The organism is Antiquaquibacter soli, assembly GCF_030580675.1.
GTDB lineage: Bacteria > Actinomycetota > Actinomycetes > Actinomycetales > Microbacteriaceae > Rhodoglobus > Rhodoglobus soli.
Genome location: NZ_JAUQUB010000006.1, coordinates 57,672 through 113,912 on the forward strand (window position 1 = coordinate 57,672; position 56,241 = coordinate 113,912).

General features: G+C 70.6%; 56 protein-coding genes (2 of these 56 running past the window's edge). 41 read left to right on the forward strand and 15 right to left on the reverse strand.

The features are described 5' to 3' along the window. The 6 genes from Q5716_RS14950 to Q5716_RS14975 all read left to right on the forward strand — a co-directional run. Positions 1-163: the 3' portion of a GNAT family N-acetyltransferase gene (locus tag Q5716_RS14950; protein WP_305003955.1), read on the forward strand. 338 nt of this gene lie to the left of the window's left edge; the window shows 163 of its 501 coding nt (coding positions 339-501); its start codon lies beyond the left edge, outside the window; its stop codon occupies positions 161-163. Between the two features lie 57 nt (positions 164-220). Then, positions 221-583 (forward strand): hypothetical protein, encoded by a 363-nt coding sequence (locus Q5716_RS14955; protein ID WP_305003956.1) that lies wholly within the window; start codon positions 221-223, stop codon positions 581-583. A gap of 97 nt (positions 584-680) precedes the next feature. Next, positions 681-1,883, forward strand: coding sequence for an LAVTG motif-containing sortase-dependent surface protein (locus tag Q5716_RS14960; RefSeq protein WP_305003957.1), 1,203 nt, complete (start codon positions 681-683; stop codon positions 1,881-1,883). 8 nt (positions 1,884-1,891) lie between these two features. Beyond that, the gene (locus tag Q5716_RS14965) at positions 1,892-2,974 is read left to right on the forward strand and encodes a type III polyketide synthase (protein ID WP_305004015.1); all 1,083 of its coding nucleotides are present in this window, start codon (positions 1,892-1,894) and stop codon (positions 2,972-2,974) included. Continuing rightward, positions 2,971-3,489, forward strand: a complete 519-nt coding sequence (locus Q5716_RS14970; RefSeq protein ID WP_305003958.1) for an isoprenylcysteine carboxyl methyltransferase family protein — start codon at positions 2,971-2,973, stop codon at positions 3,487-3,489. The genes Q5716_RS14965 and Q5716_RS14970 overlap by 4 nt, the downstream gene beginning before the upstream one ends. Next, a complete protein-coding gene (locus tag Q5716_RS14975; protein ID WP_305003959.1) occupies positions 3,486-4,502 on the forward strand; it encodes an NAD(P)/FAD-dependent oxidoreductase in 1,017 nt (338 codons plus the stop codon). Before Q5716_RS14970 ends, Q5716_RS14975 begins: the two co-directional genes overlap by 4 nt. Positions 4,503-4,593: 91 nt before the next feature. On the opposite strand, the gene Q5716_RS14980 is transcribed toward Q5716_RS14975, so the two are convergent. Together Q5716_RS14980 and Q5716_RS14985 are read right to left on the reverse strand one after the other, a co-directional pair. Next, a complete protein-coding gene (locus tag Q5716_RS14980) occupies positions 4,594-5,475 on the reverse strand; it encodes a bile acid:sodium symporter family protein (protein ID WP_305003960.1) in 882 nt (293 codons plus the stop codon). 33 nt (positions 5,476-5,508) lie between these two features. Further along, positions 5,509-5,946 (reverse strand): MarR family winged helix-turn-helix transcriptional regulator, encoded by a 438-nt coding sequence (locus Q5716_RS14985; protein ID WP_305003961.1) that lies wholly within the window; start codon positions 5,944-5,946, stop codon positions 5,509-5,511. A gap of 22 nt (positions 5,947-5,968) precedes the next feature. Here Q5716_RS14985 and Q5716_RS14990 point away from each other — a divergent pair, with 22 nt between their 5' ends. Further along, positions 5,969-6,187 carry a hypothetical protein gene (locus Q5716_RS14990; protein WP_305003962.1) on the forward strand — a complete coding sequence of 73 codons (219 nt, stop codon included), beginning with the start codon at positions 5,969-5,971 and terminating at the stop codon, positions 6,185-6,187. On the opposite strand, the gene Q5716_RS14995 is transcribed toward Q5716_RS14990, so the two are convergent. After that, the gene (locus tag Q5716_RS14995) at positions 6,184-6,840 is read right to left on the reverse strand and encodes an HAD hydrolase-like protein (protein ID WP_305003963.1); all 657 of its coding nucleotides are present in this window, start codon (positions 6,838-6,840) and stop codon (positions 6,184-6,186) included. The two genes, Q5716_RS14990 and Q5716_RS14995, sit on opposite strands and share 4 nt — an antisense overlap. Before the next feature lie 43 nt (positions 6,841-6,883). Here Q5716_RS14995 and Q5716_RS15000 point away from each other — a divergent pair, with 43 nt between their 5' ends. Beyond that, the gene (locus tag Q5716_RS15000; protein WP_305003964.1) at positions 6,884-7,600 is read left to right on the forward strand and encodes an N-acetyltransferase; all 717 of its coding nucleotides are present in this window, start codon (positions 6,884-6,886) and stop codon (positions 7,598-7,600) included. 8 nt (positions 7,601-7,608) lie between these two features. On the opposite strand, the gene nucS is transcribed toward Q5716_RS15000, so the two are convergent. Both nucS and Q5716_RS15010 read right to left on the reverse strand, forming a co-directional pair. Beyond that, positions 7,609-8,304 carry an endonuclease NucS gene (gene nucS, locus Q5716_RS15005; protein WP_305003965.1) on the reverse strand — a complete coding sequence of 232 codons (696 nt, stop codon included), beginning with the start codon at positions 8,302-8,304 and terminating at the stop codon, positions 7,609-7,611. 94 nt (positions 8,305-8,398) lie between these two features. Beyond that, positions 8,399-9,655, reverse strand: coding sequence for an MFS transporter (locus Q5716_RS15010; protein WP_305003966.1), 1,257 nt, complete (start codon positions 9,653-9,655; stop codon positions 8,399-8,401). A gap of 59 nt (positions 9,656-9,714) precedes the next feature. On the opposite strand from Q5716_RS15010, the gene Q5716_RS15015 reads away from it, so the two are divergent. Together Q5716_RS15015 and Q5716_RS15020 are read left to right on the forward strand one after the other, a co-directional pair. Beyond that, a complete protein-coding gene (locus Q5716_RS15015; RefSeq protein ID WP_305003967.1) occupies positions 9,715-10,767 on the forward strand; it encodes a LacI family DNA-binding transcriptional regulator in 1,053 nt (350 codons plus the stop codon). A gap of 214 nt (positions 10,768-10,981) precedes the next feature. Then, complete coding sequence (locus Q5716_RS15020) at positions 10,982-14,032, forward strand: NPCBM/NEW2 domain-containing protein (RefSeq protein WP_305003968.1); 3,051 nt, start codon at positions 10,982-10,984, stop codon at positions 14,030-14,032. Here Q5716_RS15020 and Q5716_RS15025 read toward each other — a convergent pair. Next, the gene (locus Q5716_RS15025) at positions 14,029-14,973 is read right to left on the reverse strand and encodes a helix-turn-helix domain-containing protein (protein WP_305003969.1); all 945 of its coding nucleotides are present in this window, start codon (positions 14,971-14,973) and stop codon (positions 14,029-14,031) included. The genes Q5716_RS15020 and Q5716_RS15025 overlap by 4 nt on opposite strands. Before the next feature lie 167 nt (positions 14,974-15,140). Here Q5716_RS15025 and Q5716_RS15030 point away from each other — a divergent pair, with 167 nt between their 5' ends. The 7 genes from Q5716_RS15030 (at position 15,141) to Q5716_RS15060 (ending at position 28,783) form a co-directional block, all read left to right on the forward strand. Then, on the forward strand, positions 15,141-16,040 hold the full coding sequence (locus Q5716_RS15030; protein ID WP_305003970.1) for a hypothetical protein: 900 nt from the start codon (positions 15,141-15,143) through the stop codon (positions 16,038-16,040). Beyond that, complete coding sequence (locus Q5716_RS15035) at positions 16,037-18,001, forward strand: M13 family metallopeptidase (RefSeq protein ID WP_305003971.1); 1,965 nt, start codon at positions 16,037-16,039, stop codon at positions 17,999-18,001. Before Q5716_RS15030 ends, Q5716_RS15035 begins: the two co-directional genes overlap by 4 nt. Next, positions 17,995-18,903, forward strand: a complete 909-nt coding sequence (locus tag Q5716_RS15040; protein WP_434056623.1) for a serine hydrolase — start codon at positions 17,995-17,997, stop codon at positions 18,901-18,903. Before Q5716_RS15035 ends, Q5716_RS15040 begins: the two co-directional genes overlap by 7 nt. A gap of 483 nt (positions 18,904-19,386) precedes the next feature. Beyond that, positions 19,387-21,690 (forward strand): LAVTG motif-containing sortase-dependent surface protein, encoded by a 2,304-nt coding sequence (locus Q5716_RS15045; protein WP_305003973.1) that lies wholly within the window; start codon positions 19,387-19,389, stop codon positions 21,688-21,690. 282 nt (positions 21,691-21,972) lie between these two features. Continuing rightward, positions 21,973-25,233 carry a hypothetical protein gene (locus tag Q5716_RS15050; RefSeq protein WP_305003974.1) on the forward strand — a complete coding sequence of 1,087 codons (3,261 nt, stop codon included), beginning with the start codon at positions 21,973-21,975 and terminating at the stop codon, positions 25,231-25,233. Between the two features lie 53 nt (positions 25,234-25,286). Next, positions 25,287-26,525, forward strand: a complete 1,239-nt coding sequence (locus tag Q5716_RS15055; RefSeq protein WP_305003975.1) for an MFS transporter — start codon at positions 25,287-25,289, stop codon at positions 26,523-26,525. Positions 26,526-26,530: 5 nt separating this feature from the next. Continuing rightward, positions 26,531-28,783: a glycoside hydrolase family 3 C-terminal domain-containing protein gene (locus Q5716_RS15060; RefSeq protein WP_305003976.1), complete on the forward strand. Its 2,253-nt coding sequence runs from the start codon at positions 26,531-26,533 to the stop codon at positions 28,781-28,783. Here the strand turns inward: Q5716_RS15060 and Q5716_RS15065 are convergent. From Q5716_RS15065 to Q5716_RS15075, 3 genes are read right to left on the reverse strand one after another with little or no spacing between them, the layout of a single operon-like run. Next, positions 28,780-29,328, reverse strand: coding sequence for a GNAT family N-acetyltransferase (locus tag Q5716_RS15065; protein ID WP_305003977.1), 549 nt, complete (start codon positions 29,326-29,328; stop codon positions 28,780-28,782). The two genes, Q5716_RS15060 and Q5716_RS15065, sit on opposite strands and share 4 nt — an antisense overlap. Continuing rightward, positions 29,325-29,879, reverse strand: coding sequence for a GNAT family N-acetyltransferase (locus Q5716_RS15070; protein WP_305003978.1), 555 nt, complete (start codon positions 29,877-29,879; stop codon positions 29,325-29,327). Before Q5716_RS15070 ends, Q5716_RS15065 begins: the two co-directional genes overlap by 4 nt. Beyond that, the gene (locus Q5716_RS15075; RefSeq protein WP_305003979.1) at positions 29,876-31,123 is read right to left on the reverse strand and encodes a glutamyl-tRNA reductase; all 1,248 of its coding nucleotides are present in this window, start codon (positions 31,121-31,123) and stop codon (positions 29,876-29,878) included. The genes Q5716_RS15070 and Q5716_RS15075 overlap by 4 nt, the downstream gene beginning before the upstream one ends. 44 nt (positions 31,124-31,167) lie before the next feature. Between Q5716_RS15075 and hemE the strand changes: the two genes are divergently transcribed. From hemE to Q5716_RS15150, 15 genes are all read left to right on the forward strand, one after another. Further along, complete coding sequence (gene hemE, locus Q5716_RS15080) at positions 31,168-32,223, forward strand: uroporphyrinogen decarboxylase (RefSeq protein WP_305003980.1); 1,056 nt, start codon at positions 31,168-31,170, stop codon at positions 32,221-32,223. After that, positions 32,210-33,511, forward strand: a complete 1,302-nt coding sequence (locus tag Q5716_RS15085; protein WP_305003981.1) for a protoporphyrinogen/coproporphyrinogen oxidase — start codon at positions 32,210-32,212, stop codon at positions 33,509-33,511. The genes hemE and Q5716_RS15085 overlap by 14 nt, the downstream gene beginning before the upstream one ends. After that, entirely contained in the window at positions 33,508-35,202 is a 1,695-nt protein-coding gene (locus tag Q5716_RS15090) for an ABC transporter ATP-binding protein (RefSeq protein ID WP_305003982.1), read from the forward strand. Before Q5716_RS15085 ends, Q5716_RS15090 begins: the two co-directional genes overlap by 4 nt. Next, positions 35,199-35,954, forward strand: a complete 756-nt coding sequence (locus Q5716_RS15095) for an energy-coupling factor transporter transmembrane component T family protein (RefSeq protein ID WP_305003983.1) — start codon at positions 35,199-35,201, stop codon at positions 35,952-35,954. Before Q5716_RS15090 ends, Q5716_RS15095 begins: the two co-directional genes overlap by 4 nt. Before the next feature lie 186 nt (positions 35,955-36,140). Further along, on the forward strand, positions 36,141-36,650 hold the full coding sequence (locus tag Q5716_RS15100) for a nucleotidyltransferase family protein (RefSeq protein ID WP_305003984.1): 510 nt from the start codon (positions 36,141-36,143) through the stop codon (positions 36,648-36,650). Then, positions 36,647-36,898 (forward strand): hypothetical protein, encoded by a 252-nt coding sequence (locus Q5716_RS15105; protein ID WP_305003985.1) that lies wholly within the window; start codon positions 36,647-36,649, stop codon positions 36,896-36,898. The genes Q5716_RS15100 and Q5716_RS15105 overlap by 4 nt, the downstream gene beginning before the upstream one ends. Positions 36,899-36,947: 49 nt before the next feature. Further along, a complete protein-coding gene (gene hemQ / locus Q5716_RS15110; RefSeq protein ID WP_305003986.1) occupies positions 36,948-37,604 on the forward strand; it encodes a hydrogen peroxide-dependent heme synthase in 657 nt (218 codons plus the stop codon). Beyond that, positions 37,601-38,761 carry a ferrochelatase gene (locus Q5716_RS15115; protein WP_305003987.1) on the forward strand — a complete coding sequence of 387 codons (1,161 nt, stop codon included), beginning with the start codon at positions 37,601-37,603 and terminating at the stop codon, positions 38,759-38,761. Before hemQ ends, Q5716_RS15115 begins: the two co-directional genes overlap by 4 nt. Then, positions 38,704-39,675 carry a hydroxymethylbilane synthase gene (gene hemC / locus Q5716_RS15120; RefSeq protein ID WP_434056624.1) on the forward strand — a complete coding sequence of 324 codons (972 nt, stop codon included), beginning with the start codon at positions 38,704-38,706 and terminating at the stop codon, positions 39,673-39,675. Before Q5716_RS15115 ends, hemC begins: the two co-directional genes overlap by 58 nt. Beyond that, entirely contained in the window at positions 39,672-40,637 is a 966-nt protein-coding gene (gene hemB / locus Q5716_RS15125; RefSeq protein ID WP_305003989.1) for a porphobilinogen synthase, read from the forward strand. Before hemC ends, hemB begins: the two co-directional genes overlap by 4 nt. Further along, a complete protein-coding gene (gene hemL, locus Q5716_RS15130) occupies positions 40,634-41,935 on the forward strand; it encodes a glutamate-1-semialdehyde 2,1-aminomutase (protein WP_305003990.1) in 1,302 nt (433 codons plus the stop codon). Before hemB ends, hemL begins: the two co-directional genes overlap by 4 nt. A 77-nt stretch (positions 41,936-42,012) precedes the next feature. Next, a complete protein-coding gene (locus Q5716_RS15135) occupies positions 42,013-42,339 on the forward strand; it encodes a YtxH domain-containing protein (RefSeq protein WP_305003991.1) in 327 nt (108 codons plus the stop codon). Positions 42,340-42,346: 7 nt separating this feature from the next. After that, positions 42,347-42,745 carry a phage holin family protein gene (locus Q5716_RS15140; protein WP_305003992.1) on the forward strand — a complete coding sequence of 133 codons (399 nt, stop codon included), beginning with the start codon at positions 42,347-42,349 and terminating at the stop codon, positions 42,743-42,745. Between the two features lie 7 nt (positions 42,746-42,752). Then, positions 42,753-42,980 carry a DUF3618 domain-containing protein gene (locus Q5716_RS15145; RefSeq protein ID WP_305003993.1) on the forward strand — a complete coding sequence of 76 codons (228 nt, stop codon included), beginning with the start codon at positions 42,753-42,755 and terminating at the stop codon, positions 42,978-42,980. Between the two features lie 53 nt (positions 42,981-43,033). After that, positions 43,034-43,786 carry a uroporphyrinogen-III synthase gene (locus tag Q5716_RS15150; RefSeq protein WP_305003994.1) on the forward strand — a complete coding sequence of 251 codons (753 nt, stop codon included), beginning with the start codon at positions 43,034-43,036 and terminating at the stop codon, positions 43,784-43,786. A 26-nt stretch (positions 43,787-43,812) separates the two neighbouring features. Here the strand turns inward: Q5716_RS15150 and Q5716_RS15155 are convergent, their stop codons facing one another. The 3 genes from Q5716_RS15155 to Q5716_RS15165 are packed head-to-tail and all read right to left on the reverse strand — an operon-like array spanning position 43,813 to position 45,659. Continuing rightward, complete coding sequence (locus Q5716_RS15155) at positions 43,813-44,217, reverse strand: nitroreductase/quinone reductase family protein (RefSeq protein WP_305003995.1); 405 nt, start codon at positions 44,215-44,217, stop codon at positions 43,813-43,815. Continuing rightward, positions 44,214-44,618, reverse strand: coding sequence for a DUF1304 domain-containing protein (locus Q5716_RS15160; protein WP_305003996.1), 405 nt, complete (start codon positions 44,616-44,618; stop codon positions 44,214-44,216). Before Q5716_RS15160 ends, Q5716_RS15155 begins: the two co-directional genes overlap by 4 nt. A gap of 15 nt (positions 44,619-44,633) precedes the next feature. Beyond that, entirely contained in the window at positions 44,634-45,659 is a 1,026-nt protein-coding gene (locus Q5716_RS15165) for a 6-phosphofructokinase (protein WP_305003997.1), read from the reverse strand. A gap of 132 nt (positions 45,660-45,791) precedes the next feature. On the opposite strand from Q5716_RS15165, the gene Q5716_RS15170 reads away from it, so the two are divergent. The 6 genes from Q5716_RS15170 (at position 45,792) to nhaA (ending at position 50,729) form a co-directional block, all read left to right on the forward strand. Then, positions 45,792-46,166 (forward strand): DUF4190 domain-containing protein, encoded by a 375-nt coding sequence (locus Q5716_RS15170; protein WP_305003998.1) that lies wholly within the window; start codon positions 45,792-45,794, stop codon positions 46,164-46,166. 10 nt (positions 46,167-46,176) lie between these two features. Further along, complete coding sequence (locus Q5716_RS15175) at positions 46,177-46,542, forward strand: DUF4190 domain-containing protein (RefSeq protein ID WP_305003999.1); 366 nt, start codon at positions 46,177-46,179, stop codon at positions 46,540-46,542. Positions 46,543-46,578: 36 nt separating this feature from the next. Beyond that, positions 46,579-47,487: a DNA-3-methyladenine glycosylase family protein gene (locus Q5716_RS15180; protein ID WP_305004000.1), complete on the forward strand. Its 909-nt coding sequence runs from the start codon at positions 46,579-46,581 to the stop codon at positions 47,485-47,487. A gap of 322 nt (positions 47,488-47,809) precedes the next feature. Then, positions 47,810-48,238 carry a hypothetical protein gene (locus tag Q5716_RS15185; RefSeq protein ID WP_305004001.1) on the forward strand — a complete coding sequence of 143 codons (429 nt, stop codon included), beginning with the start codon at positions 47,810-47,812 and terminating at the stop codon, positions 48,236-48,238. 9 nt (positions 48,239-48,247) lie between these two features. Continuing rightward, a complete protein-coding gene (locus Q5716_RS15190) occupies positions 48,248-48,793 on the forward strand; it encodes a thioesterase family protein (RefSeq protein WP_305004002.1) in 546 nt (181 codons plus the stop codon). 49 nt (positions 48,794-48,842) lie between these two features. After that, positions 48,843-50,729: a Na+/H+ antiporter NhaA gene (nhaA, locus tag Q5716_RS15195; protein ID WP_305004003.1), complete on the forward strand. Its 1,887-nt coding sequence runs from the start codon at positions 48,843-48,845 to the stop codon at positions 50,727-50,729. 21 nt (positions 50,730-50,750) lie between these two features. On the opposite strand, the gene Q5716_RS15200 is transcribed toward nhaA, so the two are convergent. From Q5716_RS15200 to Q5716_RS15210, 3 genes are read right to left on the reverse strand one after another with little or no spacing between them, the layout of a single operon-like run. Continuing rightward, the gene (locus Q5716_RS15200; RefSeq protein ID WP_305004004.1) at positions 50,751-52,058 is read right to left on the reverse strand and encodes an NAD(P)/FAD-dependent oxidoreductase; all 1,308 of its coding nucleotides are present in this window, start codon (positions 52,056-52,058) and stop codon (positions 50,751-50,753) included. Continuing rightward, entirely contained in the window at positions 52,058-52,495 is a 438-nt protein-coding gene (locus tag Q5716_RS15205) for an SRPBCC family protein (protein ID WP_305004005.1), read from the reverse strand. Before Q5716_RS15205 ends, Q5716_RS15200 begins: the two co-directional genes overlap by 1 nt. Positions 52,496-52,542: 47 nt before the next feature. Then, complete coding sequence (locus tag Q5716_RS15210) at positions 52,543-53,691, reverse strand: ROK family transcriptional regulator (protein WP_305004006.1); 1,149 nt, start codon at positions 53,689-53,691, stop codon at positions 52,543-52,545. A gap of 170 nt (positions 53,692-53,861) precedes the next feature. Between Q5716_RS15210 and Q5716_RS15215 the strand changes: the two genes are divergently transcribed. The 3 genes in view from Q5716_RS15215 to Q5716_RS15225 are tightly spaced (at most 10 nt apart) and all read left to right on the forward strand, a layout consistent with a single transcriptional unit that may run on beyond the window. Then, positions 53,862-55,139 (forward strand): extracellular solute-binding protein, encoded by a 1,278-nt coding sequence (locus tag Q5716_RS15215; protein WP_305004007.1) that lies wholly within the window; start codon positions 53,862-53,864, stop codon positions 55,137-55,139. A gap of 10 nt (positions 55,140-55,149) precedes the next feature. Beyond that, a complete protein-coding gene (locus Q5716_RS15220; protein WP_305004008.1) occupies positions 55,150-56,133 on the forward strand; it encodes a carbohydrate ABC transporter permease in 984 nt (327 codons plus the stop codon). Then, positions 56,130-56,241, forward strand: the start of a protein-coding gene (locus tag Q5716_RS15225; protein WP_305004009.1) for a carbohydrate ABC transporter permease. Its footprint extends 743 nt past the window's final position; 112 of the gene's 855 nt are visible here — the first part of the coding sequence; the start codon lies at positions 56,130-56,132; the stop codon falls past the right edge of the window. The genes Q5716_RS15220 and Q5716_RS15225 overlap by 4 nt, the downstream gene beginning before the upstream one ends.

Genomic DNA, 56,241 nt, shown 5'->3' on the forward strand with positions numbered 1-56,241 from the left:
GGAGATCCGGGCCATCACGGGCCCGTTCAACAAGCGCTCGCAGGCGTTCCACGCGGCCCTGGGGTTCACCCCGCACGGGGACCGCGACATCGACGGTGTGCTCGCGTACCCGGACTACGACGGTCCGGGGGAGCCGCGGGTCGCGTTCACCCGCGCACTCTAGGCGAACGCCCCCGCTAGGGGGATTGTCGCGGATTCGGCGCGCGCCCATACTTGCCGCATGAAGACTCTTCGCGTCACCCTGGTCGCTGCGGCGGCCACCGCCCTTCTCGCCCTCGCGGCGTGCGCGCCGACCCCGGTCATCGCCCCCGTCACGAAGAGCGCCAACGACCTGCAGGGTGCGACCGTCGAGCTCGTCGTCGGGCAGGTGCTCAACATCAACACCGGAGACCTCGCCGTCGACAGCTACACCGCCGAGGTCTCCGACCCGGCCGTCGCCGAGTTCACCCAGGGCCGCGAAGACGGCAGCGCCACCTTCAACCCGGGCTTCACGGCGAAGGCGGAAGGAACCACCGAGGTGACGATGACGAACGAGCAGGGCGGCATCCAGCCGCTCGAGTTCACGATCACCGTCTCGAAGTAGCGCCCACAGAATAGTGCGGCGCCCTCGCCTTTATCGCTAGAGTGACCGCGAAGCTCCACCCTGCCCTGGCCCGCAACCCAGCCCAAGGATGTCCCCGATGACCGCTCGCACCCGCGCTGCCGCCTTCTCGCTCGCCGCCGCATCCGCTCTCGTCCTGGGCGGCGCGGCCGCTCCTGCGTTCGCCGGCAGCCCGTCGGACTTCTGCAGCGGCGACGCCGCCTACGCGAATCCTCACACCGCCGGGGCGTGGTGGATCGAGGTGTGCCCGAACGCGGGCTACATCTATGAGGGGGACACCGCGAACAAGACCGACGCGTTCGACGGCGTCGGCTATCTCACGGCCGTCGGAGCCACGGATGTGCCGCTCATCGCCCCCGCGTCGGCGACGACGGCCGGGTATGTGGGAGACGCGTACGTCGCCTCGTGGACCGACGCCGGGGTCGACCTCGGCGGCGGCACCGTCGTGGATGTCTCGGTCGAGTTCACCCTCGAGGGCAGCTTCGCCCGCTGGAGCATCTCCTCCGTCGAGGCGGGGACGAGCACGCCGGTGAGCATCCCGATCGAGTGGGAGGGCGGTCTCGGCTCGGACGGCGACACCCTGTACTTCGTCGACGGCGACCGGATGATCAGCTACGGCGACGACGACGACCCCGTGCTGATGTGGTCGGCCGAGTCGGACACCTCCACGTTCTTCGACGTCAACGATGGAAGCGACGCGGTCCTGATCGAGGCCGAGGGCGCCGAGACCACGATCACCGTCGGCATGCTCGACTACGACTGCGCGACGCCGAACGCTGACGCCTTCGCTTACGCGCAGACCATCTTCACGACCGTCGAATTCGGTTCGACGCCCGTGGTTCCGGGCACCGACGACTGCGTGGTCGCCCAGCCGATCACCGTCGCGCCGGGTGCCCCGCTCGACGTGGCGCTCGACGTCACGATCACCGGGGTCACCTACCCCGACGGCGGCGACGCGGACTACTGGATCTACGACCCGGCCTTCGATGACGAGGCCGTGATCGAGGTGACGGACTACAACGTTCCCGACACGGCTCCCGGTTTCCGCCTCACGGGCACGGCGCCGACGACGCCCGGCACGTACTGGATCGGCCTCTACCCGTACCCCACCGAGAGCGACATCTACCCGGTCGGCCACCTCGAGGTCATCGTCGCGGCGCCGGCGGGCCCGCAGCTCGCCGCCACGGGCTCGACGACTCCGGTGATCGGCGGGATCGCCGCGGCGGTCGTGCTGGCCGCCGGGGCGGGCATCCTCGTGCTGCGTCGCCGCCAGACGGTCTAGGCAACCCCCTGCCGCTCGCCCGCGCTAGGGCGTACCGTCAGGGCATGAGTCGAATAGCGGCGGTCGCGCCTGCGCTGCCCGCCTACGCCTACTCGCAGGCCGAGATCACCGCCGAACTGGCGCCGATCCTGTCGCCGGGCGGTGACCGCCGGGCAGTTCTGGAACGGATGCACGGCGCATCCGGCATCGCCACGCGGCACACGGCGCTGCCGCTCGAGCGCTACCGCGACCTCGGGTCGTTCCGCGAGACCAACGACCTGTTCATCGAGTGCGCGACCGACCTCGCGGAGCGCGCGCTGCGGGAGGCGCTCGAGTCGGCGGGACTCGAGCCGCCCGATGTCGACTTCGTGATGTTCACGTCGGTCACCGGCATCTCCGCTCCCTCGGTGGATGCCCTGCTCGTGCAGCGCCTCGGGCTGCGCTCCGACGTCAAGCGACTGCCGTCGTTCGGACTCGGCTGCGTCGGGGGAGCCGCCGGACTCGCGCGCGTGCACGACTACCTGGTCGGGCATCCGGGCGAGGTCGGCGTGCTGCTGAGCGTCGAGCTGTGCTCGCTCACCCTGCAGCGCGGCGACGAGTCGGTGGCGAACTTCGTCGCCACGGGACTTTTCGGCGACGGGGCCGCGGCGGTCGTGCTCGTCGGCGACGACCGCGCCGAGCAGGGTGCGCGCATCGTCGCGACGCGGAGCTCCTTCTACCCCGACACGACAGACGTGATCGGCTGGAACGTCGGCGGCACGGGATTCGAGATCGTGCTCACCGCGGGAGTGGCCGACGTCATCGCTCAGCACTTCCCCGCGGAGACGGCGGCGTTCCTGGCCGAGCACGGACTCGGGACCGGGGATGTCGCGGCGTGGGTAGCCCACCCCGGCGGGCCGCGCATCCTGGAGGCCTTCGAGCACGCGCTCGACGTGCCCCACGACGCCTTCGCGCGCAGCTGGGCCACGCTCGACCGGGTCGGCAACCTGTCGTCGTCGGCAGTGCTCCACGTGCTCGCCGACACCCTCGAGGCGGGGGTCTCCGGCCCCGGGCTGGTGTTCGCGCTCGGCCCCGGCGTCAGTGCCGAGTTCGTGCTCCTGGAGCTGCCATGAGCGTCGGGCTGTACATCGCCCTCATCCTCGTGACGGGTGCCGAGCGCATCGTCGAGCTCGTCGTCTCGCGCCGCAACGCCGCCGACGCGTTCGCCCGCGGGGGCCGCGAGTTCGGCCAGGGCCACTTCCCGTTCATGGTCGCCCTGCACACCGGCCTGCTGCTCGCGTGCATCGCTGAGGTGGTGCTGCTCGACCGGCCGTTCATCCCGTGGCTCGGCTGGCCGATGCTCGCGATCGCGCTCGCGTGCCAGGCTGCGCGGTACTGGATCATCGCGTCGCTCGGCCGGCAGTGGAACACGCGCGTGATCGTCGTGCCCGGGGCGGGCCGCGTCGCGGACCGTGGGCTGTACCGGTGGTTCTCGCATCCCAACTACGTCGTCGTCGCGGTCGAGGGCATCGCACTGCCGCTCGTCCACACCGCGTGGATCACGGCGATCGTGTTCACCGTGCTCAACGCGGTGCTGCTGCTGGGGTTCCGCATTCCCACCGAGAACCGGGCGCTGCGCGAGCTGTGAGTCGCGACGCCGATGTGCTCGTAGTGGGCGGCGGGCCGGTGGGCCTCGCTGCCGCGATCGAGGCGCGGCTCGCTGGGCTCTCGGTCGTGGTGCTCGAGCCCCGCGAGGGTCCGGTCGATAAGGCGTGCGGCGAGGGGCTCATGCCGGGCGCGCTGCCGCTCCTCGAGCGGCTCGGCGTCGACCCCGAGGGCGCCCCGCTCGTCGGGGTGAGCTACCGGTCCCGCGGCGTCGTCGCCGATCACCGCTTCGAGGGCGGGCCGGGTCGGGGCGTCCGACGGACAGTGCTGCACGCGGCCCTCGCCGACCGGGCGCGTGCCCTGGGAGTGTCGCTCGTCACCTGCCGGGCCGAGGGCATCGCTCAGGATGCCTCGGGCGTGACCGCCGGGGGACTGCGGGCCGACTGGCTGCTGGCCGCCGACGGGCTGCACTCACCCGCACGCCGCGCCCTCGGGCTGGAGCGGCCCGGGCCGACGGGGCAGCGGCGGTTCGGCATCCGCCAGCACTTCGAGGTCGCGCCGTGGAACGACCACATCGAGGTGCACTGGACGCGGGATGCCGAGGTCTACGTCACCCCGCTCGGCCCCGACCTCGTCGGCGTCGCCGTGCTGGGAGTGCAGGGCGCCGACATCGAGGCCGCGATCGCGAGCACGGTCGGCGAGCGGCTGCGGGATGCCCGTCCCCTGAGCGACCGCCGCGGCGCGGGCCCGTTCGGCCAGCGTGCCGCGCGCGTGCAGCTCGGCCGAGTCCTGCTCGTGGGCGATGCGTCCGGCTACGTCGACGCCATCACGGGGGAGGGCCTCCGGCTCGGGTTCGAGCAGGCCCGGGTCGCGGTTGCCGCCCTGACGGGTGGGCGGCCGTACGAGCGGGAGTGGCGGCGGGTGACGCGCCCGTTCCGGGTGCTCACCCGAGGGCTCGTGGGTGCCGCGTCATCCCCGCTGCGCGGCGGCATCGTGCCGCTCGCCGCCCGGGCGCCTCGCCTCTACGGCGCGGTGGTGGAGCGCCTCGCCCGCTGACCACACCCCCCGTTTCTCAGGATTACCCGTCCACCGGCTGCACTATCCATGCGGCGGGGGCATATTCCTGAGAAACGGGGTTCTGCGGGTGCTACGAGGTCGCGGGCGCCGGGGCATCCGCCGTCCGACGCCCGCGGATCGCGAAGCCGAACGCGGCGGCGATGAAGAACATCAGCACCCCGTACACCGCTCCCGGCAGGCTCATCTCGAAGTTGTTCAGCACGGTCTGCGCGATCACGATCGCGAGCGTGGCGTTGTGGATGCCGATCTCGAACGAGCTCGCGATCGCCTGCTCCCGGCTCACGCGCAGCAGTCGAGGCACGAGGAAGCCGATCGTCAGGCTCAGCAGGCAGAACAGCACGGTCACGCCGGCCAGGGCGACGACGTTCTCGAGGAACACGGCGAGGTTCGAGACGACGGCGCCGACGATCACCACGATGAGGATGATGATCGACGCGATGCGGACGGGCTTGTCCATGCGCTCGGCGAATCGCGGCTTCCACCAGCGGATGAGCATTCCGAGGGCGACGGGTAGCAGCACGATCGCGAACACCTCGAGAGCCTTCGCGAGCTGGATGCCCACCTGCCCGTCGCCGGGCTCGAAGTACGCGATCGACAGGTTGACGATGAGCGGCAGCGTGAAGACGGCGATGATCGAGTTGATCGCGGTGAGCGAGATGTTGAGTGCGATGTCGCCACGGAACAGGTGGGAGTACAGGTTGGCGGTCGTGCCGCCCGGCGAGGCCGCGAGCAGCATCATCCCGACCGCGAGCACGGGTGGCAGCCGGAAGAGCAGCACGAGTCCGAAGCACACCAGCGGAAGCAGCAGGAGCTGGCAGACGAGGGCGATGACGACCGCCTTCGGGTGCTTGGCGATGCGCGTGAAGTCGCGGGGGGTGAGGCTGAGTCCGAGGCCCAGCATGATGATGCCGAGCGCGACGGGCAGTCCGATGGTGGTCAACGCTGATCCCATGACCCCATTCAAGCGTGAGCAGTGCTCGGGACGCTAGACCTCGTCGATGCGCGCCAGCAGAGCTGTGAGGGAATCCCGGATGCCCTCCAGCTCGCTCGCCGGAAGCCCGAGCCTCTCGACCACCCGGCCGGGCACGGCCTCCGCCCGTGCCCGCAGTGCGCGTCCCTCGGCGGTGAGGGACACGTCGAGCGCGCGCTCGTCGGTAGCGTTGCGAGTGCGCGAGACGAGCCCCGCCTCCTCCAGTCGTTTGAGCAGCGGAGAGAGGGTGGCGGGTTCGAGGTAGAGGGTCTCGGCCAGGTCTCGCACGGTGCGCGGGCTGCGCTCCCAGAGCGCGAGCATGACGAGGTACTGCGGGTGGGTGAGCCCGAGCGGCTCGAGCACCGGGCGGTAGAGCCCGATCACGGCGCGGGAGGCGGCGGCGAGGGCGAAGCACACCTGTCGGTCGAGGGCGAGAGGGTCGACATCCGTCATTTAATTAGTATACTAACTATTCGTGTCCTCCGTATCCGACAAGACTGTCAAGCAGGCGTGGTGGCAGAAGCTCAACCGCGCACTGTTCCCCTACATGGGCCCCGCCCAGCTCGGGCCGTTCGACCAGGAGCCGCTTCCTCCCACCGCCCAGAAGCCGTGCCCCCTGTGCGGTCAGGCGATGGAGTTGCACACGTTCGTCCGCTCGCAGGACCGCGCCTCCACGCGGATGACCTGCCCCTAACCGAGCAGCAGCGGCAGCAGCTCGGCGGGCGAGCCGACCGTCGCGATCGCGCCCCCCTGCTCGCCCTCGTGGCCGTAGCCCCACTCCACGAAGATCGCGGGGATGCCGTTCGCCTCGGCCCCCTCGATGTCGTAGTCGCGGTCGCCCACCATGATGGGGCGCGAGACATCCGCCCCGATCATCCGGAACCGGGTCAACGCCTCGGCGATGACGTCCTTCTTCGCTGACCGGATCTCGTCGATCGACGCGCCCGACAGCACCCGGAAGTACTGCGTGAGGTTTCCGTGGTCGAGGATCACGGATGCCGGGAACTCCGGCTTCGACGTGGCGAGCGCGAGCGGCACCCCCGACTCGTGGATCGCGCGCAGCACCGGGGCGATGCCCTCGAAGATCGGGCTCGATTTGCTGCCCTTCGCGAGGTAGTGGTCGCGGTAGATCGCGAGAGCGACGGCCGACTCCTCGGGAGTCATGCCCGCCCGATCGCGGAAGGCGTCGAGGATCGGCGGGCCCACCCAGAGCCGCAGCTCCTCCGGGCTCGGGACCGGGCGTCCGAGCTCCTCGAAGACGTGCGCGAGCGACTCGGTGATGCCGGGCGCGGAGTCGGCGATCGTGCCGTCGAGGTCGAACAGGATGCACGTGTAGGGGCTCGTCATAGCCCTTGAGAGCCTACGCGCCCGCGCTGTTAGGGTGATGCGGATGCACGGGAGCGATGTGAACGGGGGATCGACGGTGCCGCCGTCCCCGCATCCGCTCGCCGCGATCCTCCGGGACGCGGCCGACGGGCGCTTCCCCGCTGCCGACGGCACGGTCGACGTGCTGCCCCCGGACGCCGACGGCACGCGCGCGATCGTCGCGTTCACCGGTCACGCGGTAGTCCTGACGGATGCCTCGGCCGAGGACGTCGCGGAGCGCGCCCCCGACGGCGGCTTCGGGTCCTCCCTCGCGCCCGACGTTCAGGCCTGGGTGGCGGGCTCCTCGCACGTGCCCGGGACTCTCGACGCGGTGCTCGTCGCCCGCGGCCTCGGCGGGGGTGACGCGCAGCCGACGCGGCAGCACGACGGGCATCCGCGCGTCGCCCGCGCCCGGCAGCACCGACGGGATGTCTCGGTCTTCGCCGACAGGCACGGCGTCGTCGTCCTCGGCACGGGTCTCGTCGGCCGCCGCGAGCTCTCCGTCGAGCTCTTCGACCCCGATTCGGCCCCCTCGGGAGCCGGACGGCGGCTCCTCGCGCTCGGCCTCGAGCAGGTTCCCGCAGGGGAACCGGTGTGGGCTCAAGTGAGCCCTGGCAACGCGAGGTCGTTGCGCGCGTTCCTCGCGGCGGGGTTCGTGCCGGTGGGCTCCGAGGTGCTGATCTGGCCGCGGATCCGGCTGGCGCCGGGCGTTCAGCGGGTATCGCGCTTCAACGTCTGCTGACGAGCGCCTCAGAAGAGGCGCGAGTGCGAGTCGTCCAGGCCGCGCATCTCGTCGTAGTCGAGAACGACGCAGCGGATTCCTCGGTCGTGAGCGAGGGTGCGGGCCTGCGGCTTGATCTCCTGGGCGGCGAAGACGCCGGAGACGGGGGCGAGCAGGGGGTCGCGATTCATGAGCTCGAGGTAGCGGGTGAGCTGCTCGACCCCGTCGATGTCGCCGCGGCGCTTGATCTCCACCGCGACGCTCGCGCCGGCGGCGTCGGTCGCGAGGATGTCGACCGGCCCGATGGCCGTCATGTACTCGCGCCGCACGAGCCGGTAGCCGTCGCCGAGGAGCTCGATCTGCTCCGCGAGAAGCTTCTGCAGGTGCGCCTCGACCCCGTCCTTCTGGAGCCCCGGGTCGTGGCCGAGCGCGTGGGACGAGTCGTGCAGGATCTCGTGGATGGAGATCACCAGCAGGTCGGCGGTCTTCGCGTGCGCGACCTTCCAGACCTCGGTGACGCCGGCCTCGGTCTGCTCCTCGTCGGGCTCGACCGTCGACAGCACGCACGGCGGGCTCATCCAGTTGAGCGGCTTGTAGCTGAGCGAATCGGAGTGGACGAGCACCGAGCCATCCGCCTTCACCAGCAGCAGCCGCGTCGCGAGCGGGAGGTGCGCGCTCAACCGCCCCGCGTAGTCGACGGAGCAGCGGGCGATGACGAGACGCATCCTTCTACGCTACCGCCGTCGCCGGGTGGCGAGTTTCGCCCCTCGAGGCGCCCCACAGCGCCTTCCGAAGGGGCGGAACTCGCCACTCACGGCATTACGGCGCCGTCGCCCCGGGGTCGGCGAAGGTGTCGGTCTCGGGCTCGGCGCGCGCCGTGCGCTCGGGCTCCCGCGCCGCGTACGACACGAGCGCGCCGATCGCGCACAGCACGAGCACGACGAGGAGGCCGTTCAGGATGCCCAGCCCCTCGCCGAGGAAGCCGATGACCGGGGGTCCCGCCAAGAAAGCGAGGTAGCCGATCGTCGCGACCGCGCTCACGCGAGCGGCGGCGGTGCGCGGGTCGTCGGCCGCGGCCGACATGCCGATCGGGAAGCCGAGCGCCGCGCCGAGGCCCCACGCGACAGCACCGGCGGTCGCGACCCACGGGTTCGGCACGAAGATCATGACGAGCAGTCCCGCGGCGGCCAGGACGAAGGATGCCCGCAGCACCGGCACCCGTCCGAACCGGTTGAGCAGCACGACGCCCCCGAGGCGACCCGCCGTCATCGCGGTGACGAACACGCCGAACACGAGCGCGCCGGTGGCGTTGTCGACGTGGTGCCCGTCGACCATGGCGAGGGCGAGCCAGTCGTTCGCCGACCCCTCCGCGAAGGCGGCCGCGAGCACGATGAGGCCGATGAGCACGGTGCGGGGGTCGCGCCAGATGCCGAGGCGGTCGCGCCAGGTCTGGTGCGAGGCATCCTCGACGGGCTCTCCGTCGGCACCGACGTGCTCGCTCTGCAGCCGCGGGTAGGCGATGAGCGTGCCGACGACCATCACGACGGCGAGGATGCCGAGGTGGGCGGCGATCGGCAGTCCGACGAACTCGGCGAGGGCGCCGAGGCCAGCACCGATCATCGTGCCGAAGCTGAAGAAGGCGTGGAAGATCGGCATGATCGCCTTGCCGAGCGCGCGCTCGTTCGCGGCGCCCGAGACGTTCATCGCGACGTCGGTGATGCCGGAGGAGAAGCCGAAGACGAGCAGGCCCGCGAACGTGACGCCGAACACGGGACCGAACGTGGCGCCGACGCCGGCGAGCGCGAGGCCGGCAGCGCACACGCTCATGGCGACGAGGATCGTGCGGCGCGCGCCCAGTCGGGCGACGATGTGGCTGGACAGCAGCAGGCCGACGATGGAGCCGGCGGCGATGCCGAAGATCAGGATGCCCACCTGGTCGATGCGGATGTCGAGCGAGTCTCGCACGGCGGGCAGCCGCGACACCCACGTCGCGAGCGCGAGCCCGGGGAGGGCGAAGATGAGGAAAACGGCGTTGCGCCAGGCCTTCGTCTGGGTGGTGGTGAGCTGGGTGGTCATGGTTCCTCGGCGACTATCGAATCGATTCGACCGAATCGATTCGACTAAGCTACCAAGCCATGACGACCGCGGCAACCCAGCGACCCACCCTCGCCGCCGTCGCGGCGCGGGCAGGGGTGTCGGCGTCGACGGCGTCGCTCGCCTTCAGCGGCGCCGGACCCGTCTCCGAGGCCACCCGCGCCCGCGTGCTCGCCGCCGCCGAGGAGCTCGGCTACGCCGGCCCCGACCCGCGCGCGCAGTCGCTGCGCAAGGGGCGCTCGGGCATCATCGGCGTCGTCATGGAGGACCGACTCCAGTACGCGTTCAGCGACCCCGTCAACGTCGCCGTGCTGGAGGGCGTCGCCGACGAGCTCGGCCCCGCGGGCTTCGCCCTGCTGCTGCTCACCGACACCGCCGAGTCGGTGGCCGGCATTGCGCTCGCCCCCATGGACGGTGTCATCCTCATCGGCTGCAGCCGCGACCTCGACGTGCCGGTGACGGCGTTCCGCCAGCGCGGAATCGCGATCGTCGCCATCGAGGCGGAGCCGCTCGAGGGCGTCGTGCACATCGACCTCGACAATCGGGAGGCGACCGCAGCGGGCGCGCGCCACTTGCGCGAGCTCGGGCATGAGCGGGTCGGTCTCGTCACCCTTCCCCTCGGCTCGGCACACGAGACCCAGCCGCTGTCGGACGGGCTCATCGAGGGCAGCAACGTGCACACGACGATCCAGCGCATCCGCGGCGCTCGCGACGTCTTCCCCGACGCGCCGGGCGTGGTAGCCGCGGGCTTCTCCGCCGAGGAAGGGCTCGCCGCAGGCCGTGACCTGCTCGCGTCGCATCCCGAGATCACCGCCGTCATCGCCCAGAGCGACCTGCTCGCGCTGGGGGTGATCCGTGCGGCCGAGGAGGCCGGGATGCGGGTGCCGAACGACCTCAGCGTGCTCGGTTTCGACGGCATCCGCCTCGACGGCACCACCCACCACGATCTGACGACGCTCGTGCAGCCCTCCGTGGAGAAGGGTCGCGCCGCGGGGCGTGCCGCCGTCGCGCTCGTCGAGGGCGGGGATGCCCGGGGCGAGTCCTTCTCCAGCGAATTGCACCTCGGCTCGACGACGGCTCCGCCGCGCGCCTGACGGGCGGCGGCCCCTTCTGCTCGTTTCTCCGAGGTAACAGATGCCCGGCACCACCCAGCGGCACGCCCGATTCGTGAGTATGAGTACCGGAACCTGACAACTACGTATCACTCGCCGGGGCGCTTCACCACAGCCCCTCGAGAGGTCACCCACCTGTTCCTAGAGTGTGCAACCAATCGCCCCCGCCCCGGGGGCGCGAAGAGGAAGTGCACCGATGCCACGTCACCCCCTCGGGGTGCGGGCCCTAGTGGCTTCACTGGCCTGTATCGCAGTGACCCTGAGCCTGCTGACCTCCCCCACTACCCCCGCCGCCAGCGCCGACTCTCCCCTGCAGTCGGTCGATCCGAATGGCGATATTCCCTGCCTCGAGGCGACACCTGCAGTCTTCAAGGCGCTCGACTGCAAGGGCAATGTGATCAATCGCTATTCGCTGCCCGATTCGGTCGTCCCGCCCCGATTCGGCAGCAACGTGACGCCAAACTGCCAGCCGACCAGGCCGATGCCGATCGTCTCCGTCTTCGGCGGTGTCGAGATGGGGGTCGGGACCTCGACGTCGAAGACGAAGGGAAGCGCGGAGGAGCACACCAAGGGATTCGCCATCACGTTCAGTGTTGACAACAAGCCGGGCGGAGTTGGCGGAGGAGTTGCGGTGACCTTCAACTACGCCAACACGCAAGTCACGTCGTACTCCGAGACCGAGGAACGAGCACTCACGAGCAACTACTCCGTCCGGGAGACGCAGCAGATGTCCGTTCCGCCCTATCACTGGGGCTTCCTGGCCTTCAAGCCGCAGTACTCGGTGACAGAGGTGCTCTGGACGTGGAAGGAGCCCTCCCTTCTCGCCGTCGACAGCACGGCGCGAGCGTCCGGAGTGCAATACCTCCAGATCCCGAAAGAGCGGGAGGGGAACGTGTACCAGCCCAACTCACCGCTCGTGCCGCAAGGAACCTGGATCCCGGTCTCGATTCCGATGACCCCCGCGGAGATCGATGTGTGTGCTTCGGGCAAGATCCCCGTGGCGCCCGACCAGCTCAGTAGCAACAGCCTCCTGGCGCCCGGAGGCGTTCAGTCCCTGGTTGGCCTCCCGGTGGTTGCCGAGTCCGCTCCCGTTCAGAGTCCAGTACTCCGGGATCACGTCGGGACGCCGAAGCGGCTCATCGACAATCCTGCACTGGCGACCGGGTACGACCCCCAGAAGGGCACCGTCACTCTCGGCGCGGTCGAAGCGAAGTCGATGCAGCTGACCGGCACCAGTCAAATCGCGTACTTCGTTGGAGACAACTGCTCGCGCTTCCGAGCCCGCATCGGGTACGGAGCGAACATGCTGGTCGCCAAGAACGGAGTCTCCCGGGACGAGTTCTCGGTCTCCGTCGGTCGCGGGGTGGATGGGTCGATCGCCACAAGCCAGACTCTCCTGAGCCAGGTGGTACCGGCTGCTGCCCCCGACCGGCCCTCTACGCGATCGGAGCTGCAGAGCGAGATCGACGTGGCTCTGCCCGCAGGGTCTGAGTTCCTGATCCTCACGGTCACGGCGACGCCGGGCAGCCGCGCCACGTCGTCGAGCGCGCTGCCCGGGGTCATCCTCGCCAATCCGACGCTCGAGTGCTCAACCACCTCCGACACCTACAGCTCGCTCCTGACGAGCTTCTACCAGGACCCGGTGGAGACGGTGACCGCCGACATGGCGGGCACGGATGCTGAAATCGCTGCCGATCCCGTCCGCTACCTCAAGCCGACATCGGTGACCAACGGTCCCACGTGCCAGAACCAGCAGGGACCGTCAGGCGAGAAGCTGCCGCTTCCGCGCCTCAATGTGGCGTGCTCGGATCGACCGTTGAACATTGCCGGCACGCAGTACGACAGCGGCGTGGGGGTGCACGCCGACTCGACAGTGACGTGGGATGTCCCGGCAAACTGCTACGCCGTCAAGTTCGGTGTCGGCTACGACTCGTACTTCGACAGCTATCGCGATCCGTGGGGACGAATCATCCGCGGCACTCAACGGGTGGCGGCGTCCATCGCGCCTTACGGCGACAATCACACGCTCGGCGCGCCGACGTCAGTTGGCCCGCAGATTACCCTCTACGGGGACGGAAGCAGCGGCGTCCAATGGTTTGAATCGAAGGCTCTGGGCTCCGGCCCGCGGCAGTTGACGATCTCGATCACGAGCGATCAGGGCATCAACTACCAAGCACTCGTCAACATTGTGAACCCCACGCTCACGTGCGTGCACCAGGGGTCCACGATCGCGACTCTCTCCCCGCCGCGGCCATCGCGCATCCAGGGCCTGGTCGAGGTGGCGAATGCGGACTGGCTGCGGTCCAGTGGATTCTGGGGTCCGGTGGAGAAGAACCAGTCCAATGGCGAGAAACCCGAGGGGGATGGTCGTCCAGTCACGGCCGACCCGGGCAAGCCGGCGATGGCTGTTGGCGGCGTGTCGGGCTGGTCGTCGGGTATCGGGATGGTTCCACCGCCGTGGAAGCAGGGTGAGGCGCAAGTCGAAGTGTCCACGCTCGGCGGGGCGTGCACCAGCTTCTCGGCCTGGGTGGGCATCGACGACGAGATGGGACGGTGGGGCAGCGCCCAGTTCATCGTCTACGCCGACGGAAAGCCTGTTGCGACCAGCCCGGTGATGCGAGGAGGCAATGCTCCTTACTTCCTGTCGGCGGACATCACGGGCGCGGTTCACGTCATGCTCGCCGTCAACAATGGCGGGGACAATCAAGACGCTGATCATGCCGACTGGCTCGAGCCGCGGCTGTTCTGCGAGAAGCAGGTCACGGCGCTCACCGAGTTCGCCGTCTCGGCGATGAACTGGGAGGGCCCCGGCGTCAGCTACTGGGGACCGGTGGAGCGCAACATGAGCCTCGGCGAACAGCCCGCAGGCGACGGTCGACCCATCTCGCTCGGCGCGATGACCGGGTGGAAGACGGGGCTCGGTATGGCACCCGGTGGGGGACCAGGCCAGGATGCCTCGGTCACGATCCCGACAGGCGGTTCCTGCGAGGCTGTGACGGCCTGGGTTGGCGTCGATGACGAGGTTCGTGAGAACTGGGACAACTGGCGGGGCTCCGTCGTGTTCCAGATCTGGGCGGACGACACCCTGGTGGCGACCTCGACACGACTCGTCAGTGGCGATCAGCCGCAGTTCCTCTCCGGGATCGTCACGGGCGCCCAGAGGGTGCGGCTGGTGGCGACGAACGCCGGCGACGGTAATGCCTGGGACCACGCCGACTGGGCTGACCCGACGCTGTACTGCCGCTAGCGGACGGAAGGGAGTACCGGGCGCTGTTCCTCGGGCAGCGCCCGGTACTCCCGCGGGGTCATCCCGACGACCGCGCGGAACTGGCGGTTGAAGTTGGCGAGGTTGCGGTAGCCGACCGCGGAGCCGATCGTCGCCACCGGGCTCGTGGTGGTGGCGAGCAGTCGGCAGGCGTTCGCGATGCGGAGCCGTCGCACGAGGTCGGTGAAGGTGTGGCCGCTCGCGCGCTTGAAGTACCGCGAGAACGTCGGCTCCGACATGCGGGAGAGCTGGGCGGCCTCCGCCATGCTCACGTCGCCGGCGAAGTTCTCCAGGATGTACTGCAGCCCGGCCTCAGCGGCCGCGCCATCCCGAACCGTTTCGATGGCCGGGAACTGCTCGATCGTGAGGTATTCGAGGTCGTGGTCGGGCGCCTCCGCGAGCACCGACAGCAGGGAGAAGAAGTGGGCGAGCCGATGGCTGCCGGATGACGAGCCCACCGCCTCGATCTCGGCCGCGGCGAGCCGCGCGGTGCGCCCTCCGAACACGATGCCCCGGCGTGATGCCGAGAGGATCGTCAGAGCATCCGAGGCCTCGGGCAGCAGTGCGACGCACCGGTCGATCCAGCCCTGGTCGAATTGGATGACGGCGTCGCGCCGCGCGATGACCTCGCCGGGGGCGACGTCGCTCATCCAATCGTGCGGGAGCTCGGGACCGATGAGAGCGACGTGCCCCGCGGAGAACTCGCCGACGTGGTCGCCGATGAGGTAGCTCCCCGACCCCCGACGGATCAGGTGGATCTCGTACTCCGGGTGATAGCGCCATCGGGAGTACGCGCTCGGGTAGTCGTGCTCGATGTAGCGGATGGACTCCCCGGGCGTCCGGGGGGTCAACTCGCGGATCGGGCCGCTGCGGGGGCTCCGTGCAAGGGTGGCGAACGGGAGCGAGGCGTGTGCTTGTGGCATGGCACCGGCACCCTATCCGGCGGAGAGAGGCCGAGCCGGTCCGGGGCGACGTCTGTGGATAAGTCGTCTGGCCGATTTCGCGCGCTGTATCTTCGCCCCATGTCCGCCAAGTGGGGGACACCGGCGACCGCACGCCAGCACGATTACCCGATAGTGCGGAGGACGCGGTGCACCACTGTTCCCTGTTCGATGACTCGGAGCCCGGCGAGCGGCGCCAGGCGCTGCAGGTCGAGCTCGAGGCCGTTCCCGAGCTCTGGCGCGCCACCCTTGCCGTGCCGGGGGAGGGCCACCTGCTGCGCTCCCCGGGACAGCGGATGCTCGTGCTCGGCGCGGGGCCCCTCGTGCACGTCGCGCGCGCCTTCGCCGACCTCCGCGAGGTGCACCAGCACGGTCCGACGGACGCGCAGCAGGCAGGCGACCCCCGTATCTGGCGCGACTGGGACCACGTGGTCGCGATCTCCCGCGACGGCGCCGAGCCGGAGCTGCTCCACGCCCTGCGGCACCTGCCGCCCCGAGTCCGCCGCACCGCCGTGACGACCGGCGAGCATTCCCGAGTGGCTCCGCTCGTCGACGACGTCGTCGCGATCGCGGCGACGGGAGGCATCGTCTCCTTCGAGTCGGCGACCCTGGTGCGAGTGCGGCAGGCGCTCGGCGCCGACCTGACGGCGCTGCCCGCGCTCGCCGCATCCGTGCTCGCCGGCGACGTGCCCGTGACCGCCCCCGGCGTCGACCACCTCCTCGTCGTCGGCAGCGGATGGACGGCCGCGCTCGCGGCGCGCGCTGCCCAGTCGGTCGCGGCCGTCGCCGGCTTCCGTGCCGAGGCCTACACCCAGCGCGACGTGCGCCACGGGGCGGCGCAGCACGCGGGCGCGTCGACGCTCGTGTGGTTCCTCGGAGCGACGCCTCCCGAACTGGTCGACGCGGTTCCGAAGGGCGCGGTGATCGTCGCGAGCGGCCGCGACCCCCTCATCGACTACCTCGAGCTGCAGCGCTTGGCCGTCCAGGCCCGGGCAGGCGAGCCTCCGCCCCTGCGTCGTCGGGACCTCGCCTCTAGGCTGGTTGCATGAGCGACAGCCCCCTCACGTCCGGCATCCACCTCGACGAGCTCGAGCCGAGCATCCGCCCTCAGGACGACCTGTTCCGCCACGTCAACTCGCGCTGGATCGAGCGAACCGAGATCCCGAGCGACAAGGCCCGCTACGGCTCCTTCTACCTCCTCGCGGAGGAGGCCGAGAAGGCGGTGCGCGACATCATCATGGAGTCGCAGTCGGCGGACCCGGGAACGGAGGCGCGCAAGGTCGGCGACCTGTACGCGAGCTTCATGGACGAGGCCCGCATCCAGGCGCTCGGCTCCGAGCCCATCCAGCCGCTCCTCGCCGAGGTCGCGAAGGTCGACTCCATCCCGTCGCTCCTGGCGACGCTCGGCCGCCTCGAGCGCGGCGGGTCCACCGGCGTCTTCCAGGTCTTCGTCGACAACGATCCGGGCCAGCCGGAGCGCTACCTCGTCTTCCTCGAGCAGGGCGGCATCGGCCTGCCGGACGAGTCGTACTTCCGCGAGGAGAAGTTCGCCTCGATCCGCGCGGAGTACGCGGTGTTCCTCGAGCGGATGCTCTCACTCGCCGGCCTCGACGATGCCGCGGCACGGGCATCCCGCATCGTCGCCCTGGAGACCGAGATCGCGAGCCACCACTGGGACAACGTCGCGAGCCGCGACTCTGAGAAGACCTACAACCCGATGCTGTGGGACGCCGCGAACGCGCTCGTCGGCGAGGTCGACATGGATGTCTGGCTCAACGCCCTCGGCGTGCCCGAGCACTCCTTCGACGAGGTCGTCGTCCGCCAGCCGAGCTTCATGCAGGGCCTGGAGTCGACGCTGCGGGAGGAGAACCTGGATGCCTGGCGCGACTGGCTCGCGTGGCAGGTCATCCGCTCCAACGCGGCGTACCTGAGCAAGGACTTCGTGGAGACCAACTTCGGCTTCTACGGCCGCACCCTCACCGGCACCCCGGAGCTGCGGGCTCGGTGGAAGCGCGGCGTCTCGCTCGTGGAGGGGGCGCTCGGCGAGGCCGTCGGCCGCATCTACGTCGAGCGCCACTTCCCGGCGTCGGCGAAGGAGGCGATGGACGTGCTCGTCGCGAACCTCGTCGAGGCGTACCGCCAGAGCATCCTCACCCTCGACTGGATGGGGCCGGAGACCCGCGAGCGGGCGATCGACAAGCTCGAGAAGTTCACTCCGAAGATCGGCTTCCCGTCGAAGTGGCGCGACTACTCGAGCCTGACGATCGACGCCGCCGACCTCATCGGCAATGTGCGCGCGACCAACGAGTTCGAGTTCCAGCGCGAGCTCGGCAAGATCGGCAAGCCGCTCGACCGCGACGAATGGTTCATGACGCCGCAGACGATCAACGCCTACTACAACCCGGGCTTCAACGAGATCGTGTTCCCGGCGGCGATCCTGCAGTTCCCCTTCTTCGACGAGACCCGGGATGCCGCGGCGAACTACGGTGCCATCGGCGCGGTCATCGGGCACGAGATCGGTCACGGCTTCGACGATCAGGGTTCGAAGTACGACGGCGACGGCCGCCTCACCGACTGGTGGACGCCGGAGGACCGGGCCGCGTTCGAGGAGCGCACGTCGGCGCTCATCGAGCAGTACAACGCGCTCGCCCCGAAGCAGGTTCCCGACCACCACGTCAACGGCGCGCTCACGATCGGCGAGAACATCGGCGACCTCGGGGGCCTCGGCATCGCGTGGAAGGCGTACCTGATCTCGCTCGGCGGGCAGGAGCCGCCCGTCATCGACGGGCTCACCGGGGCGGAGCGGTTCTTCCTGTCGTGGGCTCAGGCGTGGCAGCTCAAGGCGCGCGACGAGGAGGTCATCCGGCTGCTGTCGATCGACCCGCACTCGCCGAACGAGTTCCGCTGCAACCAGATCGTTCGCAATATCGACGAGTTCTATGGCACCTTTGGTGTGACCGAATCCGATGCTCTCTGGTTGGACCCGAAGGACCGCGTCACTATTTGGTAGAGATCGCCCGCACTCGCGAACGCTGGGAGCGCGTGCGCACGCCTCGAGCGGCGCGCCACTCCGGGGCCGGAGACGCCGAGAACTTCTCCGGCACCTTCGCCGCGCTCGGGCGCATCGCCTACGAGGGCGCCCGCGTCTCCGCGAGCGCGGTCGACATCAACTCGGGCCGGACGCTCCTCGCGATCGACGACCGCATCGTGCTCCCGACGGCGAGCATCGGCAAGATCCTGCTGCTCATCGAGGTGTCGGCTCGGCTCACCTCCCGGGATTTCTCCGGCTACGGCATCCTCGACAAGACGGCGCGCGACGCGGTCGGCGACTCGGGCATCTGGCAGCACCTGCAGGCGCCGTCGCTGCCCGTCGCCGACCTTGCCGCGCTCGTCGGCGGCACGAGCGACAACCTCGCCACCAACGTGCTGCTGCGGCAGGTGGGCCTCGCCGCGGTGCGGGCGCGCACCGAGTCGCTCGGCCTCGCGAGGACGGCCCTGCTCGATCTGGTGCGCGACAGCCGCGGTCCGGATGATGCGCCCCAGCTCTCGGTCGGCTCGACCGCCGAGCTCAGCTGGCTGTTCGCCGCCCTCGCGCGCAACGAGATCGTGGACCCGCTCACGAGCCAGCGCGTGATGGGGTGGCTGTCGCTCAACAGCGACCTGTCGATGGTCGCGAGCGCGTTCGGACTCGACCCCTTATCGCACCGCGGCACCGACCACGGCACCCTGCTCGTCAACAAGACGGGGACCGATGTCGGGGTGCGCGCCGAGGCGGGTGCCCTGCGAGGCACCTCCCGCGCGGTCTCGTACGCGGTCTCCGTGCAGTTCAACGACGACGGGCTGCCTGCGCGCTTGCGGGTGCTGGAGGCGATGCGCACCGTCGGCCTCGACCTCCTCGAGTACGTGCACTGACCCGGCCCGCCGCCGCCGCGGGAGCTCCGCCCGCCGCTCCCCCCTCCGCAGCCCGACCGTTCCCGTCCCGTCCCGCCCCCTTTCCGAAACGACGGAGGTCCGGCGGATGCCACGCGGCCCCGCCGCGGGATGACGCGGCTCCGGGCATCCGACCCCGCCGCACCTCCGTCGTTTCGGAGGCGTGCACAGCTCCCCGGTATATCGAGTAAAGAACAACATTCACCAAGCTCTTGTCCGCCGTTTGGGGGACTGGTATCGTGACGCCGTCACCAGAGCGATCGGCCCCCGAACCGTCGCTATCCCGACTGGTGAGAAGAAGAAGGTGATACCCCCCAGCCCGGGGCGGACCCGAAAGCCGCCTCCGAGCATCCCCCGTAAAACAGTCGCGCAACCCGAAGCGCGGCCGCACCACCGCTTACCCGAGCCCCGCGACCGCAGTCGTTTCATCCTGCGCGCCTGCCTACCCGAAAGCAGACGCTAACCATGTTCAAGAAAGCCCTGGCCGGTCTCGCGACCGTGGCCCTGGCGCTCGGGATGGTCGCCCTCACCGCGACCTCCGCGAGCGCCCATCACAACGACATCGTCCCGACGATCTCCTGTACGGACGACTATCAGTTCCAGGTCGACTGGGCGGTCTCGAACTCCGAGTCGCTCACCGAGACCATTACTGCCTCGAGCGACACCGCCCTCGTCCCTGTCGGCACGACCTTCGGCAACAAGGAGACCAAGGTCTTCACCGAATACTTCGCCACCCCCACCGCGAAGACGCTGACGCTGTCGGCGAAGTGGTCGAACAACAACACCAACACCAGCAGCGGGTCGATCAAGAAGAACAGCTTCCCGAACTGCGAGCCCAACCACGTGCCCGTCACGATCTGCCACGCCACGCCCCCGGACACGGCGGCCAACGGCTGGGAGGAGATCACGATCGACGACGACGCGATCGTCAAGAGCGGCCACAACGAGCAGCACAACGCGGACATCATCCCCGCGTTCGACTACTGGGAGAGCGTCGACGGCGTGTGGACGCTCAAGCACTTCGACGGCAAGAACCTGGGGACGAGCTTCTCCGGCATCCCCGGGTCGGACATCCTCGCAGCGGGATGCTCGTACACGACGACCCCCGCGATCCCGACGTTCTCCGGCCCCGTGTGCGACGCCCCCGGCGTGGTCGGCGACGGCAGCTACATCATCCCCAGCACCACGGGGGTGCGCTACGAGGTGAGCATCAACGGTGCCACCGCGGAGACCACTGCCGCAGGCACTTACTACGAGCCCGTCGGCACGACGATCGAGGTGTGGGCGTACGGCGATCCCGACTGGGTGGGCGTGAACGAGCCGACCTACTGGTCGTACACCGTTCCTGAGCGCGAGGACGACTGTATCTACGAGGCGACCCCGGTCGCCCCGACCGTGACCCCGATCGAGGAGTGCGACCAGTACGGCTCGGTCGTTCCTCAGCAGACCGAGGGCGTCGTCTACGAGTTCGTGCAGGGCGACGGCACCGAGGGCTACTGGCAGATCAAGGCCACCCCGGCGAACGGCTACAAGTTCGACGGCGACCAGGTGGTGTACTTCGACGGCAACGTGGGCGAGTACACCGAGTGCGTCACCCCGGTCGAGCCTGACTTCGTCGACTCCGAGTGCACCGGCCCCGGAACGCAGAGCGGCGGCTCGTACACGATCCCCGAGACCGAGGGCGTGCTCTACGAGGTGAAGATCGGTGACGAGCCGTGGGTGGAGGCGACCGCGGGCGACTACCCCGTGACCGTGTACCCGACGACCGTCCAGGTGCGGGCCTCCGCTGAGGACGGCTTCGAGCTCGTCGGCTACGACGAGCCGTGGAGCCACACCTTCCAGAGCGCCGGCGAGTGCCTGACGAAGGCGAGCCCGGTCGAGCCCGAGGTCGTCTCGATCACCGAGTGCGGCGAGTACGGCTCGGTCACCCCGGCCGAGACGCTGGGCGTGGTCTACACGCTCACCGCGGGCGACGGGAAGTCGGGCGCGTGGGAGATCACCGCGACTCCGGCGGAGGGCTACTACTTCGAGGGCGAGCAGGAGGTCGTGTACTCCGGCAACCTCGGTGTCTACACCGAGTGCGCCACGGCGGCCGACGTGACGTTCGCGAACGAGGAGTGCGTGCCCTTCGTGCAGGATGACGCGAGCGAGATCACTCCCGCCATCGTCGGCGACCTCGTCGAGGGCATGTTCGAGATCCCCGCGACCGAGGGCGTGCAGTACACCGTCAGCATCAACGGCGGCGACTTCGAGGACTACGAGGCGGGCAGCTACCCGGCCGAGAACGGCGACGTGGTCGTCGTTCAGGCCCACGCCAAGCCCGGTTTCACCCTCGAGGGCACGACCGAGTGGGAGCACACCTTCGTCCCGTACGAGGGCGAGTGCGACCCGCCCACCCTCGGTGAGGTCTTCCCGGCCGCATCCGCGACCAACCAGACCTGCACCGCGGCTGGCACGATCGTGCTGAAGCCGACCGAGCACGTCATCTACTCCATCGACGGGGTCGAGGTCGCGCAGGGCACCATCACCAAGTCGGCGGGCACCTACACGGTCACCGCGAAGACCGACTCGCCCCTCTGGGGTATCTTCGGCCCCACCGAGTGGGTGCTGACGATCACCGGAGCGGCCGGGCCGTGCGGTTCGAACGGGACGGGCCTCCTGGCCTCGACCGGCTCGTACCTGCCGATCATCGGCCTGTCGGCTGCGGCCGGCCTGGTCGTGATGGGCGGAGTCCTCCTGATCATGCGGCGCCGGACGGCGGCCGAGTAGGTCAGGACAACCAGACGGGAGCCCCGGCGCCGGGTAGCGTCGGGGCTCCTCCTGTTAAGTCGCAGACAGACCGTTCCGCACCCCCCGAATGGGGAGACTTGTCCCCCAAAATGCCGACCTGCTATCGTGGTGACCGCACCGCGTGGATGTGACCCGAAATCACCATCCGCACCCGAACCCGGTGTAGTCGAGCCTTACCCCGATCAGGCATGCACATCTCGCCCCCGAGAGACGTGTGTCACTGGGCGCAGCCCGAACTCCCTTACCCAGGAGATTCGCCCCGTGCTTAAGAAGTTCACCGCTGTACTGTCGAGCCTGCTGCTCGCCGTCGGCCTCTCCGTCATCGCTGTCGCCGCCCCCGCGTCGGCACACCACACCGACCTCAGTGCAACCGCCGCGTGTACGAGCGACGGCGGCTGGGATGTCACGTGGACCGTCGTCAACTCGGAGAACTTCGCCGGCACCATCACGTCGTCGAACAACGCCGCGATCCCGGTGAACACGGTGCTGCCGGCCAACCCGCAGTACAACACGGCGAACTCGAAGACGAACACCTTCGTGCAGCACGTGACGACGAACGCGAGCATCAAGACGGACATCACCGTCAAGTGGTTCAAGCAGTCGGGCACGGTGCAGAACTCCCAGTCGTACACGTTCTCGAGCTTCCCCGCCGCGTGCGGCACCCCGGTCTCCGGAACCAACGGAGTGGACTGCACGGCCGCCACGATCTACACCAACGCCGCCCTCAAGAACGGCGATCACATCAACATGGACGTGGTGCAGAACGGCACCAAGTTCCAGCTGAACGCCTACGTCGACCAGCGTCAGTCGCAGGACCCGGCGAGCGAGTCGGGTCTCGTGCTGCGGATCACGCAGAAGACCGGTCCCCAGATCGTGCTGCCGATCACGGCGGCGCAGAAGAACTCCGGCACTTTCACCTTCACCTACTCCAGCTACCTCACCGGCGGCTGGACGGTGGAGTGGGTCCAGTTCAACAGCTCCTACTTCAACCAGAACCGCGACGCCGCGAAGTTCCTGTACTGCGGCACGCAGGAGGCATCCGCCGCTGTCGTCCTCACCGACGCCACGTGCGACTCCGGCCAGACTGTCGCGAAGGGCGCCATCTCCGGCGCCACGTGGGGCGAGCTCGTCATCACGGGCAGCACCTACTCGGTGACCGCCACGGCCAGCACCGGATACTCGTTCAACGGGCAGCCCACCAAGACGTTCACGGGCACCCTCTCGCCCCCGAGCTCCGGCCCCGAGTGCCAGCCCGTGCTCCAGTGCCTTCCGAAGTCGGCCGTGAGCTACACCTACGACTCCGTCGCCAACTCCGGCGTCATCACCGTCGTCAACCCCGACCCCACCAAGTACACCAACGACCTCTGCGACGGCTTCTGGGTCACCGCGACGAGCTGGAAGTACACGAGCAGCACGCTGTGGCCGCAGGCCCGGGATGTCGTGCAGAAGCTCCCCAAGATCACGAGCGTCGGCACCTACCCCTACGTCGCTGCCGTGTCGTGCGGTCAGGGCGACATCTACGCGTCCTTCACGGCGCAGCCCGACCCGACCGCGAACCTCTACGGCCCCGGCAACCCGTTCCCCGAGACGTTCCTCCACAGCATGGGCTTCACCGGCCCGAACCCGACGTGGATGCGACAGGCCCTCGGCTGCAACTCGACCACCGTCGTCGAGCCGACCGCCACGCCGATCACGGAGTGCGGCACCTACGGCAGTGTCGTGGTTCCCGCCGACACGATGTACATCGACTACACGCTCACCGGTAACGGCCAGACGGGCATCAACACGGTCACCGCCGTCGCGAACGCGCCGTTCGTGCTGCAGGGCTACCCGGCCGGTGGCTGGACCTTCGACCTCGGCCAGTACTACGACTGCCCGAAGCTCGCGGAGCCCGTCGCCCCCACCCTGACCACGGTGACCGAGTGCGGCGTCTACGGCACCGTCACTCCGCAGGTCACCGAGGGCGTCGACTACGTCGTCGAGTTCGACCAGGCGACCGGCGACTACACCGTCACCGCGACTCCGCAGGACGGCTACCGCTTCGCGGACGACAAGACCGAGATCGTCTTCGAGGGCAATGTCGGCGCCTACTACGAGTGCGTCATCGACACGGATGCCTCGATCGTCTACGGCGAGTGCACGTGGAACACCGACGGCACCGCGAACTTCCGCGAGGTCGCGATCACGTTCGACAACACGAAGAGCAACGTGGACGTGCCGTTCGAGATCCCCTACTTCCCCGAGTACAACCAGGTCGTCCCGGCGGGTCAGAAGGTCACCTTCTCCGTCGCCAACATCTGGCCGGCCGGCGGCGGGTACACCGTCAACGCGGGTACCGAGAGCTTCGACCTCACGATCGTGCCGTGCGACGAGCCCGAGAAGCCGCAGCCGAAGACGCGCGACGAGGTCGTCTCGTCCTACGACTGCGACACCACCGTCGCCACGGTCACGACCACCACCTACACGACGGACTGGGTGTTCGACACCGAGACGGCGACCTGGGTCGAGGGCGAGGAGGTCGCGGGCCAGCCCGTCGTCACCACCCGGGCCATGACTCCCGAGGAGATCTCCACGGAGTCGTGCCTGGTGACGGTCACCGATCCGCAGGCCTCCACGTGCGACGTGGTCGTCGACACCGAGCTCACGAGCTGGATCCGCGTCGAGCTGAACCCGAACGTTCAGTACACGATCGACGGCACCGTCGTGACCGAGGAGTTCACGGCCGTCGAGCCGGGCGCGCACCAGGTCGTCGCGACCGCGCTCAACGGCTACACGCTTCAGGGCGCCCAGCCGGAGCCGGACGACTGGACCGACACGACCCACACGTGGAACTTCATCGCGGTCGACACGAGCAAGTGCGAGCCCCCGACCCTGTCGCAGGTGCTTCCCACCTACTCGTCGCAGCAGCTCGGCTGCACGGCCAACGGTTCCTACACGATCGGCGCCGAGTTCGGCGACGTCACCTGGACGGTCAACGGCACGAAGACCGAGCCGGGCACCTACACGGTGACCGAGCCGGGCACGGTGACGCTCGTCGCGACGCCGACCGACCCGACGGACGGGTTCGACTCCGCGTGGACGCAGGGCAGCACCCCGATCGTGCTGACCTTCGAGCGGCCGGCCGAGGGCTGCGAGCCCCCGACCCTCGCCGAGGTCCTGCCGAGCTACTCGTCGACCCCCCTCACGTGCAGCTCGGCCGGCTCGTACACGATCGGCGCCGAGTTCGGCGACGTGACGTGGACGGTCGACGGCACCGAGACCGCCGCCGGCACCTACCCGGTGTCGAAGGCCGGTTCGGTCGTGATCGAGGCGTCGCCGACGAACGAGGATGACACGCTCGCCGCCGAGTGGACCGACGAGCCCATCACCCTCACCTTCGCGCTCCCGAGCGGCGACTGCTCGACTCCGATGCTCGCCCTGACCGGCGCCGTGGCATCCTTCGCTCCCGTGTGGGCGGCGGCACTGCTCGCGCTCACCGGACTCGGGCTCGTCCTGCTCCGCCGCAAGAACACAGCACAGTAGTACCGCTCTAGACGGTTCCGTCGTCATGGTTCTCCCGATACTCTCGGGGAACCATGACGACGACTGTCATTAAGGCTCCGGCCCGATTCATCGCGGTGTACGCGATCGGGTACGTCGGCGCCTACATCGCGCTCATCACCCCCGTCGCGACGACGCTCGCGCTCAAGGTCGGCGAGCTCGACCCGCAGGGCAAGGAGTCGAGCCTCGGCCTCATCGCGGCGATCGGCGCCCTCGTCGCGATCGTCTCCAACGGGCTGTCCGGCGCGCTCAGCGATCGCACGCGCAGCGGGCTCGGTCGACGTCGCCCGTGGATCCTCGCCGGAGCGCTCGGCGGGGTCGTCGCGCTCGCGATCGTCGGCTTCGCCCCCACCCTCCTCGTCGCCACGATCGGCTGGATCCTCAGCCAGCTCACCCTCAACTGGGTGCTCGCCGCGCTCCAGGCCCTGCTGCCCGACCAGGTGCCGCTCGAGCAGCGCGCGCGGGTGAGCGCCGTGCTCGGCATCGCGCAGCAGGTGTCGCCGCTCCTCGGCATCGGCATCGCGTTCGGGGTGCAGGCCGCGGGTGGCGGCATCGGTCTGATGTTCCTCGTGCCGGGCGTCGTCGGGGCTGTGCTCATGGTCGTCGTCGTGCTCGTCATCCGCGACGTGCCGCACGAGGAGGCCGGAGCGTTCTCGTGGCGTGCGTTCGCGAGATCCTTCCGCATCGAGCGGGGAAAGCGCGGCGACTTCGGCTGGGCGTGGTTCGGCCGGTTCTTCGTCATCCTCGGCTTCGCCGTCTACACGACGTACCAGGTGTACTTCATCGGCGACCGACTGGGTGTGCCCGCGGACGAGGTCGTGCTGACCCAGCTCTACGCCCTGCTGATCTTCTCCGCCGTACTCACCGTGAGCGCTCTCGTCTCGGGTCGCGTGTCGGACCGCACGGGCCGCCGCAAGCCGTTCGTCTTCGCGTCGGCGGCGATCGTCGGCGTCGGACTCGGGATGCTCGCCCTCACGCACACCCTGCCCCTCTTCTATGTCTCCGCCGTCGTGATGGGCATCGGTATCGGCGCCTTCTTCGCCGTCGACCTCGCACTCCTCACCGACGTGCTGCCCGACAAGGAGCACACCGCGGCGAAGGACATGGGCATCTTCAACATCGCCAACTCGCTCCCGCAGTCGGTGGCGCCCGCGATCGCGCCGCTCTTCCTCGGTATCGGCGGCGGGGGCAACTACAGCGCCCTCTTCATCGCGGGCGGGGTGTTCGCCGTGATCGGGGCCGCGCTCATCGCCCCGATCCGCGCCGTAAAGTAGCGCTCATGGTCGGCCTCACCCTCGAGCAGAAGGCTGCGCTCGTCGTGGGGAGCGGCTACTGGGCGACAGTGGACGCGCCGGGCATCCCGGTCGTCACCATGAACGACGGACCGCACGGGCTGCGCACCCAGCCCAACCACGGTGACAATCTCGGTCTCGGCTCGAGCCTGCCGGCCACGTGCTTCCCGCCCGCGACCGGGCTCGCGTCGAGCTGGGACCGCGACCTGATCGAGCGGGTGGGTCGGGCGATCGCCGAGGAGGCGATCGAGCAGGGTGTCGACATCGTGCTCGGTCCGGGCGTCAACATCAAGCGCTCGCCGCTGTGCGGACGCAACTTCGAGTACTTCTCCGAGGACCCGCTCCTGTCGGGGCAGCTCGGTGGGGCGTGGGTTCGTGGGGTCCAGTCGCTCGGGGTGGGAGCATCCCTCAAGCACTTCGCCGTCAACAATCAGGAGACCGCCCGGATGACGGTGAGCGCCGAGGTCGACGAGCGCACCCTCCGCGAGATCTACCTGCCCGCCTTCGAGTCGGTCGTCATTCGCGAGAAGCCGTGGACGGTCATGTGCTCCTACAACCGCATCAACGGCGTCGCCGCTGCGGAGAACCACTGGCTGCTCACCGACCTGCTCCGCGGCGAGTGGGGCTTCGACGGCCTCGTGGTCTCCGACTGGGGCGCCGTCGACCAGCGGGTTCCCGCGCTCGCGGCGGGGCTCGACCTCGAGATGCCGGGGCCGCAACGCGACTCGACCGAGGCCGTCGTGCACGCGGTGCTGTCGGGTGAGCTCGACGAGAGCGTGCTCGACCGGGCGGTGGAGCGCGTGCGGGCGCTCGCCGCTCGCGCGCATCCGTCCCCTGAGGCTGGGGACGGCCCGGCGCTGCTCCCGCCGAGTGCCTCAGGCAGCGCGCACCACGCGCTCGCCCGAGAGGCCGCCGCCGACTCCATGGTGCTGCTGCGCAACGAAGGCGGACTCCTGCCGCTCGACACCAACCAGCCGATAGCGGTCATCGGCGAGTTCGCCCGCACCCCCCGGTTCCAGGGGGCGGGCAGCTCGCAGGTGAATCCGACGCGGGTGGACGCGGCTCTCCCGGCGCTCGAGGCGCTCGCGCCCATCGAGTTCGCGCCCGGGTACAGCCTCGACCGACGGGTGGATGCCGGGCCCCTCATCCGCGAGGCGGTGGCCGTGGCATCCCGGTCGTCCGTCGCGCTCGTGTTCGTGGGCCTGCCGGCCACGGAGGAGTCGGAGGGCTTCGACCGCACCTCGATCGACCTCCCGCCCGCGCACGTGCGGCTGATCCGGGAGGTCGCGGCCGTCAACCCGCGAACCGTCGTCATCGTCTCCAACGGCGGGGTCGTGTCGCTCGAGCCGTGGCACGACGACGTGCCGGTCATCCTGGAGTCCTGGCTCCTCGGGCAGGCGGGGGGAGCGGCGATCGCGGACGTGCTGTTCGGACGGGTCGCGCCGTCGGGACGGCTGGCGGAGAGCATCCCGTTCCGACTGCAAGACACCCCGAGCTACCTCAACTTCCCGGGCGAGAACGACGTGGTTCGCTACGGCGAGGGGGTCTTCGTCGGCTACCGCTACTTCGAGTCCGCGGAGGTCGCGGTGCGCTACCCGTTCGGGTTCGGCCTCGGCTACACGACGTTCGAGTCGAGCGACCTGCGGGTGACGGCGACGCGCGAGTCGGTCGCTGCGACGGTCACCGTCACCAATACGGGATCGCGGGCCGGCAAGCACGTCGTGCAGTTGTACGTCTCCCCGGCGGCCGCCGGCGTGCGCCGCCCCGTCCGCGAGCTGCGCGGCTTCGAGAAGGTCGCGCTCGAGCCCGGTGAGTCGGCCGAGGTGCGGTTCGAGCTGGATGCCCGCGCCTTCGCCCACTGGGACACCCGCACCCACGACTGGCTCGTGCCCGGGGGCGACTACCGCATCGAGATCGGCGACTCCGCGCACGACATCGCCTTGTGGACCGTGGTCGCCCGCCGGGGCCCGGCGCCCGTTGAGCTCACCATGGACTCGTCGGTGGCTCAGCTGCTGGCGCATCCGGTCACCGGGCCGATCTTCGCTCGGGCGGTGCGCGGTGCGGACGACGAGAGCGCCATGGGCGGCAGTCTGTTCGACATGGTGGCGACGGTGCCGGTTCGGCGTCTCCTGCGGTTCCCGGGAGTGGGCGACCAGATGCGGCACCTGCCGCTCCTGCTGCGCGTCGCGAACAACCCGCTCGTGCGCACCGTCGCCGGCTGGTTCGACCGCCGCCGCTAGTGACCCGCCACGACGGCCATGACGACCACGTCGGACCACTCGCCGTCCCAGAACCACGCCTCGCGCAGGAGTCCCTCCGTGTGGAACCCGACCTTCTCGTACACGCGCTGCGCGCGAGTGTTGTAGTCGACGACCTCGAGGCTGATGCGGTGCAGGCCCACCACCTGGAGCCCGTAGTCGACGACGGCCTTCGTCGCCTCCGACCCGTAGCCCTTGCCGAAGACGGAGGCGCCGCCGAGCGAGATGCGGAAGCTCATCGACTCGGTGTGCGGATCGAGGTCGCTCAGCACGACCTCCCCGACGTACGCGTCATCCGAGAGCCGGATGATCGCCCAGTCCGCGCGGTCGTGCGCGTCGGCGCGGCTCGCCAGCCACGACCGGACCTGCTCCTCGGTGAACGTCGCGTGGGTGCCGGTGAGCCGCCGCGTCTCCGGGTCGTGCAGCGCCGCCCAGGACCCGTCGAAGTGCTGCGGCCCGAGCGGCTCCAGTCGGAGGTTCGGGGTGGTGAGCGTGACCTGCTCGCGGAAGTAGTCGGGGGCGATCATGCTCGCCATTCCCGCGCCAGAATTCCGTAGATGCCGGTGTCCGCCCACTCGCCCTTGAACCACATGTGCTCGACGAAGTGCGCCTCGTGCCGCATCCCGAGCCGCCGGCAGAGGGCGACGGATGCCTCGTTCCGCGGGTCGAGCTCGGCGTAGACGCGGTGCAGCCCGACCTCGTCGAACGCCACGTCGAGCATCCGGGCCGCGGCCTCCCGCGCATACCCGCGACCCCAGTGCTCCCGGCGCAGCACCCAGCCGATCTCGCCGGTCTCGTCGTCGGCTGAGGCGATGGTGAAGTACACGGCGCCGATCACCTCGCCGTCGAGCACGATCGCGGGTTGGACGTAGTCGCCCTTGTCGGCGAGGACGCGCGCCTGCCCGTACTCGGCGACCTTCTCGGTCACGACCTCGAGCGAGCGGGGCTCGTACAGCTGGTAGCGGACGACGTCCGGGTCGGACATCCAGGAGTGCACGGCCGCAACGTCGTCGGGCGTCATGAGGCGGAGTTCGAGCCGCTCTGTGTGCAGCGGCCCGTCGAACTCCCACCGGTTCATGCGGACTCCGACTCCGCGGACGATTCGCTGGATGCCCCCGCCGACCGCACCGGCGGTGCCGGCCGCACCCCGAGCACCGCGTCGAGCCCGGCGACGAACTCGTCGAGCCGTCCCTCGGCCGCGAGTTCGCGGGCCCGGACGGACGGCGCGTGCACGAGCACGCTCGCGAGGTGCTTGAGCGCCCGCTGTGTCTCGTCGGAGGCCCCGCGCGATCGCGCTCGCTCGAGTTCGTCCTCGAGCACGTCGAACACGTACCCGCGCAGGGCGACGATGGCGGGTTCGGCGGCGGTGTCCGCGGTGAACTGGTGCGCGGCATCCCGCACCATGGCGCGCGCGTCGTCGTGGGCGCTGAGCTGCTCGAGGGGGGCGTGAAGGCTGATGGTCTCGAGGTCGAGCAGCTCGACGCCGGGCAGCTGGGCGACCGCGGGGTCGACATTGCGGGGAAGGCCGAGGTCGATGACGAGGCGCGGGTGCTCGCCGGTGAACCGCTCGGGGCCGAGGACGGCTTTCGTGGTGCAGGTCACGACGACGTCGACGTCGAAGTCGTCGCTCACCGTGAGGGCGTGGCGGGCGGCGAAGGGGGCCCCTCGGCCGCTCGGCGAGTAGACGCGGATGTCGTCGGCGCCGTGCTGGCGGAGGGCGGCGACCGTCGTGCCCGCGTACTGGCCGGTGCCGACGAGCAGAACCCGCAGGCCGGCCCAGTCGTCGATGCGGCTGGAAGCGAGTTCGAGCGCGAGCCGCACGAGGGAGCGACCGGCCCCGCCGACGTCGGCGCGGTTCTTGACGCCGCGGCTCGTGCTCGTCGCGCGCTGGAAGAGCCGCTCGAGGTCGCGGCTCGTGGTGCCTTCGCGCCGCGCGCGGGCGAGCGCCGCGGCGACCTGGCCGGAGATCTCGTCCTCGCCGACGACGACCGACTCGAGGCCCGAGGTGACGGCGAACAGGTGGGCAGGCACTTCCGCGCCCTCGTGCACCTGGATGGATGCCCGCAGCTCGGCGACGGGGATGCCGCTCGACTCGCTGAGCGCCTCGAGCGTGGATGCCACGGCCACCGCGGTCGCCGCCGTGAGGGGTTCGTCGATGTCGAGGTACGCCTCGAAGCGGTTGCACGTCGCGAGCACCACCGCACCCGACACGAAGTCGCTCGAGGTGACGAGGCTGGAGGTGGTCTCGACCGCGTTCACCGAGAGGCGATCGAGCAGGTCGAAGCTCGCGTTGCCGTGGTTGGAGCTGAGGCAGAGGAGCACGAGAGGAAATTCTACCCCGCGTAGTAGACGCCTAGGCTGGAGCCGTGCTCCCCGCGAATCATCCCCTCGTCGACGGCCGCACCGGCGGGTCGCGGTTGATCCGCGCGTACCGCGGCGACCGGCCCGACGTCACTCCGGTGTGGTTCATGCGCCAGGCGGGGCGGTCGCTGCCCGAGTACCGCGAGCTCCGCGTCGGAACCCGGATGCTCGACGCCTGCCTCACGCCCGAGCTCGCCTCCGAGATCACGCTGCAGCCGGTGCGCCGCCACGGCGTCGACGCCGCGATCTTCTTCAGCGACATCGTGGTGCCCGTGCTCCTCGCCGGGGTGGGAGTGGAGATCGTGCCGGGGAGGGGGCCGGTGATCGAGCATCCGATCCGCACCGCGTCGGACGTGAACGCGCTGCGCCCGATCGACCCGGACGCGCTCGCGCCGATCGCCGACGCCGTCGCGCGCACGGTGGCCGAGCTCGGCGACACCCCTCTCATCGGATTCGCGGGCGCCCCGTTCACTCTCGCGAGCTACCTCGTCGAGGGCGGTCCGTCGAAGGAGCACTTGCGCGCCCGCACGATGATGTACGCCGACGCGCACGCGTGGGCGAGCCTCCTCAACTGGTGCGCGGATGTCTCCGGCCAGTTCCTGCTCGCCCAGGTGCGCGCGGGCGCCTCGGCGGTGCAGCTCTTCGACTCGTGGGTCGGATCGCTGTCGGAGCAGCAGTACGTGCGGCGGGTGGCGCCGCACTCGGCTCGCGCGTTCTCCCACTTGCGCGGGTACGACGTGCCGAAGGTCCACTTCGGTGTGGGGAGCGGAGAGCTGCTGCGCGCGATGCGGGCGGTCGGCGCGGACGTCGTGGGCGTCGACTGGCGCATCCCGCTCGACGAGGCCGAGCGCCGCCTCGGCGGGGGAGTTCCGCTGCAGGGCAACATCGACCCGGCGCTCCTCGGTGCACCGTGGAGGGTGCTGCAGGCGCACCTCGACGACGTCCTCGACCGCGGGCTGGCCGCCCCCGCGCACGTCGTCAACCTCGGGCACGGCGTGCCGCCCGAGACCGACCCCGACGTGCTCACGCGCGTCGTCGAGTACGTGCATGGCCGCGGCTGACGACACCGTCACCGTCGTCGGCGGCGGCGTCGCGGGGCTCGTCGCCGCGCGCCGCATCGCGCGCACCGGCCGCCCGGTCAGGCTCCTGGAGGCGAGCGGGCGTCTCGGGGGCACGCTCGCCCGCCAGCGCGTCGGCGACATCGAGCTGGATGCCGGCGCCGAGAGCTTCGCGACGCGCGGCGGCACCGTCGCGGCGCTCGCCGCCGAGCTCGGCCTCGGCGACCAGGTCGTCGCGCCTCTCGACGCCCCGGCCTGGCTGTACCGCGCGGACGGCTCGGCCATCCCGCTTCCCGCGACGAGTGTGCTCGGCATCCCCGCCGCTCCCCTCGCGGCCGACGTCATCGCCGCCGTGGGTCTCGGCGCCGCCCTCCGGGCGCAGCTCGACTCGCTCATCCCGGCCCTGAAGCCGCGGCCGGACGCCACGCTCGGCGCTGTCGTTCGCCGCCGCATGGGACGCGGGATGCTCCGGCGCCTCGTCACCCCGGTGGTGCAGGGCGTCCACTCCGCCGACCCCGACGAGCTCCTGCTCGAGCGCGCCGTGCCGGGGCTCGCGCACCGGCTCGCCGGGCGCGGCTCGCTCGCGGCGGCGGTGCGCGACCTCCGGGCCGACGCGCCTCCCGGTTCGGCTGTGCGCGGCATCCGGGGCGGAGTCAACCGCCTGGTCACCGAGCTCGTCGCCGACCTCGTGGCTCTCGGCGTCGACATCCGCCTCGACTCGCGTGTCGAGTCTCCCGCCGCGGTCGACGGGCCGCTCGTGTGGGCCGCGCCGCTGGCCCCCGTCGGTCGGTCGATCACGCTCGCGACGCTCGTGCTCGACGCGCCGGAGCTCGACGCTGCTCCGCGCGGGACCGGCGCGCTCGTCGACCCGGATGCCCGCACCGTCGCCGCGAGGGCCCTCACGCACTCCACCGCGAAGTGGGAGTGGCTCGCGGAGCGCGCCGAGGGGCGCCACGTCGTGCGGCTCTCGTACGACGATCCGCCCGAGTTGCTCGCGGAGGCGGCGCGGCTCGACGCTGCAGCGCTCCTCGGCGTCGAGCTCCCCGCGAGCGCGGTGGTCGACTTCGCCCGCATCACGTGGACGCGCCCGGCGCCCGCCGCGTCGCCGGCGGGTGTGCTCGTCGTCGGCGAGTCGGTCGCCGGTTCGGGCATCGCGGGGGTCGTCGCGCACGCGAACCGGGCGGTCGACGAGTGGCTCGTCGCTCACGACCCGGGCACGGCGGGCGACCCCGACCCCGACCCCGCCATCGGCCCCGACCCCGCCACCGACCCCGACCCGGACGCCGCGTGACGCAACCGCTCGAGGTGCGCGCGGTGCGCATCCGATACCCTGACCGCGACGCCTGGCGCCCGAACGGCGTGGACTTCTCCGTGCGCCCCGGCGAGGTCGTGCTCGTGCTCGGCCCGAGCGGCTGCGGCAAGTCGACGCTCGCCCTCGCCCTCGGCGGCCTCCTGCCCCGAGACGTCCCGGCGGACCTGGAGGGGGCGGTGCTGCTGTCGGGGCGCGATTCGAGCGCGGCGTCCATCGGCGAGCTCGGGTCATCCGTCGCCACCGTCTTCCAAGACCCGGACGCCCACGTGGTCACGGCGACCGTCTTCGACGAGGTCGCATTCGGCCCGGAGAACCTGCTCGTGCCCGCTGACGAGGTGCTCGAGCGGACCGAGCGGGCGCTGCGCACCGTCGGGCTGTGGGAGCGTCGCGACGACAACCCGGACGTGCTCTCCGGTGGTGGCCGACAGCGACTCGCGATCGCGAGCGCCCTCGCGCTCCATACGCCGCTTCTCGTGCTCGACGAGCCCACCGCGAACCTCGACCCCGCGGGCATCGAGGAGGTGTACGCGGCGCTCGCCGAGGTCGTCGCGAGCGGTCAGCGGTCGGTGGTGCTCGTCGAGCACAACCTCGACGCGGCCCTCGAGATCGTCGACCGAGTCGTGGTGCTCGACGAGCTGGGGCGGCTCGTGCTCGACGGACCGGCGCGCGAGACGCTTCGCGACAACGTGGACCGACTCGCGGCCCTGGGGGTGTGGCTGCCGGTGTCGGCGCTCGCGGCGTTGCGGCTGCGGAGCGCGGGAGTGCGGATGCCCGACCTCCCCCTCACCCCCGCCGAGCTCGCCACGTCTCTCGACGCGCTGCCGGAGCTGCCCCCGCCGCCGGTCGCGGCGACTCCCGCGGTACCCGCTGAGCCGGTCGTCACCATCGACCGCCTCACGCTCCGCCGGGGTCGTGCCGCTGTGCTCCACGACGTGAGCCTGAGCATCGCCCGCGGCAGCGTGACGGCCCTCGTGGGCGTCAACGGCGCGGGCAAGACGAGCCTCCTTCAGGCCATCGCCGGAGTCCTCCGCCCGCCACGCGGCACCGTGTCGACGCACGGTCACGACCCGGCCCGCGCCGACGTGCGCGTGCTCGCCCGCGACGTCGGCTTCGTGTTCCAGAACCCCGAGCACCAGTTCGTCCGCGCGACCGTCGCCGAGGAGCTGGCGCACGGCCCGCTGCTCCAGGGCGTGCCCGCCGACGAGGTCGTGCGCCGCGTCGACGGGATGCTCGTGCGCTTCGGCCTCGTCGACCACCGCGACGTGCATCCGATGCTCCTCTCCGGAGGTCAGAAGCGACGGCTCTCCGTCGGCACCGCGCTCATCTCGCGTCCGCCGGTGCTCGCGCTCGACGAGCCGACGTTCGGACAGGACCGCGAGCGCGCCGAGGAGATCCTCGACCTGCTCGACGAGGTGAACCGCGAGGGCACGACGATCGTTCTCGCCACCCACGACCTCCAGCTCGTCGCCGACCACGCGAGCCACGTCGCCGTGCTCCACGCCGGCCGGCTGAGCGCGTTCGGTCCGGCGGGGGAGGTGCTCTCCGGGGGTGCACTCGAGGCTGCCGGCCTGCGACGGCCGGTACTCGCGCGCGCGATGGGGGCGCTGTCGGGCCACCCGGAGTGGCGGTCGATCGCGCGACTCGCGGACCTGCCGGGCGGTGCCGGGTGAGGCCGCGCGTCGCGTTCAACCCGCTCGCGACGATCGCGGCGGTGGTGCCGGCGGTCGTCGTACTGATCCTCGCCCGCGACCTCGCGACCCCGATCTCGTTCCTCGCGCTCGGCGCGCTCGCGCTCGCCGTCACGGCGCGACTGGGTCGGCGCGCGGTGCTGGCCCTCACCGTCGCACTGCCGCTGTTCGTCGTCGTGAGCGGGGCGACGTTCGCCGTGTGGACCGACCCCGCGCGCGCCGCGCCGGGCGCGGAGCTGCTGCGCCTCGGCGATTACGCCCTCACGACGGGGATGCTCGGCTCCGGCTTCGCGACTGCACTCCGCCTGGCCGCCCTGCTCGTGCTCGCGCTCCTGCTCGCGGCGACGAGCTCCGGCGCCGACCTCGTCCGCGCGTCGGTGCAGTACCTCCGCGTGCCGTACCGCATCGGGTACACGGCGCTCGCGTCCTTTCGCTTCGTGCCGCGGTCGGCGCACGAGCTCGAGCTCATCCGCCAGGCGCACCGGGTGCGCGGCATGGCGGGCGGTCGCGGGCCGGTGGCGGGCATCCGGCGCTGGGCGGGGTATGTCGTGCCGTTGCTCGCGGGGGCGATCCGGCACGCCGAACGCGTGGCGCTCGCGATGGATGCCCGCGCCTTCGGCGCCCACCCCACCCGCACCGAGCGCCACTCGGTTCCCTTCCGCGCCCGTGACGCGGCCATCGTCGTGCTGTTCTGGACGGCGACGGTCGTCGTGGTGCTGGCTCGCCGCTCCTGATTCGTCCGACGAGCAGCATAGTGAACGACTACCCACTATTATGGGTGATAGCCAACTATTCTGGGAGGAGCGCTCATGCAGTTCCAGAGTCCCTTCGCTGTCGTCACCCCGAGCGCGGACGGAGAAGTCCTCGAGGTTCTCGCGGGTGCTCCCCAGGAGTGGTTCACCTCGGCGACGGTCGCCCGAATGACCGCCCGATCCGCTGAGGGGGTGCGTCTCGTCCTGATCCGCCTCGTGGATCAAGGGATCGTCGAACGCGAGTCCACCTCGCAGGGCAATCGCTTTCGACTGAACATCGATCATCTCGCTGCCGACGCCGTCGTGGCCATCGCACGCCAATGGACCACCTTCCTCGACCGCCTCGCGCTCGATATCGAGAGGTGGGCGTCGCCGCCGAGATACGCCGCGATCTTCGGCTCTGCGGCCCGGCGCGAGATGCACGCCGATAGCGACATCGATCTCTTCCTGGTTCGCCCAGACCGGGACCGCTCCGAGCAGTGGTTCGAGGATGTCGCCCAGCTCGAGGACAGGGCCACTCGATGGACGGGCAACGACGTTCGGACGCTGTGGATGACCGAGTCGGAGGTCTCCGACCGGGCGTCCGAGGCCGTACTGACCGACATCCTTCGAGACGGTATCCCCGTGACGGGTGATCGCTCATGGTTCGCGCGCACTATTCAGAAGGGCGAATCGTGAGGCTGGTTGAGTGCACCTCGGCGACTCGGACCGGACGGCTCGCGAAAGCGGTGGGATTTCTCGGCCAGAACCACGCCGACGCTCGCGCACTGCTCCGGCGGGCCGAGCCGTCCCTGGAGTCCGCGCTCGGCACACTCCTCGCGATGAAGACCGATGCAGGCTACGGTGCGCAGGCCCTGTCGGCGCACAAGCTTCTCGCCGCCCAGCGCGCCGCCCGCAAACTCGTCGAGGCCGCCCTCCGCGCCTAGGACTTCTACGCCGTGTAGAGAACTCAGCGAAGAGTGCGAGGATAGTCCGGTGAGCAACGACGAACTCGGCTACACGCTCTGGTCGGTCCTCAGGAGGGACCCCGCGCGAACCGCCGGCACCGGCGACCTCGGCCCCGCGATCGCGGCGGTGGAGGCGAAGGGTGTCACCATCCGCGGCTTCTACGACGTGTCATCCCTCCGCGCCGACGCGGACCTCATGATCTGGCTGCACGGCGGCCCGCCCGAGACTCTGCAGTGGGCTCTGCGCGAGCTGCGCCGCAGCGAACCGCTGCGCACGCTCCTCCCCACCTGGAACGCGATGGGCGTGCACCGCGACGCGGAGTTCAACCGCCGCCACGCGCCCGCGTTCCTCCGGGGACTGCCCCCGGAGCAGTGGCTCACCGTCTACCCGTTCGTGCGCTCCTACGAGTGGTACGTCCTGCCCGAGGAGGAGCGCGCCGCGATGCTCGCCGAGCACGGCCGCAAGGGCTCCGAGTACCCGCAGGTGCTCGCCAACACCGTCGCCTCGTTCGCGCTCGGCGACTACGAGTGGATCCTGCCGCTCGAGGCTCCGGAGCTCGTCGACCTCGTCGACCTCATGCGCCACCTGAGGAAGACGGATGCCCGGCTCCACGTGCGCGAAGAGGTCCCGTTCTACACCGGTCGCCGCATCCGCGTCGACGAGATCGCCGAGGTGCTGTCATGATCACGAACGGCCTGGTTCCGGGAGCGACTCCCGCCGCCGCATCCGGCCCCGAGCACGTCGAGGAGCCCGTCGCCTACGACGCGATCCTCCTCGCGAGCTTCGGCGGCCCCGAGGGGCAGGACGACGTCATCCCGTTCCTCCGCAACGTCACCCGCGGCCGCGGCATCCCCGAGGAGCGCCTCGAGGAGGTCGCCCACCACTACCGCGCGTTCGGCGGGGTGAGCCCCATCAACGACCAGAACCGCGAGCTGAAGGCGGCCCTCGAGGCGGAGCTCGCGCGCCGCGGCATCGACCTGCCGGTGCTGTGGGGCAACCGCAACTGGGACCCGTATCTTCGGGATGCCCTCGCCGAAGCCCACGAGCGCGGGTTCACGAAGCTCATCGCCGTCGGCACGAGCGCCTACAGCTCCTACTCCAGCTGCCGACAGTACCGCGAGGACTACGCGATGGCGCTCGCCGAGACCGGCCTCGAGGGCGTGATCCAGATCGACAAGGTGCGGCAGTTCTTCGACCACCCGGGGTTCGTCGAGCCGTTCATCGAAGGAACGCGCGACGGAATCGCCGAACTGGAGGCGCGGGGCATCCCGCGCGCGCGCATCCACGTGCTCTTCGCGACCCACTCGGTGCCGACCGACGACGCGGTGCGCAGCGGGCCGCGAGACCGCGACTTCGGTGCCGGCGGCGCCTACGCGGCCCAGCACCTCGCTGTCGCCGAGGTGGTGATGCGCGAGGTCGGCGAGGGCGTCGGGTGGGATCTCGTCTACCAGTCGCGGTCGGGTCCGCCCACGCAGCCGTGGCTCGAGCCCGACATCAACGATGCGATCGAGGAGCTGCCCGCGAAGGGGATCGAAGGGCTCGTCATCGTGCCGCTCGGCTTCATCTCCGACCACATGGAGGTCAAGTGGGACCTCGACACCGAGGCCCTCGAGACGGCGGGGGAGCACGGCATCGACGCGATTCGCGTGCCCACCCCGGGAGTGCACGCCGCCTTCGTGAGCGGGCTCGTCGACCTCGTGCTCGAGCGCCGCGACGGCATCCCGACCGCCGATCGTCCGGCCCTCACCGAGCTCGGCCCCTGGTACGACGTGTGCCGGCCGGGATGCTGCGAGAACGTCCGCTTGGGCTTCAAGCCCGCGCTCGCGGGGCTCGAGCCGTGAGCGCCGCGCCCACCGGCACGATCCGCATCGGAACACGAGGGTCGGAGCTCGCCCGCACCCAGACCGGGCTCGTCGCCCGCGAGCTCGAGAAGCGCGGGGCGACGACCGAGCTCGTCATCATCTCCACCGAGGGCGACCGCTCGGACGCCCCGCTCGCGAGCCTCGGCGGCGCGGGAGTCTTCGTCGCCGCCCTCCGCGAGGCGCTCCTCGACGGGCGCGTGGACGTCGCGGTGCACTCCCTCAAGGACCTCCCCACCGCCCCCGCGCCGGGTCTGTCGATCGGAGCGATCCCGAAGCGGGCGGATGCTCGCGACGCCTTGTGCGCGCGCGACGGCTTGACTCTCCAGACCCTCCCCGAGGGCGCCCGCGTCGGCACCGGTTCGCCTCGCCGCGTGGCCCAGCTCCGCTCCCGCCGACCGGACCTCGAGATCGTCGACGTCCGCGGCAACGTCGACACCCGCCTCGGCAGGGTCGCCTCGGGCGAGCTCGACGCCGTGGTGCTCGCCGTCGCGGGCCTCGACCGCATCGGCCGGCTCGACGCGGTGAGCGAGTTCCTCGAGCTCGGCCCGTGGCCCACCGCTCCCGGACAGGGTGCGCTCGCCGTCGAGGTGCGCGCGGGCGAGGAGAAGCTCGTCTCGGCGCTCGACCACAAGACCTCCCGGGTGACCGCGGAGGCCGAGCGCCGCACACTCGCCCTCCTCGAGGCGGGATGCTCCGCCCCGGTCGCCGCGCACGCCGTCGTCGACGACGGCCTCCTGTTCCTCTCCGCCCGCGTCTACGGGCCGGAGCACCACATCACGAGCTCGCACGCGCTCTACGTCTCCGACTCGAAGGACCCGGCGGGAGACCTCGCGGAGCGCGTCGCGAAGGAACTCTTCGAACTGGGTGCCGCCGACCTGATCGGTGCGCCGTGATCATCCGCCCGCGCCGCGTGCGCGCCACCCCTGCCCTGCGCCGCCTCGTCGCGGAGACGCGGCTCCACCCCGCCGAGCTCGTGCTCCCGATGTTCGTGCGCGAGGGCGCGACCGAGCCCGTGCCGGTAACCTCCATGCCTGCTGTCGTGCAGCACTCCCTCGACTCCCTCCGCCGCGCGATCGCGGAGGCCGCCGAGGCGGGCATCGGCGGAGTGATGCTCTTCGGCGTCCCCGAGCACAAGGACGCCGAGGGCTCAGGAGCGACCGACCCCGACGGCATCCTCAACGTCGCAACCCGCGCCGCCGTCGCCGAGGCGGGCGACGCGCTCGTCGTGCAGACCGACCTCTGCCTCGACGAGTTCACCGACCACGGCCACTGCGGGGTGCTCGACGAGCGCGGGCGCGTCGACAACGACGCCTCCCTGCTTCGCTACCGCGACATGGCCGTCGCCCAGGCGGAGTCCGGATCGCAGCTGCTCGGCCTCAGCGGCATGATGGACGGCCAGGTCGCGGCCGTGCGCGACGCTCTCGATGCGGCCGGGCATCCGGATGTCCCGCTCCTCGGTTACGCCGCCAAGTACGCGTCCGCGTTCTACGGCCCCTTCCGCGAGGCCGTGCAGTCGTCGCTCCAGGGCGACCGCCGCAGCTACCAGCTCGACCCCGCGAACGCGCGCGAGGGCGAGCGCGAGGTTCTGCTCGACGTCGAGGAGGGCGCCGACGTCGTCATGGTCAAGCCGGCGATGAGCTACCTCGATGTGCTCGCGCGCGCCGCCGCGGTGAGCCCCGTGCCCGTGTGGGCCTACCAGGTGTCCGGGGAGTACGCGATGATCGAGGCTGCCGCCGCGAACGGCTGGATCGATCGCGACCGCGCCATCGCCGAGTCCGTGCTGTCCATCAAGCGGGCGGGTGCGGATGCCGTGCTCACCTACTTCGCCGTCGAGCTCGCGAGGAACCTGCGATGATCACCAACGAGCAGGCGTTCGACCGCGCCCGAGCGGTGCTGCCGGGCGGGGTCAACTCGCCCGTGCGCGCCTTCGGCTCCGTCGGCGGCGCACCCCGCTCCTTCGTCTCGGCGCGCGGCCCGTACGTCACCGACGTCGAGGGGCGCGAGTACGTCGACCTCGTGGGCTCATGGGGTCCGGCCATCCTGGGTCACGCGCACCCCGGCGTCATCGGCGCGGTCCAGGACGCGGCCTCGCGCGGGCTCGGATTCGGGGCATCCACCCCCGGCGAGACGGAGCTCGCGGAGCTCGTGCGCGACCGCGTCGGCACTCGCTACCTCGAGAAGCTGCGGCTCGTCTCCACCGGCACCGAGGCGACGATGACGGCGATCCGGCTCGCGCGCGGGGCGACCGGCCGCGACCTGCTCGTCAAGTTCTCCGGCCACTACCACGGCCACTCCGACGGACTCCTCGCCGAGGCAGGGTCCGGCGTCGCGACCCTCGCCATCCCCGGCTCGGCGGGAGTGCCGGATGCCGTCGCCGCCCAGACGACCGTCATCGGGTACAACGATCTCGACGCCGTCCGCGCGCTGTTCGAGGCGCGCGGCTCGGAGATCGCCGCCGTCATCGTCGAGGCCGCCGCCGCGAACATGGGCGTCGTGCCGCCCGCCCCGGGCTTCAACCGGGCGCTCACCGAGATCGCGCACGAGCACGGTGCGCTCGTCATCCTCGACGAGGTGCTCACCGGGTTCCGTGTGTCGGCGTCGGGATGGCTCGGGCTCGACGGCGACTACGAGCCCGACCTCGTGACCTACGGCAAGGTCATCGGCGGCGGCCTGCCGCTCGCCGCTCTCGGCGGCCGTGCCGCCGTGATGGACCTCCTCGCGCCGCTCGGACCCGTGTACCAAGCGGGCACGCTGAGCGGCAACCCGGTCGCCGTCGCGGCCGGCCTCGCGACGCTGCGGCTCGCGGATGACGCGGTGTACGCGCACCTCGACGCGACCGCGGCGGCACTGTCGAGCGCCGTGTCGCTCGCGCTCTCCGCGGAGGGTGTGGCGCACAGCATCCAGCACGCCGGCAATCTGTTCTCGATCGCGTTCCGCGAGACCCCGCCCACCGACTACGCGGGGGTGAAGGCGCAGGACGCCTTCCGCTACCCGCCGTTCTTCCACGCGATGCTCGACGCGGGGGTGTCCCTGCCGCCGAGCGTCTTCGAGGCGTGGTTCGTGTCGGCTGCGCACGACGAGACCGCGGTCTCGCGCATCCTGGATGCTCTGCCCGCCGCCGCGCGGGCGGCCGCCACTGTACATTCCCTCTGAGGCATGCACAAGCGGGAGACAGCACTTTCGCTCGGGTCTAGGCTGGGTGCGTTACTCGGCACGATACGGAGGCAACCATGAGGGGCAAGATCCTGTTCGTGGTCGGGCTGGGAGTCGGCTATGTGCTCGGCACCCGCGCCGGACGCGAGAAGTACGACCAGCTCAAGGCGACGGTCACGAAGTTCTGGAACGATCCGCGGGTCCAGGAGCGCGTCGACGACGTGCAGGACTTCGTGAAGGACAAGGCGCCGGATGTCGCGGAGTTCCTCGCTGACGGCGCGAAGAAGGTCGTCTCGCAGGTCTCGGGCGCGAACAAGTCGACGGCCTCCAAGCCGGCCGCCCGCAAGCCTGCGTCGAAGTCGACGACCAGCAAGTCGTCGAGCGCGTCGTCCGCGGCGAAGTAGGCGCGCCATGACCCAGGTGCCCCCGCGGCCCAAGCGGTCGCTCTTCACCCTCATCGGCGACCTGCCGAGGCTGCTCACGGACCTCATCCGCGGCGAGATCGAGCAGCTCAAGCGCGAGCTCATCGCCAAGGCCGCCGCAGCGGGAATCGGAATCGGTCTGCTCGCGGTCGCCGCGACGTTCCTGTTCTTCGCGCTCGGAGTCTTCATCGCCGCAGCGATCCTCGGCATCGCGACCGTGCTTCCCGCGTGGGCTGCGGCGCTCATCGTCGGTGGCGCGCTGCTCGTGATCGCGATCGTCCTCGTGCTGATCGGCGTCGCGAGCCTCAAGCGCAGCGGCGGCGGGCCGGAAGAGACCATCGACAGCATCAAGAAGGATGTCCGCGTCATCAAGGGCATCGGAAGGTGAGGTAGCAATGGCAGACGACATCGAGGCCAAGGTCGCGGCGGCGCGGGCAGAGCTCGCCGACACCCTCGACGCGATCGAGGACAAGCTCAACGTTCCCAAGCGCGTCAACGAGCTGACGGAGCGGGCGAAGGCGTCGTACGAGCGCAACCCGTTGCCGTGGATCATCGGCGCCGTGGGCGCGGCGATCGCCGTCGCCGGTGTGGTCGCCTGGGCCATCCTGAGCGACGACGACTAGCTCCCGCGGGCGCTCGATTCGCATCCTCCCCCCGAGCGGGGGAGGATAGGGGAATGGCAGCCAAACCGCTCGAGGGGTGGCGCGTCCTCGTGCCCCGCGGCGGAAAGTGGGGCGACGGCGTCGCGGCCAGCCTGCGCAGCTTCGGCGCGATCCCGGTGATCGCGCCCATGATCAACTTCGCGAGTACGGATGACACCGCCGGTCTCGCGAATGCGTTCCACGAACTCGCCGACGGCCAGTTCGAGTGGGTCGTCGTGACGAGCGCGACGACCGTCGACGTCTTCGTCGGTCATCGCGTCACGATCCCACCGACGACTCGGGTGGCCGCCGTGGGCGAGACGACGGCCGCGGCGCTCACGCTCGCCGGCTATCGAGTGGACTTCATCCCCGCCGGCGACAACTCCGCGCGCGGTCTCGTCAAGGAGTGGCCCGAGTCGGCGGTGTCGGGTCGGGTGCTCATCCCGCAGTCGGACATCGCCGAGCCCACCCTCGTCGACGGGATGCGCAAGCGCGGCCTCGACGCGCAGTTCGTGGCCGCCTACCGCACGGTGGGTGTGCCGGTCGTCGAGGAGGTGCGCGCGGATGTCGCATCCGGCCGCATGACGGCGATCCTCGTCAGCTCGGGCTCCGTCGCCCGCCAGATCGCAGCGCAGCTGGCCCCGCTCCCGGAGGCGACGGTCGTGGCGACGATCGGTCCGCGCACCGCGTTCGACGCCCGCGCGGCCGGGCTGAGAGTCGACCTCATCGCGGAGGACCGCTCGGCCGACTCGCTCGTGCAGGCGCTCGTCGAGCACGCCTCTCGCTAGCGCCGACGCCTACCGCCGCGTCAGCCCTACCGTCGTGTTAGGCGCACGAGGGGGATGACCCGGTCGGTCTTCTTCTCGTAGCCGGCGAAGCCCGGGTTGGACTGCTTGATGCGCTCCCAGCGACCGGCGCGTTCCTCGTCGTCGATGACGGATGCCCGAACCGGGATCGTCTCCGTGCCGTACTCGATCACCGTGTCCGGGTGCGCCTGCAGGTTGTGGAACCACGCGGGGTGGGTCGGCGCCCCGCCCTTGGAGGCGACGATGACCCACCCGTGCTCGTCGGGGAAGCTCATGAGGGGGCTGACCCGCTCCTCGCCGCTCTTCGCGCCGACGTGGTGCAGGAGCACGAGCTGGTCGCTGTGGAAGGGCGCTCCCACGTACCCGCCGTTGGCGCGGAAGTCCTCGATGATCTGGCTGTTGAAGTCGCTCACGCAGTAGTCAGCGCGAGAACGAGCAGGATGATTCCCACGGCCGGCGCGGCGCCCTGGATCGCGGCGGCCCGGGCGAGCTTGGGCGACGACAGGATGAGCACGAGCGCCGCGCCCACCATGCTGCCCGCCGCGAGGAAGACGAGGGCCAGACCAGCCTCGAGCGCACCGCTCCAGGTGAGCACGAGTCCGATAATCACGCCGAGCCCGAGGAACAGGTTGTAGAAGCCCTGGTTGAACGCCATCGGCTTGACCGTGTCGGCGTCCGCCTGCGAGGTCACGCCGAAGGTTCGCCACGTCGAGGGCTGCGACCACCGGATGCTCTCGAGCACCCAGATGTAGAGGTGGATGAGGGCGGCGAGCCCCACGAAGACGGAACCGGCGACGGCCAAGGCGGTGTTCATGCCGTCAGCGTAGACCTACCCGAAGAGGATCGCGGCCTCGTCGTAGCGGGACTGTGGAACAGTGTTGAGCTTGCCCAGGGCATCCTCGAACGCCACGTGCGTGATCGAGGTTCCCGAGAGCGACACCATGCGGCCCCAGCGGTTGTGAACGACCGAGTCGACCGCCGCCATGCCGTAGCGGGTGGCGAGCACTCGGTCGTAGGCGGTCGGCGTGCCGCCCCGCTGGATGTGCCCGAGGGTCGTCGCGCGCGTCTCGATGCCGGTGCGGGCCTCGATCTCCGGGGCGAGCACATCGCCGATGCCGCCGAGGCGCGGTCGGCCGAACGCATCCAGCCCGCGCTCGGAGTGCGCGTCGTCCATGGTGTCGAGCTTGAACCCCTCGGCGACGACGACGAGCGGGGCCCGGCCGCGGTCGCGGGCCGACTGGACCCACTCGACGATCTGGTCGATCGAGGTCTTCTGCTCGGGGATGAGGATGGCGTGCGCACCCGCGGCCATCCCGGAGTGCAGCGCGATCCACCCGACGTGGCGGCCCATCACCTCGGCCACCATGCAGCGACCGTGCGAGTCGCCGGTCGTGCGGAGCCGGTCCATCGCGTCGGTCGCGATCTGCACGGCCGTGTCGAAGCCGAAGGTGTAGTCCGTCGCGGAGAGGTCGTTGTCGACCGTCTTCGGGACGCCGACGATCTTGATGCCGGCGTCGGTGAGCCGCTTGGCGGCCGCGAGCGTGCCCTCGCCGCCGATGGCGATGAGCGACTCGATGCCGAGCCGGTCCATGTTCTCCTTGATCCGGTCGGGTCCGCCGTCACCCTCGAACGGGTTGGTCCGGCTGGTGCCGAGGATCGTGCCGCCCTGCTTGGCGATGCCCTGGATGTCCTTGCGCTCGAGGGGCACGATGTCGCCGTCGACGACACCCCGCCAGCCGTCCTTGAACCCGACGAACTCCTTGCCGTAGATCTGGATGCCCTTGAGGACCGCTCCACGGATGACCGCATTGAGTCCGGGGCAGTCGCCGCCGGAGGTGAGGATGCCGATGCTCATGGCATCCATCATGCCCTGTCGCGGAGAGGGCGGGATGCACTCGCCCTCGCATCACCCCCGCTACCCGTATCCCTGCGCGAGGCGACGCAATAGAGTACGGGCGTACCGTCCATCGACCTGGAGGAACCAGCCATGACCGACGTCACGCCCCCGCCCGCTCCCGAGCCCACTCCGGCTCCCGCCCCGCCGGCCTACGCCCCGGCTCCCGCCGCCTCCGACGGCAAGACCCTCGGTATCGTGGCGCTCGTCCTGGCCTTCGTGTTCGCGCTCGCGGGACTCATCGTCGGCATCATCGCCCGCGGACAGTCAAAGCGCGCGGGCGTGTCAAATGGTCCGGCGACCGCGGCAATCGTGATCAGCATCATCGTCATGGTGGTGGGCATCATCGTCGCTATTGCAGTTATCGTCGGCGGTGCAGCGCTCTTCGGCAATCTCGCCGAGCTGTGCGCGCAGTACGGCCCGGGAACGCACACCCTTCCCGACGGCACGACGCTCACCTGCGGCTGACCTTTCTCGCATGACCATCCTCAACGGCGTGCCGCTCGAGCCGCAGCCGTCCGAGGGACCCGGGCCCACGGCATCCGCCGATTCGCAGACCGTGGGCCGGGTCGCGGGCATCGTCGCGCTCATCTCGGGCGTGGTGTTCCCGCCCGCGGGAATCGTGATCGGCGCGATCGCCCTCCAGCAGGCGCGCGCCGGCGGCTACCGCAACGGGTTCGCGCGCGCCGGCCTCATCATCGGCATCGTGCTGACGGTGCTCGCGATCGTGGCGATCGTCGCCCTCGTCATCCTGGTCCCGCAGTGGGTGCAGCAGATCGCGCAGCTGTGCGAGGACCACGGCGTCGTCGTGGAGTCTCCCGGCTACTACGAGTGCACGCTCTGATCGCACTCTGACGGGTGCCGGTGCTGTAATCGTGGGGTGCTGACCACCACGTACTCGCCGCCGCGACCCGTCGGGTTGCAGCGCACCCTCGCGCCGCTGCGCCGGGGGCACGGCGACCCCACGTTCCGCGTCGAGGGGCGCGATGTCTGGCGCACGCTCCGTACCCCCATCGGCCCGGCGACGCTCCACCTGCGGCGCACCCCCGACGGGGTCGAGGCGACCGCGTGGGGCGACGGCGCCGAGTGGGCGATCGCGGGCGTGCCGGAGCTTCTCGGCGAGGGCGACGACTGGAGCGACCTGGATGTGTCGGCGTCGCCGGTGCTCGCGGCATCCCTGCACCGCAATCCGGGGCTGCGCCTGATGCGCACCCGACAGGTCTTCGAGATGATGCTCGCGGCGATCCTCGAGCAGAAGGTCACGGGCGAGCAGGCGCGGCAGTCGTGGCGAGCGCTGCTGCGGAAGTACGGGTCGCCCGCGCCGGGGCCGGCACCCGCGGGGATGCTCGTGTTCCCGCCCGCGGAGGTGTGGCGCCGCGTGCCGTCGTGGGAGTGGCACCGCGCCGGTGTGGGGCCGGAGCGCGCAGCGGCGGCCCTGCGCGCGGCGGGGGTCGCGGCATCCCTCGAGCGCACCCTCGAGCAGGGGCGCGGCGGTGTCGAGGTGGAGCGTGCGCTGCGGAGCATCCCGGGCATCGGCGTGTGGACCGCGGCCGAGACGATGCAACGCGCCCACGGCGACCCCGACCGGCCGAGTGTCGGCGACTACCATCTGCCGGCGCTCGTCGGCTGGGCGCTCATCGGCCGCCCGGTAGACGATGACGGGATGCTCGAGCTCCTCGCCCCCTACGCCGGCCACCGACAGCGGGTCATGCGACTCATCGAGAACTCGGGAATCGCGAAGCCGCGCTTCGGCCCGCGCATGACGATCCAGGACCACCGCGGCCACTGACGTCGGGGACGGGTTCGGCGGTCCCTTCCTCGGCGGGAGCCCCCGCGCTCGCCACATCGCGCCGCCAAAGCTCTCGCTCCACAGGACGTTTGTTTGTCGTCCTATCTCATGTCCTGCGCAACGAGAGCTTTAGGGAAGTGATTCACGGGGGCCTTGCGGCCGAGGGTCGAGGGTCGTGCAGTTGTGCGGAAGCGCGATCGCGCTGTCGAGTCAGTCCGGTCGAACCGTCGAGCGGTCGTCCCCAGGGTGCCTCAGCCCACCGGAATTCGCAGATCCTTGCGGACGCGGTCATCGCGTCGCTCGGTGCGGGTGGACTGGAGGCATGCGTTACTCCCCTCGAACGGTCGCCTCCGTGCTGGACTCCCTCGGCGGCATCGCGACGCGGGCCGAGCTCCAGGCGCAGGGGCTGCGGCACGACGCGATCACGATGGCGTTCCACTACGGCCGGGTACTGCGGGTGCGGCGAGGACTCTATGCGCGGCTCGATACAGCTCCCGATGTGCTCGCCGCGCTGCGGCTCCGAGGCAGGCTCGCGTGCGTGAGCGCCCTCCGCTACTGGGGCGAGGAGGCGCCCGACGAGGGTGTGCTGCACATTGCGGTCGCCGCGAGCGCGTCGAGACTCGAGGCCGGTAGCGGCGTCGTCGTGCACTGGTCGCGGCGGCCCGAGCGCGGGTCGCGTGGCTGCGTGGATCTCGAGGTGGCCCGTCGGCAGGCGGCATCCTGCCGGGCACTCTCGCGCGCGCCGGGGTAGCCTGCACGGGTGCACCTGATCTTCCGGACGCTGCTCCACCTGTTCCTCAGCCGTCGCGCGTCGCGCCTGCAGTCGACCGACGTCGGCCGGATGACCCTGCGCACCCTGCCCACCGACCTCGACGTCCTCGGCCACATGAACAACGGGGTGTACCTCTCGATCATGGATCTCGGGCGCATGGACCTCATGATCCGATCGGGTGCGTGGGCGCGGCTGCGCGCGAACAAGATGTACCCCGTGATGGCGAGCGCGACCATCTCCTACCGCAAGTCGCTGCAGCCCTGGCAGCGCTTCGTGCTCGAGACGAAGCTCGTCGGCATCGACGACAAGGCGGTGTACTGCGAGCAGCGGTTCGTCGTCGACGGCGAGATCTACGCGAGCGCCATGACGCGGGCGCGCTTCCTCCGCGCCGGGGGCGGTGTGGTGAGCGTCGACGAGCTCACCCGCCTGCTCGAGGTGGATGCCTCGGTCGCCGAGCCGCCCGCGTGGGTCGCCGACTGGGCAGCGCAGGTCGCCCTCCCGAGCACCCGGGCGGAGGCGCCGAGCACCTGGTGACATCGCTCGCGGCGGTAGTGGTCGGGCGAGAACCCTGCATACTGTCTGCATGACCGCGCAGCCCCTCGAACTCACCGAGCGCCCCGCACGGCCGCCGCGCCGCCGACCCTCGATCGCGGAGCGCGTCCGCGGTGTCGGCGAGGCGCGCATCGCGGCGCTCATGCTGATCATCGCCACGGTCGCGGCGATCGCGTGGGCCAACCTGTCGTACGAGTCGTACCAGCAGTTCTGGGAGATGCACCTCGTCTTCGGCCTCGAGGACCTCAACGTGGAGTTCTCGGTGCACGCGCTCGTCAACGATGCGCTCATGGCGGTGTTCTTCTTCACGGTGGGCCTCGAGGTGCGGCGGGAGTTCGCGATCGGGGAGCTCACGCGGTGGTCGCGCGCGGTCATCCCCGTCGTCGCCGCCATCGCGGGCCTCGTCGTGCCGGCCGTCATCTTCGTGCTCATCGCGCAGGGCACCGGCCAGGAGCACGCGTGGGGCGTGGTCATCTCCACCGACACGGCGTTCCTCGTCGGCGCGCTCGCCCTCATCGGCCCGCGGGCGCCCGGCCGGCTGCGCGTGTTCCTGCTCGCGCTCGCCGTCGTCGACGACATCGGGGCGCTCAGCATCATCGCGCTCGTCTACACCGACTCGTTCACGCCGCTGCCGCTGCTCATCGCCGCCGTGGGGCTCGTCGCGATCTTCTTCACGCGCTATCTGGCTCGCGGTCGCGGACTCGTCTACGCCACGCTCGCGATCGTCGTGTGGTTCGCGTTCCTCGCCTCGGGCGTGCACCCGACTCTCGCCGGTGTCGCGATCGCGCTCCTCGTGCCGGTGTACCGGCCCAACCGTCGCGAGATCGAGCAGGCGCTCTCGCTCGCCCGCACGTTCCGCCAGTCCCCCAACTCGGAGTACGCGCGCGCCGCCGCCAACAGTCTGCGCGAGTCGATCTCCATCAACGAGCGGCTGCAGTCCGCCTATGCGCCCTACGTCGCGTTCGTGATCCTCCCGGTGTTCGCGCTCGCGAACGCGGGGGTGCGGTTGAGCCCGGACATCCTCGTCGCGGCACTCCAGTCGCCCATCACGTGGGGCGTCGTCGCCGGGCTCGTCGTCGGCAAGTTCGTGGGCGTCTTCGGCTCGTCGGCGCTCCTGCGCCGGTTCCACCTCGGCGAGTTCGGCCCGGGCCTCACGCTCGACCGGCTCGCGGGCGGCGCCGCGCTGACCGGCATCGGCTTCACGATCTCCCTCTTCATCATCGACCTCGCCATCGACGACGCCGCCGCGCAGAACGAGGCGCGCGTGGGGGTGCTGCTCGCCTCGATCATCGCCCTCATTCTCGCGACGATCATCTTCCGCATCTCCGACGCGCGGCGACCCGAGGTCGAGCCCGGGTCGGTGCTCGCCCGCCCGGTGGACCCGCAGCGCGACCACTCGTACGGGTCGCCGGATGCCCCGCTCGTGCTCGTCGAGTACGGCGACTTCCAGTGCCCGTTCTGCTCGAAGGCGTCCGGGTCGATCGAGCAGGTGCGCGAGCAGCTCGGCGATCGGATGCTCTACGTGTGGCGTCACGCGCCGCTCACGCACCAGCATCCCAACGCCCTCGCGGCCGCGGAGGCGGCGGAGGCGGCGAACCTCCAGGGCGCGTTCTCGCCGTTCATCCGCAGCTTGCTGGGCGACATCGACCACCAGCTGCCGTCGGACATCCTGCGTCGCGCGGAGGAGCTCGGCCTCGACGTCGACCGCTTCGAGCGCGACCTCCAATCGCCCGACGTCGCCGCCCGCGTGCGCGACGACATGCTGGATGCCGAGGCCATGGACATCTCGTCGGTGCCCACGTTCTTCATCAACGGCCGTCGGCACTCCGGCCCGTTCGACGCGCAGTCGCTCATCCGGGCCCTCGAGGAGGCGCCGCCGCGCGACGACCTGCCCGCTCGGCAGCCGTCGGACGCCTGAGCGGGTGCGGCGCCGGCGCGCCTAGACCGGGATGCTCGGCCGCACGCCCGCCGGCTGCGTCGCGGTGCCGTACCGCTCCGCGAGGTACCGGTGCACGAACGTCACCGCCATGGCGCCCTCGCCGACGCCGGACGCGACGCGCTTGACCGACCCGGCGCGCACGTCGCCCGCCGCGAAGGAGCCGGGCACGCTCGTCTCGAGGTGGAACGGCGGCCGCTCGAGCGGCCACTCCCGTTCGGCGAGGAGCGAGGCATCCAGGTCCGGGCCGGTGAGCAGGTAGCCGAGGCGGTCGCGGGCGATCTTCGTCTCGAGGGTCCAATCGGTGTTGGGCTGCCCGCCGATGCACACGAAGAGCCGCCCCGTCGGCACCTCGCGGCGCCCCTCCGGCCCGTCGAGCACGATCGCCTCGAGCTCCTCCTCGCCGAGGAGGCCGACTACCTGGGTGTGGGGCAGCACCTCGATGCGGGGTTCCGCGGCGATGCGCTCCGACAGGTACGACGACATCGTGGCCGACAGGTCGGCCCCGCGCACGACGACGGTGACGCGGCGGGCGTGGGCGGCGAGGTTCATCGCGGCCTGGCCGGCGGAGTTCGCGCCGCCGATCACGAAGACGTGCTCGTCGGTGCACTCCGACGCCTCGCTCGTGCCCGCCCCGTAGTAGAGCCCGGCGCCCAGCAGGCGGTCCTCGCCGTCGAGGCCGAGCCGGCGCCACTCGATGCCGGTCGCGCAGATGTTCGCCCGCGCCACGATGGGAGTGCCGTCGGCGAGCTCGCCGTGGATGCGGCCATCCCGGAACTGGCCGCGGACGCCCTCGCGCATGAGCAGCAGCTCTGCGCCGAACGCGACCGCCTGCTGGCGTGCCCGCTCGGCGAGGTCCGCTCCGCGGACGCCGTGCGGGAAGCCGAGGTAGTTCTCGATGAGGCTGCTCGACCCCGCCTGACCGCCCACCGCTTCGCGCTCGATGAGCACGACGCTCAGCCCCTCGGAGGCCGCGTAGACCGCCGCGGAGAGCCCCGCGGGGCCCGCGCCGTAAATCGACAGGTCGTATTCGGCGAGCTTCGGTCGCGTGACCCAGCCGAGGTGCTCGGCGATCTCGGCGATGGTCGGATTGGAGAGCGGGGTGCCGTTGGGGAGGACGACGACCGGGAGGTGGGCATCCGCCATCGGCACGCACAGCGTCGCCATGCACTCCTCGTCGGTGTCGATGGGGTGCCAGTCGTAGTTCACGACGCAGCGCGTGAGGAAGTCGCGGATCTCGTACGCGCGGCTGTTGTGCCGACCCCCGTAGAGCAGGACGCGGTCGGAGAGGGGCTGGAGTCCGAGGCCCATCAGCTCGGCGGCCAGCTCATCGGGTCGCCGTCCATCGCGAGCCGCTCGTAGTACGGTCGCTGCGTCGCGAGGTACGGCTCGAGCGCGGGAGCCTTCGCCCCGCCGATCGCGGCGACGAGCCGGTCGAGCGAGTGCTCCCAGCGCGGCCCGGCGTCGGCAGCGGCCCGCGATCCGTCGGCGCGCTCCTTGGCGTAGACGATCGTGCCCGAGTCGAGTGCCGCGATCGAGAGTGTCGCGCTCCAGTCGGAAGCGACGAGTTCGACGCGCTCACCCGGCTCGACGACGCTCGGTCGCGCACCGGAGATCCACTTGCGCACCTTCGCCGGTGAGCTCAGCCAACCCCACACGTCCTCGGCGGGCACCGGGATGCGACGCTCGACGATCACCTCGAGCCCGCGTCGATCGCGCACGACCCGACCGCTCGGCTGAACCACCATGAGTCGACCCTAGCCAGTCGGCGCGGCCCGGCGCCACGGCGATCCGGCTAGCGCGCAGCGGGCAGTACGTACGCCTGGATCGCGAGTACGGCGGCTCCCCGGCACCACTCGGTGTTGTCGCCCGTCGTCGTGACGAGCGGGATGTCCCGAGCCCGCGGATCGCGATCGAGAGCCATCCCCTCGCGCACCGCATCGCGGGCGATCTCGACGAGCCGCACACCCTCCCCGCCGAGCACGATCATCTCGGGCACGGTGAGGTTGGCGACCGCGGCGAGCAGTCGGCCGAGGCCTCGGCCCGCGTCATCCACGACCCGCCGCGCCGCGGCCTCACCGGCGGCGGCGAGGTCGAGCGCTTCCTCGTACCCGACGGCGCGGCCGAGCGCGGTGGAGACGGCGCCGACGATCGCGGCCTGGGTGAGGATGCTCCGCGCGCAGCCGCGGTGGCCGGAGGGGCACACCGGCCCGTACGGGTCGAGGGGCCAGTGCCCGACGAGCCCGATGCCGGAGTCGGGGCTCGCAACGACGGCTCCGTTGGCGACGAGGCCGTAGCCGATGCCGGCCCCGAGGGTGATGACGGCGAAGCGGTCGAGCTCCCGGGCGGCGCCGAACCAGTGCTCGTACTCCGTGAAGGCCACGAGGTCGTTCGAGACGACGGTGGGGATGCCCGTCGCCGTCTCCACGAGGGAGGCGAGCGGCACGTCTTCCCACTCGAGGAAGGGAGCGCTCAGCACGGTGCCGTGGTCATCGAGGAGCCCGCCGACCCCGATGCCGAGCGCCGTGACCGCGGGCACGCGCGCGGCGAGACGGGCGGCGATGGCCGCGATGGTGGCGACGACGTCGTCGGGATGCTGCGACTCCAGCGCCGCGGACTCCGACGCGATCACGTCCGCGCGCAGATCGGTGAGGGCGCCGAGCACCTGGTCGCCCATGAGCTTCATGCCGATGAAGTGGCGCGAGGAGGGGACCACGTCGAGCGGTCGGGACGGGCGCCCGGCCCGGCCGTCGCCGCGCTCGCCGACCTCCACGAGCAGCCCGGATTCGATGAGCGGCGTGCTCAGTCGCGTGAGCGAACCGGGGGAGAGCTGCAGCCGTCGGGCGATGTCGCTTCGGGAGATGGGTCCGCGCAGCAGCACCTCGAGGGCGACGGCCTGGGATGCCCCGGCGTCGGGGACCCACGGCGGCGTGGTGTTGCGCACTCGGCTCACCTTTCCGGCTCGATTGTTTCTGCGGGTGAAGTAACTGTAGCGCTAACACCGCGCGAACGCGTCTGTTGACAGGAGATTAGTTTTGTCATAGAAATAACCCGATGCACCGCTCCGCCGAAACGGCGGGACTGTTTTCCCGAATCACACACAGGAGAATCGCAATGAAGCGTTCCACTCGGCTCGGCTCCGCCGCAGCCATCGCAGCGGCGGTCGCGATCGCGGTCGCGGGATGCTCGGCCGGCGAACCGGCGGGCACCGAGGACGACCCCATCACCCTCACGTTCTGGGGCTCGTACGGCAACGGCGGCAACTCGGCTCAGCAGGAGGTGCTCAACGAGACCCTCATCCCGTCGTTCGAGGCATCCCACCCGGGCATCCAGGTCGAGTACGTCGACGTGCCCTACGACGACCTGCTGCAGAAGCTCACCACGAGCGCCGCGGGCGACGCGCTGCCCGACCTCGTGCGCGCCGACCTCGGCTGGGTGCCGCGCTTCGCCGACCTCGGCGTTCTCGTGCCCCTGTCGCAGGCGATGGACGACTTCCAGGAGTTCGCCGACGCCACCTACCCGGGGGTTCTCGCCACCAACCTCTACGACGGCGAGTACTACGGCCTCCCGCTCGACACCAACACGCGGGTGCTCATCACCAACCAGGCAGCGCTCGACGCCGCCGGGATGGATGCACCGCCCGCGACCTTCGAGGAGTTCGAGGCCATGGCCGGCGCCCTCGAGGGGACCGGGATCACCGCGTTCGCCGACGGCGGCCTCGGCGCGTGGAACATCATGCCGTGGATCTGGTCCGGCGGTGGGGACATCGCGAGCGAGGACCTCAGCACCTCCACGGGAGTCCTCAACAGCGACGAGAACATCGCGACCATCCAGATGCTCGTCGACCTCTACCAGGCGGGCCAGATCTCGACCGGGATCACCGGAAACTCCGGTGCCACCTCGACGAGCGAGGGACTCCCGGGCGGCCAGTACGCGAGCATCCTCGACGGCCCGTGGATGAACGGCATCTGGGAGAGCGACTTCCCCGACTTCGCGCCCATCTACTCGCCCGTGCCCGCCGGCCCGGGTGGGTCGGTGAGCGTCGTCGGCGGTGAGGACATCGTGCTGACGGCATCCTCGAAGCACCAGGAAGCCGCGCTCGAGTTCATCCGCTTCACGCAGTCGGAGGAGTTCCAGCTCGCGCTCGTGCCCACCGGCCAGCTCACGGTCATCCAGGAGCTCGGCCCGAAGCAGGTCGAGCTCGTGCCCTACTACTCGGTCTTCACCGACCAGCTCGAGACCGCGAAGAACCGCCTCGCCATCACCGGCGGCGCGGAGGTCGACGGCATCCTCAACACCGAGCTCACCCCGGCCTTCGAGGGCACGGTCTCCGTCGAGGAGGCACTCACCCGCGCGGCCGAGCAGATCGACGCAGTCCTCGCGAAGGGCTGATCGAGACGTCATGAGCATCTCCACCCAGGCGACCGGCCTGGCGACCCGTGCGGCGGAGGCCACCCCCTCCGCCGCACGGCGGCCGGGACCACCCGCTCGCCCGGCTCGGCGCCGTCGGTTCTCGCCGACGCCCTACCTGTTCCTCGCGCCGGGCATCCTGCTCTTCGCGGTCACGATCCTGTACCCGATGGTGCAGGCGTTCCAGATGAGCTTCTTCGACTGGAAGATCGTCGGCTCGGCGACGAGCGAGTTCCTCGGCCTCGACAACTACGCCCGCGCCCTCGGGGACGAGCAGTTCTGGCTCGCCTCCGGCAACACCGTGGTCTACATCGTCGCGACCGTCATCCCGCAGATCGCCCTCGGTCTGATCGTCGCCCTCCTGCTGCACAAGCGCAGCCCCGTCCAGCCGCTCTACCGCGTGCTGTACTACCTGCCCGTCGTCACGAGCTGGGTCGTCGTCTCCCTGCTCTTCCGATTCCTCTTCGCCGACGAGGGCCTCATCAACTTCACGCTCGGCGACCTGCTGCACGTCACCTCCGGGGACACGTCGTGGCTCGCCGACCGCTGGACCGGGCTCGCCGCGATCTGCGCCCTCGGCATCTGGAAGGGAATCGGCTGGTCGATGATGATCTTCCTCGCTGCCCTCCAGGGAGTGCCGCAGTCGCTCCTCGAAGCGGCGACGATGGATGGCGCGAACCGCTGGCAGCGCTTCCGCGCCGTGACCCTCCCCGCCATCCGCGCGGCGCTCGGGTTCGTCACCGTCATGCTCGTCATCGGCGGGTTCAACGTCTTCATCTCGGTGTACCTCATGACGGGCGGCGGCCCCGCCGGCCGCACCGACGTGCTGCTCACCTATATGTACCGGCAGGCGTTCGAGTTCCTCGACCTCGGCTACGGCTCCGCGGTGTCGGTGCTCCTCACCCTCGCGATCTTCGTGCTCTCGGTGATTCAGCTGCGGGTGTTCCGCGACCGCAGCGGGGAGGTGCTCTCGTGACCGCCGGTCGTCGCCGCGTCTCGGGCATCCCCGCCTCGGTCGCGCGCTACCTGCTGCTCTCGGCGGGCGCCGTCGTCATGGTCATCCCGTTCGTCTACCTGCTGTCGA

Bases quoted from the DNA above. Each gene is read 5' to 3' on its own strand.
- Q5716_RS14955 (WP_305003956.1), top strand. From the start codon at position 221: ATGAAGACTCTTCGCGTCACCCTGGTCGCTGCGGCGGCCACCGCCCTT.
- Q5716_RS14960 (WP_305003957.1), top strand. From the start codon at position 681: ATGACCGCTCGCACCCGCGCTGCCGCCTTCTCGCTCGCCGCCGCATCC.
- Q5716_RS14970 (WP_305003958.1), top strand. From the start codon at position 2,971: ATGAGCGTCGGGCTGTACATCGCCCTCATCCTCGTGACGGGTGCCGAG.
- Q5716_RS14980 (WP_305003960.1), bottom strand. From the start codon at position 5,475: ATGGGATCAGCGTTGACCACCATCGGACTGCCCGTCGCGCTCGGCATC.
- Q5716_RS14985 (WP_305003961.1), bottom strand. From the start codon at position 5,946: ATGACGGATGTCGACCCTCTCGCCCTCGACCGACAGGTGTGCTTCGCC.
- Q5716_RS14995 (WP_305003963.1), bottom strand. From the start codon at position 6,840: ATGACGAGCCCCTACACGTGCATCCTGTTCGACCTCGACGGCACGATC.
- Q5716_RS15000 (WP_305003964.1), top strand. From the start codon at position 6,884: ATGCACGGGAGCGATGTGAACGGGGGATCGACGGTGCCGCCGTCCCCG.
- nucS (WP_305003965.1), bottom strand. From the start codon at position 8,304: ATGCGTCTCGTCATCGCCCGCTGCTCCGTCGACTACGCGGGGCGGTTG.
- Q5716_RS15010 (WP_305003966.1), bottom strand. From the start codon at position 9,655: ATGACCACCCAGCTCACCACCACCCAGACGAAGGCCTGGCGCAACGCC.
- Q5716_RS15015 (WP_305003967.1), top strand. From the start codon at position 9,715: ATGACGACCGCGGCAACCCAGCGACCCACCCTCGCCGCCGTCGCGGCG.
- Q5716_RS15020 (WP_305003968.1), top strand. From the start codon at position 10,982: ATGCCACGTCACCCCCTCGGGGTGCGGGCCCTAGTGGCTTCACTGGCC.
- Q5716_RS15025 (WP_305003969.1), bottom strand. From the start codon at position 14,973: ATGCCACAAGCACACGCCTCGCTCCCGTTCGCCACCCTTGCACGGAGC.
- Q5716_RS15035 (WP_305003971.1), top strand. From the start codon at position 16,037: ATGAGCGACAGCCCCCTCACGTCCGGCATCCACCTCGACGAGCTCGAG.
- Q5716_RS15045 (WP_305003973.1), top strand. From the start codon at position 19,387: ATGTTCAAGAAAGCCCTGGCCGGTCTCGCGACCGTGGCCCTGGCGCTC.
- Q5716_RS15055 (WP_305003975.1), top strand. From the start codon at position 25,287: ATGACGACGACTGTCATTAAGGCTCCGGCCCGATTCATCGCGGTGTAC.
- Q5716_RS15060 (WP_305003976.1), top strand. From the start codon at position 26,531: ATGGTCGGCCTCACCCTCGAGCAGAAGGCTGCGCTCGTCGTGGGGAGC.
- Q5716_RS15065 (WP_305003977.1), bottom strand. From the start codon at position 29,328: ATGATCGCCCCCGACTACTTCCGCGAGCAGGTCACGCTCACCACCCCG.
- Q5716_RS15070 (WP_305003978.1), bottom strand. From the start codon at position 29,879: ATGAACCGGTGGGAGTTCGACGGGCCGCTGCACACAGAGCGGCTCGAA.
- Q5716_RS15085 (WP_305003981.1), top strand. From the start codon at position 32,210: ATGGCCGCGGCTGACGACACCGTCACCGTCGTCGGCGGCGGCGTCGCG.
- Q5716_RS15100 (WP_305003984.1), top strand. From the start codon at position 36,141: ATGACCGCCCGATCCGCTGAGGGGGTGCGTCTCGTCCTGATCCGCCTC.
- Q5716_RS15115 (WP_305003987.1), top strand. From the start codon at position 37,601: ATGATCACGAACGGCCTGGTTCCGGGAGCGACTCCCGCCGCCGCATCC.
- hemC (WP_434056624.1), top strand. From the start codon at position 38,704: ATGCTGCGAGAACGTCCGCTTGGGCTTCAAGCCCGCGCTCGCGGGGCT.
- hemL (WP_305003990.1), top strand. From the start codon at position 40,634: ATGATCACCAACGAGCAGGCGTTCGACCGCGCCCGAGCGGTGCTGCCG.
- Q5716_RS15135 (WP_305003991.1), top strand. From the start codon at position 42,013: ATGAGGGGCAAGATCCTGTTCGTGGTCGGGCTGGGAGTCGGCTATGTG.
- Q5716_RS15140 (WP_305003992.1), top strand. From the start codon at position 42,347: ATGACCCAGGTGCCCCCGCGGCCCAAGCGGTCGCTCTTCACCCTCATC.
- Q5716_RS15145 (WP_305003993.1), top strand. From the start codon at position 42,753: ATGGCAGACGACATCGAGGCCAAGGTCGCGGCGGCGCGGGCAGAGCTC.
- Q5716_RS15150 (WP_305003994.1), top strand. From the start codon at position 43,034: ATGGCAGCCAAACCGCTCGAGGGGTGGCGCGTCCTCGTGCCCCGCGGC.
- Q5716_RS15160 (WP_305003996.1), bottom strand. From the start codon at position 44,618: ATGAACACCGCCTTGGCCGTCGCCGGTTCCGTCTTCGTGGGGCTCGCC.
- Q5716_RS15165 (WP_305003997.1), bottom strand. From the start codon at position 45,659: ATGAGCATCGGCATCCTCACCTCCGGCGGCGACTGCCCCGGACTCAAT.
- Q5716_RS15170 (WP_305003998.1), top strand. From the start codon at position 45,792: ATGACCGACGTCACGCCCCCGCCCGCTCCCGAGCCCACTCCGGCTCCC.
- Q5716_RS15175 (WP_305003999.1), top strand. From the start codon at position 46,177: ATGACCATCCTCAACGGCGTGCCGCTCGAGCCGCAGCCGTCCGAGGGA.
- Q5716_RS15185 (WP_305004001.1), top strand. From the start codon at position 47,810: ATGCGTTACTCCCCTCGAACGGTCGCCTCCGTGCTGGACTCCCTCGGC.
- nhaA (WP_305004003.1), top strand. From the start codon at position 48,843: ATGACCGCGCAGCCCCTCGAACTCACCGAGCGCCCCGCACGGCCGCCG.
- Q5716_RS15200 (WP_305004004.1), bottom strand. From the start codon at position 52,058: ATGGGCCTCGGACTCCAGCCCCTCTCCGACCGCGTCCTGCTCTACGGG.
- Q5716_RS15205 (WP_305004005.1), bottom strand. From the start codon at position 52,495: ATGGTGGTTCAGCCGAGCGGTCGGGTCGTGCGCGATCGACGCGGGCTC.
- Q5716_RS15215 (WP_305004007.1), top strand. From the start codon at position 53,862: ATGAAGCGTTCCACTCGGCTCGGCTCCGCCGCAGCCATCGCAGCGGCG.
- Q5716_RS15220 (WP_305004008.1), top strand. From the start codon at position 55,150: ATGAGCATCTCCACCCAGGCGACCGGCCTGGCGACCCGTGCGGCGGAG.